The 57671-nt window shown below is 45.1% G+C and carries 60 protein-coding genes and 1 tRNA gene (2 of these 61 cut by a window edge); 19 read left to right on the top strand and 42 right to left on the bottom strand.

Annotated elements, in window-relative coordinates; genetic code table 11:
- From LRY47_RS09150 to LRY47_RS09200, 11 genes are all read right to left on the bottom strand, one after another.
- Positions 1–1758, bottom strand: partial view of a tetratricopeptide repeat protein gene (locus LRY47_RS09150; protein WP_295224502.1) — the 5' portion only. 312 nt of this gene lie to the left of the window's left edge; only the first 1758 of its 2070 coding nucleotides appear in the window; its start codon is at positions 1756–1758; the stop codon falls past the left edge of the window.
- Positions 1759–1818: 60 nt separating this feature from the next.
- Positions 1819–2868: a 3-dehydroquinate synthase gene (gene aroB / locus LRY47_RS09155; protein WP_295224504.1), complete on the bottom strand. Its 1050-nt coding sequence runs from the start codon at positions 2866–2868 to the stop codon at positions 1819–1821.
- Between the two features lie 22 nt (positions 2869–2890).
- Positions 2891–3409 carry a shikimate kinase gene (locus LRY47_RS09160; RefSeq protein WP_295224506.1) on the bottom strand — a complete coding sequence of 173 codons (519 nt, stop codon included), beginning with the start codon at positions 3407–3409 and terminating at the stop codon, positions 2891–2893.
- Positions 3409–5337, bottom strand: coding sequence for a penicillin-binding transpeptidase domain-containing protein (locus tag LRY47_RS09165; protein ID WP_295224509.1), 1929 nt, complete (start codon positions 5335–5337; stop codon positions 3409–3411). The genes LRY47_RS09160 and LRY47_RS09165 overlap by 1 nt, the downstream gene beginning before the upstream one ends.
- A complete protein-coding gene (gene rdgB / locus LRY47_RS09170) occupies positions 5337–5927 on the bottom strand; it encodes an RdgB/HAM1 family non-canonical purine NTP pyrophosphatase (RefSeq protein ID WP_295224511.1) in 591 nt (196 codons plus the stop codon). The genes LRY47_RS09165 and rdgB overlap by 1 nt, the downstream gene beginning before the upstream one ends.
- Entirely contained in the window at positions 5924–6640 is a 717-nt protein-coding gene (rph, locus tag LRY47_RS09175; protein ID WP_295224513.1) for a ribonuclease PH, read from the bottom strand. Before rph ends, rdgB begins: the two co-directional genes overlap by 4 nt.
- A gap of 7 nt (positions 6641–6647) precedes the next feature.
- Positions 6648–7415 carry a septal ring lytic transglycosylase RlpA family protein gene (locus LRY47_RS09180; RefSeq protein WP_295224515.1) on the bottom strand — a complete coding sequence of 256 codons (768 nt, stop codon included), beginning with the start codon at positions 7413–7415 and terminating at the stop codon, positions 6648–6650.
- On the bottom strand, positions 7381–8424 hold the full coding sequence (gene mnmH / locus LRY47_RS09185) for a tRNA 2-selenouridine(34) synthase MnmH (RefSeq protein ID WP_295224517.1): 1044 nt from the start codon (positions 8422–8424) through the stop codon (positions 7381–7383). The genes LRY47_RS09180 and mnmH overlap by 35 nt, the downstream gene beginning before the upstream one ends.
- Positions 8421–9308, bottom strand: a complete 888-nt coding sequence (locus tag LRY47_RS09190; RefSeq protein WP_295224520.1) for a selenium metabolism-associated LysR family transcriptional regulator — start codon at positions 9306–9308, stop codon at positions 8421–8423. Before LRY47_RS09190 ends, mnmH begins: the two co-directional genes overlap by 4 nt.
- 91 nt (positions 9309–9399) lie before the next feature.
- Positions 9400–11040 carry a hypothetical protein gene (locus tag LRY47_RS09195; protein WP_295224522.1) on the bottom strand — a complete coding sequence of 547 codons (1641 nt, stop codon included), beginning with the start codon at positions 11038–11040 and terminating at the stop codon, positions 9400–9402.
- Positions 11033–12532, bottom strand: a complete 1500-nt coding sequence (locus LRY47_RS09200; RefSeq protein WP_295224524.1) for a leucyl aminopeptidase — start codon at positions 12530–12532, stop codon at positions 11033–11035. Before LRY47_RS09200 ends, LRY47_RS09195 begins: the two co-directional genes overlap by 8 nt.
- Before the next feature lie 264 nt (positions 12533–12796).
- On the opposite strand from LRY47_RS09200, the gene LRY47_RS09205 reads away from it, so the two are divergent.
- Both LRY47_RS09205 and LRY47_RS09210 read left to right on the top strand, forming a co-directional pair.
- Positions 12797–12873 (top strand) — tRNA-Met (locus tag LRY47_RS09205).
- Positions 12874–12938: 65 nt separating this feature from the next.
- A complete protein-coding gene (locus LRY47_RS09210; protein WP_295224526.1) occupies positions 12939–13817 on the top strand; it encodes a DMT family transporter in 879 nt (292 codons plus the stop codon).
- Here the strand turns inward: LRY47_RS09210 and LRY47_RS09215 are convergent.
- The 7 genes from LRY47_RS09215 to LRY47_RS09245 all read right to left on the bottom strand — a co-directional run bounded on the left by LRY47_RS09215 (position 13814) and on the right by LRY47_RS09245 (position 19135).
- A complete protein-coding gene (locus tag LRY47_RS09215) occupies positions 13814–15277 on the bottom strand; it encodes a glycogen/starch synthase (protein ID WP_295224529.1) in 1464 nt (487 codons plus the stop codon). The two genes, LRY47_RS09210 and LRY47_RS09215, sit on opposite strands and share 4 nt — an antisense overlap.
- A 59-nt stretch (positions 15278–15336) precedes the next feature.
- Complete coding sequence (locus LRY47_RS09220; RefSeq protein ID WP_295224531.1) at positions 15337–15879, bottom strand: manganese efflux pump MntP family protein; 543 nt, start codon at positions 15877–15879, stop codon at positions 15337–15339.
- Positions 15880–15971: 92 nt separating this feature from the next.
- The gene (locus tag LRY47_RS09225) at positions 15972–16616 is read right to left on the bottom strand and encodes an ABC transporter ATP-binding protein (protein WP_295224533.1); all 645 of its coding nucleotides are present in this window, start codon (positions 16614–16616) and stop codon (positions 15972–15974) included.
- The gene (locus tag LRY47_RS09230) at positions 16613–17218 is read right to left on the bottom strand and encodes an energy-coupling factor transporter transmembrane component T (RefSeq protein WP_295224535.1); all 606 of its coding nucleotides are present in this window, start codon (positions 17216–17218) and stop codon (positions 16613–16615) included. The genes LRY47_RS09225 and LRY47_RS09230 overlap by 4 nt, the downstream gene beginning before the upstream one ends.
- A 47-nt stretch (positions 17219–17265) precedes the next feature.
- Entirely contained in the window at positions 17266–17781 is a 516-nt protein-coding gene (locus tag LRY47_RS09235; RefSeq protein WP_295224536.1) for a hypothetical protein, read from the bottom strand.
- Positions 17771–18379: a cobalt transporter CbiM gene (gene cbiM, locus LRY47_RS09240; protein ID WP_295224538.1), complete on the bottom strand. Its 609-nt coding sequence runs from the start codon at positions 18377–18379 to the stop codon at positions 17771–17773. Before cbiM ends, LRY47_RS09235 begins: the two co-directional genes overlap by 11 nt.
- A complete protein-coding gene (locus tag LRY47_RS09245) occupies positions 18380–19135 on the bottom strand; it encodes a DUF4198 domain-containing protein (protein ID WP_295224540.1) in 756 nt (251 codons plus the stop codon).
- 154 nt (positions 19136–19289) lie between these two features.
- On the opposite strand from LRY47_RS09245, the gene LRY47_RS09250 reads away from it, so the two are divergent.
- Positions 19290–19643, top strand: a complete 354-nt coding sequence (locus LRY47_RS09250) for a NirD/YgiW/YdeI family stress tolerance protein (RefSeq protein ID WP_295224542.1) — start codon at positions 19290–19292, stop codon at positions 19641–19643.
- A gap of 23 nt (positions 19644–19666) precedes the next feature.
- Here LRY47_RS09250 and LRY47_RS09255 read toward each other — a convergent pair whose 3' ends face one another.
- Genes LRY47_RS09255 through LRY47_RS09315 form a run of 13 tightly spaced genes read right to left on the bottom strand, consistent with a single transcriptional unit; the run spans position 19667 to position 30653 of the window.
- Positions 19667–20557 (bottom strand): 6-hydroxymethylpterin diphosphokinase MptE-like protein, encoded by an 891-nt coding sequence (locus LRY47_RS09255; RefSeq protein ID WP_295224545.1) that lies wholly within the window; start codon positions 20555–20557, stop codon positions 19667–19669.
- On the bottom strand, positions 20554–21759 hold the full coding sequence (locus LRY47_RS09260; protein WP_295224548.1) for a glycosyltransferase: 1206 nt from the start codon (positions 21757–21759) through the stop codon (positions 20554–20556). Before LRY47_RS09260 ends, LRY47_RS09255 begins: the two co-directional genes overlap by 4 nt.
- A complete protein-coding gene (locus LRY47_RS09265; protein WP_295224551.1) occupies positions 21756–23042 on the bottom strand; it encodes a class I SAM-dependent methyltransferase in 1287 nt (428 codons plus the stop codon). Before LRY47_RS09265 ends, LRY47_RS09260 begins: the two co-directional genes overlap by 4 nt.
- Positions 23035–24207 (bottom strand): ABC transporter ATP-binding protein, encoded by a 1173-nt coding sequence (locus LRY47_RS09270; RefSeq protein ID WP_295224554.1) that lies wholly within the window; start codon positions 24205–24207, stop codon positions 23035–23037. The genes LRY47_RS09265 and LRY47_RS09270 overlap by 8 nt, the downstream gene beginning before the upstream one ends.
- Complete coding sequence (locus LRY47_RS09275) at positions 24207–25019, bottom strand: ABC transporter permease (protein WP_295224557.1); 813 nt, start codon at positions 25017–25019, stop codon at positions 24207–24209. The genes LRY47_RS09270 and LRY47_RS09275 overlap by 1 nt, the downstream gene beginning before the upstream one ends.
- An 11-nt stretch (positions 25020–25030) precedes the next feature.
- Positions 25031–25492 (bottom strand): HAD-IA family hydrolase, encoded by a 462-nt coding sequence (locus tag LRY47_RS09280; protein ID WP_295224560.1) that lies wholly within the window; start codon positions 25490–25492, stop codon positions 25031–25033.
- A complete protein-coding gene (locus tag LRY47_RS09285; protein ID WP_295224563.1) occupies positions 25485–25664 on the bottom strand; it encodes a hypothetical protein in 180 nt (59 codons plus the stop codon). Before LRY47_RS09285 ends, LRY47_RS09280 begins: the two co-directional genes overlap by 8 nt.
- Positions 25661–26320, bottom strand: a complete 660-nt coding sequence (locus tag LRY47_RS09290) for a cyclase family protein (protein WP_295224565.1) — start codon at positions 26318–26320, stop codon at positions 25661–25663. Before LRY47_RS09290 ends, LRY47_RS09285 begins: the two co-directional genes overlap by 4 nt.
- Positions 26313–27215 carry an NAD(P)-dependent oxidoreductase gene (locus LRY47_RS09295; RefSeq protein WP_295224566.1) on the bottom strand — a complete coding sequence of 301 codons (903 nt, stop codon included), beginning with the start codon at positions 27213–27215 and terminating at the stop codon, positions 26313–26315. Before LRY47_RS09295 ends, LRY47_RS09290 begins: the two co-directional genes overlap by 8 nt.
- On the bottom strand, positions 27208–28161 hold the full coding sequence (locus LRY47_RS09300; protein WP_295224568.1) for a phosphoglycerate dehydrogenase: 954 nt from the start codon (positions 28159–28161) through the stop codon (positions 27208–27210). The genes LRY47_RS09295 and LRY47_RS09300 overlap by 8 nt, the downstream gene beginning before the upstream one ends.
- Complete coding sequence (locus LRY47_RS09305; protein ID WP_295224570.1) at positions 28158–28913, bottom strand: aldolase/citrate lyase family protein; 756 nt, start codon at positions 28911–28913, stop codon at positions 28158–28160. Before LRY47_RS09305 ends, LRY47_RS09300 begins: the two co-directional genes overlap by 4 nt.
- Entirely contained in the window at positions 28903–29985 is a 1083-nt protein-coding gene (locus LRY47_RS09310) for a hypothetical protein (RefSeq protein WP_295224572.1), read from the bottom strand. Before LRY47_RS09310 ends, LRY47_RS09305 begins: the two co-directional genes overlap by 11 nt.
- A complete protein-coding gene (locus LRY47_RS09315) occupies positions 29982–30653 on the bottom strand; it encodes an acylneuraminate cytidylyltransferase family protein (RefSeq protein WP_295224574.1) in 672 nt (223 codons plus the stop codon). The genes LRY47_RS09310 and LRY47_RS09315 overlap by 4 nt, the downstream gene beginning before the upstream one ends.
- Positions 30654–30771: 118 nt before the next feature.
- Between LRY47_RS09315 and LRY47_RS09320 the strand changes: the two genes are divergently transcribed.
- Entirely contained in the window at positions 30772–31284 is a 513-nt protein-coding gene (locus LRY47_RS09320) for a YhcH/YjgK/YiaL family protein (protein WP_295224576.1), read from the top strand.
- On the opposite strand, the gene LRY47_RS09325 is transcribed toward LRY47_RS09320, so the two are convergent.
- A complete protein-coding gene (locus LRY47_RS09325; protein WP_295224578.1) occupies positions 31251–32330 on the bottom strand; it encodes a glycosyltransferase family 1 protein in 1080 nt (359 codons plus the stop codon). The two genes, LRY47_RS09320 and LRY47_RS09325, sit on opposite strands and share 34 nt — an antisense overlap.
- Positions 32331–32459: 129 nt before the next feature.
- On the opposite strand from LRY47_RS09325, the gene LRY47_RS09330 reads away from it, so the two are divergent.
- From LRY47_RS09330 to LRY47_RS09355, 6 genes are all read left to right on the top strand, one after another.
- Complete coding sequence (locus LRY47_RS09330) at positions 32460–33617, top strand: GDP-L-fucose synthase (protein WP_295224580.1); 1158 nt, start codon at positions 32460–32462, stop codon at positions 33615–33617.
- Positions 33617–34393 (top strand): glycosyltransferase, encoded by a 777-nt coding sequence (locus LRY47_RS09335; protein ID WP_295224582.1) that lies wholly within the window; start codon positions 33617–33619, stop codon positions 34391–34393. Before LRY47_RS09330 ends, LRY47_RS09335 begins: the two co-directional genes overlap by 1 nt.
- Complete coding sequence (locus tag LRY47_RS09340) at positions 34390–34992, top strand: acyltransferase (protein WP_295224584.1); 603 nt, start codon at positions 34390–34392, stop codon at positions 34990–34992. Before LRY47_RS09335 ends, LRY47_RS09340 begins: the two co-directional genes overlap by 4 nt.
- A complete protein-coding gene (locus LRY47_RS09345; protein WP_295224586.1) occupies positions 34992–36311 on the top strand; it encodes an acyltransferase family protein in 1320 nt (439 codons plus the stop codon). The genes LRY47_RS09340 and LRY47_RS09345 overlap by 1 nt, the downstream gene beginning before the upstream one ends.
- The gene (locus LRY47_RS09350; RefSeq protein WP_295224589.1) at positions 36308–38281 is read left to right on the top strand and encodes an acyltransferase family protein; all 1974 of its coding nucleotides are present in this window, start codon (positions 36308–36310) and stop codon (positions 38279–38281) included. The genes LRY47_RS09345 and LRY47_RS09350 overlap by 4 nt, the downstream gene beginning before the upstream one ends.
- Before the next feature lie 82 nt (positions 38282–38363).
- Positions 38364–39203, top strand: coding sequence for a glycosyltransferase family 2 protein (locus LRY47_RS09355; protein ID WP_295224591.1), 840 nt, complete (start codon positions 38364–38366; stop codon positions 39201–39203).
- 1 nt (position 39204) lies between these two features.
- On the opposite strand, the gene LRY47_RS09360 is transcribed toward LRY47_RS09355, so the two are convergent.
- The 5 genes from LRY47_RS09360 to speA all read right to left on the bottom strand — a co-directional run bounded on the left by LRY47_RS09360 (position 39205) and on the right by speA (position 46161).
- Entirely contained in the window at positions 39205–40776 is a 1572-nt protein-coding gene (locus tag LRY47_RS09360; RefSeq protein WP_295224593.1) for an MraY family glycosyltransferase, read from the bottom strand.
- Positions 40777–40843: 67 nt separating this feature from the next.
- On the bottom strand, positions 40844–41734 hold the full coding sequence (gene speB / locus LRY47_RS09365) for an agmatinase (RefSeq protein WP_295224596.1): 891 nt from the start codon (positions 41732–41734) through the stop codon (positions 40844–40846).
- Positions 41731–42900 (bottom strand): carboxynorspermidine decarboxylase, encoded by a 1170-nt coding sequence (nspC, locus tag LRY47_RS09370; RefSeq protein ID WP_295224598.1) that lies wholly within the window; start codon positions 42898–42900, stop codon positions 41731–41733. The genes speB and nspC overlap by 4 nt, the downstream gene beginning before the upstream one ends.
- A 2-nt stretch (positions 42901–42902) precedes the next feature.
- Positions 42903–44120 (bottom strand): saccharopine dehydrogenase family protein, encoded by a 1218-nt coding sequence (locus LRY47_RS09375; protein ID WP_295224600.1) that lies wholly within the window; start codon positions 44118–44120, stop codon positions 42903–42905.
- Positions 44121–44235: 115 nt separating this feature from the next.
- Complete coding sequence (speA, locus tag LRY47_RS09380) at positions 44236–46161, bottom strand: biosynthetic arginine decarboxylase (RefSeq protein WP_295224602.1); 1926 nt, start codon at positions 46159–46161, stop codon at positions 44236–44238.
- A gap of 379 nt (positions 46162–46540) precedes the next feature.
- Here speA and LRY47_RS09385 point away from each other — a divergent pair, with 379 nt between their 5' ends.
- The 8 genes from LRY47_RS09385 (at position 46541) to LRY47_RS14175 (ending at position 52470) form a co-directional block, all read left to right on the top strand.
- The gene (locus LRY47_RS09385; RefSeq protein ID WP_295224604.1) at positions 46541–47806 is read left to right on the top strand and encodes a histidine kinase dimerization/phospho-acceptor domain-containing protein; all 1266 of its coding nucleotides are present in this window, start codon (positions 46541–46543) and stop codon (positions 47804–47806) included.
- Positions 47803–49101 carry a sigma-54 dependent transcriptional regulator gene (locus LRY47_RS09390; protein ID WP_295224607.1) on the top strand — a complete coding sequence of 433 codons (1299 nt, stop codon included), beginning with the start codon at positions 47803–47805 and terminating at the stop codon, positions 49099–49101. Before LRY47_RS09385 ends, LRY47_RS09390 begins: the two co-directional genes overlap by 4 nt.
- A complete protein-coding gene (locus tag LRY47_RS09395; protein WP_295224609.1) occupies positions 49102–50016 on the top strand; it encodes a DUF2860 family protein in 915 nt (304 codons plus the stop codon). It abuts the gene before it with no gap.
- Between the two features lie 67 nt (positions 50017–50083).
- On the top strand, positions 50084–51484 hold the full coding sequence (locus LRY47_RS09400; RefSeq protein WP_295224612.1) for an NAD(P)/FAD-dependent oxidoreductase: 1401 nt from the start codon (positions 50084–50086) through the stop codon (positions 51482–51484).
- The gene (locus tag LRY47_RS09405; RefSeq protein ID WP_295224615.1) at positions 51453–51671 is read left to right on the top strand and encodes a DUF6290 family protein; all 219 of its coding nucleotides are present in this window, start codon (positions 51453–51455) and stop codon (positions 51669–51671) included. Before LRY47_RS09400 ends, LRY47_RS09405 begins: the two co-directional genes overlap by 32 nt.
- Complete coding sequence (locus tag LRY47_RS09410) at positions 51661–51927, top strand: type II toxin-antitoxin system RelE/ParE family toxin (protein WP_295224618.1); 267 nt, start codon at positions 51661–51663, stop codon at positions 51925–51927. Before LRY47_RS09405 ends, LRY47_RS09410 begins: the two co-directional genes overlap by 11 nt.
- Before the next feature lie 61 nt (positions 51928–51988).
- Complete coding sequence (locus LRY47_RS09415; RefSeq protein WP_295224621.1) at positions 51989–52267, top strand: hypothetical protein; 279 nt, start codon at positions 51989–51991, stop codon at positions 52265–52267.
- 35 nt (positions 52268–52302) lie between these two features.
- Positions 52303–52470, top strand: coding sequence for a PH domain-containing protein (locus LRY47_RS14175; RefSeq protein ID WP_366043575.1), 168 nt, complete (start codon positions 52303–52305; stop codon positions 52468–52470).
- Positions 52471–52808: 338 nt separating this feature from the next.
- On the opposite strand, the gene LRY47_RS09420 is transcribed toward LRY47_RS14175, so the two are convergent.
- The gene (locus LRY47_RS09420) at positions 52809–53372 is read right to left on the bottom strand and encodes a hypothetical protein (protein WP_295224622.1); all 564 of its coding nucleotides are present in this window, start codon (positions 53370–53372) and stop codon (positions 52809–52811) included.
- 728 nt (positions 53373–54100) lie between these two features.
- Entirely contained in the window at positions 54101–54490 is a 390-nt protein-coding gene (gene bamE, locus LRY47_RS09425) for an outer membrane protein assembly factor BamE (RefSeq protein WP_295224624.1), read from the bottom strand.
- A gap of 106 nt (positions 54491–54596) precedes the next feature.
- Here bamE and LRY47_RS09430 point away from each other — a divergent pair, with 106 nt between their 5' ends.
- Positions 54597–55196: a hypothetical protein gene (locus LRY47_RS09430; protein ID WP_295224626.1), complete on the top strand. Its 600-nt coding sequence runs from the start codon at positions 54597–54599 to the stop codon at positions 55194–55196.
- A 488-nt stretch (positions 55197–55684) separates the two neighbouring features.
- Here LRY47_RS09430 and LRY47_RS09435 read toward each other — a convergent pair whose 3' ends face one another.
- The 3 genes from LRY47_RS09435 to LRY47_RS09445 all read right to left on the bottom strand — a co-directional run.
- Positions 55685–56836 carry an AAA family ATPase gene (locus tag LRY47_RS09435; RefSeq protein ID WP_295224628.1) on the bottom strand — a complete coding sequence of 384 codons (1152 nt, stop codon included), beginning with the start codon at positions 56834–56836 and terminating at the stop codon, positions 55685–55687.
- Between the two features lie 192 nt (positions 56837–57028).
- Positions 57029–57250: an AlpA family transcriptional regulator gene (locus LRY47_RS09440; protein WP_295224630.1), complete on the bottom strand. Its 222-nt coding sequence runs from the start codon at positions 57248–57250 to the stop codon at positions 57029–57031.
- Positions 57251–57449: 199 nt separating this feature from the next.
- Positions 57450–57671, bottom strand: the final stretch of a protein-coding gene (locus LRY47_RS09445) for a tyrosine-type recombinase/integrase (RefSeq protein ID WP_295224632.1). Its footprint extends 969 nt past the window's final position; 222 of the gene's 1191 nt are visible here — the last part of the coding sequence; the start codon falls outside the window, past its right edge; the stop codon is at positions 57450–57452.

A 57671-nucleotide genomic window follows, 5' to 3' on the forward strand; every position in this document is an offset into this window, starting at 1 on the left:
ATCGTCAGAAGACAGGAGTTCCACCTCCTGTGCTTCTATTACAGAACGCATATCGACGGTGTGTCTAATTATCTCATCAGCCGCTTCCGCAGGTTCTCTCTCGGACTCCGGCTTTTCTTCGGAAACAGTTTCCTGTCCCAGAACCTCTTTAAGAGCATCATCTATCTTCTCATCGGTAATGGCTTCATCAAGAATCTTTTCCGCTTCTCCGGATTCCGGCTCCGGCTCCGGCTCCGGCTCTTCCTGAAACTCTTCCGGTTGTTCAGGTTCAGCAGATACCACTGTTTCCATAGACATTTCTTCTACAGAAGGTTCGTCCGTAACAGCCGATTCATCGGCAGGTTCATTGTCTTCATTCTGAGCGACGTCTGGTTGCTCTATTTCATCCTTTTCAGGTTCAGATACATCTTTGTGAACATCAGGCTCCGGTTCTTCCTTCACAATATCAGCCGCTTCATCCACAACCGATTCGACCGTCTCAGCATTTTCCGCGATAGCAGAAGGTTCTTCCTCTTCCGGAACAACAACTTCGGATGTTATGTCCGCAAGCTGTTCATCCGCGTCTATTTCCTCAGGTTCTTCTGCGGGTATCTCATCTGCCTCCACAACAGCTTCCGGCTCGGCTTTCCGCTCCGGTTCGGCTTCTGCAGCAGGCACAGGAGATTCCATCTCCTCTCCGTCCTCAGACACGGGAACAAAATTGAACAGATCATCTATAGATGCAAGGTGCTCGTCTGCAACCTCTTCAAAATCATCAAAATCGTCAAACACGCTCTGACCGCTTCCGGCGGGTGTTTCCTCTGCGGGTTCGATCGGTTCTTCCGCCTGTTCCTCTTCCTCCGCAGAAGTTTCGGAGTCGTCGTCGGAGAAAGCTTCCTCTTCGCTTTTTATACTGTCCAGACCGAAATCGGCGGACAGTTCCGCAGCAAGATTGTCTATGCCCCCCTCAACAGATACATCTTCTCCGTGTCCGTCGGCATCTGCAAAGTAGTTCTGCTCCTGCTCTCTGACTGCTTCTCTAACGGAATCAAGGCTTTCTGTATGTTCAACACTGTCTGAAATCTCAGCCAGCATTTCCGATTCTATTTCGTCCGAAGTATCCGCAGGGCTGTCATCCTCCGCGAACTGATCCAGATTATCATCTTCAAAATCGGGGGAACTGCCGACAATATCATTAACGGCAGATTTGACCTCATCGTCTGTAAGGTTTGGCTTTTCGGCGGCATCGCCTATTTCATGCTTAACTTCGTCTGCAAGTTCCTGACCTATGGTATCAAGGAGTTCGTCGTCCTCCATTAGCTTGCGGTCGTCACGCAGGTCGGAAAGTTCCATACCTGTTTCGGCAAGCAGTTCTTCTATAAGTTCACGCAGTTCAGGGTCTTCCGGTGCAGAAAAATAGGCATTTTTATATGAAACTATTGCTTTTTTGTATTCGTTTTCGCTCTGATAGATTTTTCCGAGAAGTTTTTCCGCGGCATAATTATTGGGATCCAGCACCCGTATCTCGGTCAGAATTGCCTTCGCCTCGTCAACGCGTCCCATGCCGACATAGCACTGGGCAAGCAGAGTTTTTGCTGTGGATATTTCAGGATTGGCATCCAGACCGCGTATAAGCACCTGTGCAGCTTCGTCGAAACGGGTAAGCTCCACATATGCCTTAGCCAGCGGAAGAAAGAGCATAGAGGTACTGTCCGCCTCCAGCTTTGCAGAAAAGTATTCTATATCGCCCAAAAGTCCGGCTTTTGTCTTATCGTCCATATTGTATTATGTTACCTTGAAATGAAACAACAGTCAAAGGTTAAGACTTGGTTAGAATTATCAGGAACCTGTGAAGTATTCCGTCACATTTGCGATGGAAATGTTTTTCACAAGCTTTCCTGTCCCCGTTTTAGGAGCGATGGCAAGCGTAAGTCCTTTTCTGTCGGCTTTTTTATCCGCAGTCATAGCGCCGAAAAAGACCTCTTTGTCGTGTATATCATATGTCAGGTCAAAGCCGTAAGCTTTCAGCACGCGCCCGATATCTTCAAGCGCTTTTGCCTCTGCCAGCTTATGTTTAACAGCGTAATCCGTCTCCAGATACATACCCGTCGCAACTGCAAAGCCGTGCTTGATCCTGTGATCGGAATCAGTCTCTATTGCATGTGCGAAGGTGTGTCCGAAATTAAGAAGCGCGCGTTCTCCCTGTTCCTTTTCGTCTGCACGAACGACAGCCGCCTTGAAAGAACAGCATCTGGTAACCATATAATCAAGGATCTCAGTATCTCTTGCAAGCACTCTGTCCCTGTTTTCATACAGGTACTCAAGGAAATCGGCATCGTAGACCATGCCGTATTTTATGACCTCGGCAACACCGTTAAGATATTCCTCATCAGTGAGTGTTTTCAGGAAATCCATATCTATATAGACATGTTTCGGCTGTGCGAAAACTCCCACGTTATTCTTTGCGCCTCTGAAATTTATGCCTGTTTTGCCGCCGACGCTTGAATCCACCATTGAAAGAAGCGTGGTAGGTATCTGGACAAAACTGATGCCGCGCATATATGTCGCCGCGACAAAACCGCCAACATCGCCTGTTATTCCGCCGCCGATGAGTATCAGCCTGCCGTCTCTGCGACATTCGCCGCGGAAGAGGAAGCCGAGAACAGCAACAACGGATTCGTGTGTTTTGTTATGTTCATCCGCTCGGAAACGGTAAACCCTTTCTGCGGGCATAATATCACTGTAAAGGTGGAAGACGTTATCATCTATCATGAAAAAATCGCTTCCGGAATTGAAACCTTTCACCGTATCCGCTATGAAACCGCTTCCAATGGTGATCTCATACGAATCGTCAACCTGTTTTTTCAGATCAACAAATACCCTGCCCATGACACTCCCGTTATTTAATAAGCTATTTTGAAAGCTCTTCCCTGAGAATGGCGATTATCTGATCCGCCGCCTCTCTTGGTGTTATATCGGAAGTTTCGATGATATGATGAGCATTAATATAGAAAGCCGCCCTTTCAAAAAGCAGACGTTTTATCTCGTCCAGAGGTTCTTCAACCTCCAGCAGAGGACGGCAGGTATCGTCTTTTTTAAGTCTCTCGTGAATAGTCGCAGCATCCGCAATCAGTGTGAAAACGAATCCGGAATTTTTCATAAGTTCAAGGTTGCCCCGAGTAACCACAATTCCGCCGCCTGTGGAGACTATCATACCTTTTTCTTCGGTTATCTCCCGCAGCACGTCGGTTTCAAATTTGCGGAAATCCTCTTCGGAAGATTCTTCAAATATCTCGCTTATGGTTCTTCCGGTCATCTCTTCTACAAGCTTGTCTGTGTCAACAAACTTCATTTTAAACTCGTCAGCCAATATCTTTCCAACAGTGGTTTTGCCTGTTCCCATGAAGCCAATCAGGTAAATATTCTTCATCATTGCCCCTTGTCTTTATTCTCTATAACTATGGGTTCAACAGCCGAGCGTACACAGGGCTCAGGCAGATTGTCGTCGGCAAATGCCTCTGTGTATGTCCTTTTTGACCTGCATGCGTCACTGGGAAGTACCCCGCTGTAATAATCCACATCTTTTAATACAACACCCGACGGAATATTAAAATCAATTTTTTGCCAATCGTTCCACATTCTTTTCTGAAATGCAGTGACTATCGGTGCGGCAAGCCCTCCGCCGGTTCCCTTGTCGCCCATACTGCGGTGGTCATCAAAACCGACCCATGCCACAATAGCGTAGGGAGGCGCTATGGCGGCAGTCCAGGCGTCTTTATAATCGTCGGTGGTACCTGTTTTAGCCGCAGTTCCCGAAATAAGCCCCGCTCCGCGTGCCGTACCTATGCGCGAAACGTCCTGCATTATCCGCAAGACCTGATATGCACTTACGGGCGAAATTATCTGTTCAGGGGAGCGTTTCACATAATAAAGCGGCTCGCCCTTCATATTTCTGATATTCAAAATAAGCCCGCAATCCTTGCGCACACCGTAATTTCCTATAACAGAATAAACCTGTGCAACGTTCTGCACCGTTAGAGGAAATATACCAAGAGGCATAGCGAGATATGGCTTAACGTCATAGTTCATGCCCATAAGCTTCGCAGTATCCGCCACCTTCTGAAGTTCTGCCAGCATCGCTAGCCTTATGGTTGCGTTATTAAGCGAAAACACAAGACCTTTGCGAAGCGGTATCACACCCATGTAATAATCCTCAAAATTTGCAGGGTGGTATGGTTTTCCGTGATTCTTGTATTCATAGGGTTTGTCCACTATAAGCTGGTTGGGACGAAACCCGTTATTGAATGCCGTTAAATATACCATCGGCTTGAACGTTGAGCCTATCTGCCTTTTCATCTGCATGGTGCGGAATCGGAATCTGTTGTTCGCAGCAAGTGCCTCTATGGAACCGTCGTTGAGGTTTACAACCGCCATAACGGCGTTGGCTCCATCAGGCAGAAAAGGCATCCGCTCTGCTATTGCCTCTTTCGCTTTCTCTATGGTATCAAGATTCAGACCGGAAGTTATCACAACCTCGCCTGAGGGCTGCACGCCGCGGCGCTCCAACTCTTCCAGTATAAGCGAAGTATATAAAGGATAATTATCCGTAAGTTTGTTTATGTTATATTCAACAGGCACCCGCACTGCATCTCTGTAGGATGTTTTTCCCTGTTCTATCATGTACTCTGCAAACTCGCCCGTGCGCCTTAAAAAGCTCTCCATATCCTCATACGGCAGAACATTCAGAGTAAGAACGCTCATAAGCCAGAGTATCTGAGATTCGTCGGCAAATTCCGAGCTTCTGTCAAAGTAGAAAAGAGACGCTGACTCAAGTCCCCAAAGGTCACTCTGCATATATGCCGTTTGCAGATATGCATCGTAAATTCCGTTACGACCGTGCATTTTTAAAAGGTCTGCGGCAGTTTTCCACAGAACCAGTTTATAATGAGTATCGTCGCGGTACATATACGCCGCTCTCTCCGCCTCGTACAGAACAAAGCAGTCGTCAAGTCCGTCAGCTGGTATCTCATAGGCTTTCAGCAGTTTAAGATCTTCATCGGTTTCCGGTTTTTCGCATTTGAAATAGTTTTTGCCCGCAAACTCCATCAGGGTATAGATATCCTGCGGCAGGTTTGCCGGCATATCGTCTGAACGTTCATAAACGTTCTTGTACATCAGAACATTGTCTTTGGAATAGATTGATACGGTCTTTGTTTTGCGGTCGTTGTAAAAGATGGCACCCATGTCAGGAGAATACAGTTCGAGCTTCACCCGCTGGTTTTTCGTATACCACCACCAGCCGCCTGCACCCGCCGCGGCAAGAAAAAGCAGTACAAGAAAAACCTTGAGAAATTTCATCAGCTTTCCTGTTTGGAATCCAGATATTCTTTAAGGGATTGAACAGCCATCTTTCTGTGGCTGATTGCGTTCTTCTCTTCGTCGGTAAGCTCCGCCATGTGTCTTCCGTCCGGCAGAAGGAAAATCACGTCATACCCGAAACCGCCTTCTCCCTTGTATTCTCTGGCAACGGCACCCTGACACATACCGCCGAAGGTTCGCTCAACGATACCGTCAACAGCCAGAGCTATCACACAGATATAGCTTGCACTCCGCGCCTCATCGGGAACCCGTTCCATAACGGCAAGCAGTTTGCGGTTATTATCGTCGTCGGTGGCGTTAAGACCTGCAAACCGTGCGCTGTATACACCAGGCGCACCCTCCAGAGCGTCAACGGAGATGCCTGAATCGTCCGCTATGACATATCCGTCAATAAGCTTTGAAAGTGCCTTGGCTTTTATGGATGCGTTCTGGAGAAAGGTGTTGCCCGTCTCCTCAACGTCCATGTCTTTTTCTATATAGTCATATGCGCTAACAACCTCAACGCCTTCCAGTATCTGCGCTATCTCTTTGAGTTTGTGTTGATTTTTCGTTGCAACGTAAAGTCTCATTCAATCCCCAGAAGTCTTTTCTGCGCCGCGAGCAGGTTCTTTATGCCCATGATGCCCAGATCGAGCATCCTGTCCAGCCCTTCGCGCGAAAATGCTGCACCTTCGGCACAGCCCTGAATCTCTATAATGTCCGTTCCGTTCTTCATAACCAGATTAAGGTCAACGTCCGCACTGCTGTCTTCGGTATATTGCAGATCCAGCAGATATTCACCGTCAACTATGCCCACGCTCACAGCACCGACGAAATCCTTTACGGGATTTTCGGTCAGCACTCCGCGTTCGACCATCCTCTGCGCGGCTATATAAAGTGCGCAGAAACCGCCGGTTATGGCGGCAGTTCTGGTTCCGCCGTCTGCCTGTATAACATCGCAGTCTATTATTATTGTATTCTCACCAAGTTTTTCAAAATCAACAGCCGCCCGCAGACTTCTGCCCACCAGACGGGATATTTCCATGGTGCGCCCGTCCTCTTTTCCACGCTTGGATTCGCGCTGGTTGCGGGTGTTTGTGGCTCTGGGGAGCATGGCGTATTCAGCCGTCACCCATCCCTTTCCGCTGTCTTTCAGGAAAGGCGGCACTCCCTGTGTGAAGCTCGCATTGCAGATAACTTTTGTATTGCCGAATTCGCAGAGCACGGAACCTTCGGGGTGCATAACGTAATCTCTTGTGAGTATCACAGGTCTCATTCTGTCGGCGGGTCTGTCTGTTCTCATTATATTCCTATTCGCTTATGATAAGTGCGTTGGGATACGTCTGGGATTTTTCGTCCTTAAACGCCATCGCGTCATTGCGGTTTGTAAAACCGATGACCCGCACTCTGAAATATTCGTTTCCGTTGATTATAGCAGGTTCAATGATGGCGTTGGGTATACCGCCCGCCACCTCTTCCGCGTTCTGACGTATTGAGAATGAAGCAAGCTGAACGGAGAAATTACCGAATTCAGGTTCGTCCGTTTCCTCTTCACCGTTGAGAAGGGTTATCTCAACCTTTGTAAGCCCCTTGCCCACCAGTTCAAGCTCGCTTGCCGCGGCATATGAAAGGTCAATTATTCTGCCCGGCACATGGGGTCCTCTGTCGTTAATGCGCACAACAACGGATTTACCCGTCTCTGCGCAGTCAACACGCACCAGACTGCCAAGCGGGAGCTGTTTATGCGCCGCAGTTTTGTCAAACATATTATATCTTTCGCCGCTGGATGTCTTTTTACCGTGATCGTCTTTGCCGTACCATGATGCAAGTCCCTTCTGCTTGAAACTTTCCACTGATTTCATACGATAATAGGTTATCCCGCGAACGGTGTAAGGTCTGTCATAGACCGCGCCCAGCATTTCGGCTCCTGCCGGAGTGCGGGCATCTGCGATTGCAACTGTTTTGTCTGTTTCCGTTTTCGGCTGTTCTGTCTGCGCTGTTTCGTCCTCTGCATATGCAAAGACGCCTGTCATCAGAACAAGGCTAAGTATTATTATTTTCCATGTAAATCTGTTCAAGCTGTTGTTTCCCCTCTTCAATGTTTTCATACCTGATAATATAATCGGGTCTGTCGGGTATTGACCGCATGTAAAGCGGGTCGTAGTACGACTCAAGCAGAATCTTCGTAAAGCTTTCGTAGTCACCTGCGTCCAGAAGTTTCGCCAGTTCGCCTGCTTTTGCGTTTCCGATATACTTTTTCAGGCGAGATAATGAACGCAGTATCTCATCTTTATACAGTTCAGGCTTGTAATTGTCCACCGTAAAGCTTATGCGGGCATCCAGAGGCACCTCTGCAACGACGCTCACACCGCTTTTCATTCTGCTGAAAAGACTTTTAGGAACAGAGACTTTACCTATCTTCATGCTCTCGCCTTCAACAAGGTAAGCGCCCTCTTTTTCCCTGTATAATTTATACCATATTTTTGTTTCAAAATTTTTCTGGGTTACGTTCTGATACTCCGGTTCGTCCACTTCGCCGAAGCTGGAACCCTTGTGAGCAGCCGCTTTCTCAAGATCCAGCACCCTGACGTTTCCATCAAGCTGTCTGAGAATCGCCGTTTTTCCGCAACCCGTAGGTCCATACAGATTTATGAAAGAATAATCGGGTGAAAAGTTCTGAAAAAATGAATTAACGTGATTTCGGAAAGATTTATATCCACCTTCAATACGGGAGACATCCAGTCCGGCAAGCTTTAAAAGCCCAGCGGTGCTGGCGCTTCTAAGTCCGCCCCGCCAGCAGAAAACAACCGTAAGCCGCTTGTCCTTGATATCCAGAAAACTTCTTATAAGCTGAGGAAGTTTAGGACTGACCAGATCCACACCGAGAAGCCGTGCCTCTTTCGGTCCGATCTGCACATAGCAGGTTCCTACCTTCGCCCGCTCTTCATTGTTCAGCAGCGGAATATTCACGGAAGTCGGGATGGTGTCTTCAATAAATTCACCCTCGGAGCGCACGTCAATAAGGTTGAAATGCTCTATCCCGCGCTCCAGAATGTGTTTCAAAGAGAGTTCGGCAGCTACGCTCACTTAAACTTTAAGAGTGTATCTATGTAATGCTTAAGCAGTTTTTTGTTCGTTCTGTTCTTGCTGTAAACAACATAGACCTCTTTCTCCACAACAAGGTCTGTAACCGGAATGGCTTTGATACTGCCGTCGCACTCGTCGGTGAGAGCCATTTCCGACATAAAAGCTATGCCAAGCTCTTTTTTAACGGCATTTTTTATTGAAAAAGTTGAGCTTAAAACCGCCACTATGTTAAGGCTTTCAAAATCATACCCTTTCTGCTTGAACCCGTGTTCAACGGAGGCACGCGTACCGGAGCCTATTTCGCGGGTGATGAATTCCTCTGCGAGTATCTCTTCAATGAAAACGCTTCCTCTGGTGTAAAACTTATGATTCTTATGCACGATGAGAACTATCTTGTCTTTTGTAAGAACTTTATATTCAAGATCCTTTTTGGGTATTTTCCTTGCGACAACCGCCAAATCAAGTATACCGTCGGAAAGTCTCTGAATTATTGTCTGGGTGCCTGCGTTGTCTATATTGAAGAATGTCTTGGGATAGTCCTCTTTGAATTTTTTAATAACTTCGGGAAGTATAAATTCTGCGGCAACTGTGCTGTACCCGATATGAAGGTTCCCGCTCACTTCGTTCAGAAACTCTTTAACAGCTTCCTGTGACCTCTCTCGAAGGTCGAGTATGTCAACAGCATATGGGAAAAATATCTGACCGACCTCTGTGAGAACAACCTCTTTTGAAAGTCTGTCGAAAAGCTTAACGCCAAGCTGTTCCTCAAGAGTGCTGATATGTGTGGATATGGTGGGCTGGCTCAAAAGAAGTTTTTCGGCAGCGCGTGAAAATGACTTATATTTTGCGACAAAAACGAATGCTTCAATCTGTTTAAAATCCATATCCTTCTCCCTCTCTTTTCAATATAGGTTGAAAATACCATAAACATAGAAAAAATCAATAGCGAAAAGTTTATATGACCATAACACAGCACTATTTACCGATTATACACCCGCCTTCTGCTTTGTACACAGCAATAAACGGGTAGTTACGATATATTCGCTTGAAACACCCTATATCGGAACTGCCAATAATAAACGTTTTTCCAAAAATTGAATTTTCTGTTCTATTGTTAAAAACTGAAAAATACGCTCCATTTCTATGTAATTTTAATCCCGAATCGGAATTATGTTCAATATTCGTAAAATTCAGTCCATCGGATGAAAAATAGCCATGACTGCCCCCTTTGAAAGGCACTTCCTCTGTTAACACCAGCCAGACATCCTTTCCGCCGCCAATGGTTTTAAGAAGCATTCTGTCAGGTTTCGCTGACGCCAGAAGCATCTGCGACATATGCCAGCCGTCTTTGAACTGCGATGTTCCGTCTGCGGCGGCACGCACCCCTTTCAGATATTCCAGAACAAATCCGTTATCCCATTGAGTTACAACATCCGCACCATTAGGTATATCAAGCTTTGCAAATTCCTGAAAAACCTCTTTCATCACATATGGCGCCGGTATGAAATACACGGCGGAAACGGCTAAAGAAAAAAGAAAAACGGCAGACATTGAAAGCGCTTCGCCAAGCCGCCCCACACGCCTGAAAACATATGAGAACAGAACACCGAAACCGATACCTGCGAAAATTCCCAGATACATTCCGAAGCGCTGACCTTTGAAAAACATCAGACACCCAAGCAGAAACAGCGGCAGAAGAAGATACGTCCGGCGGATCGTAATAATGAAAATCACAAGACCCGCCAGTGCCGAATAACCGTCGCGGGTGATCAGTCTCATACTTTCCCAGAAGTTTTTTATGCCGAGTTCTGCCACATCCGCAGGATAAGATCTTCCGGAATCAGTCAAAAAGCTGAACACCCCCTTAAAAGCATAAAGAAGCTGAACTGGTGAACAAAAAATCACAAATACAGCAATTGAATAGAGAATCAATTTTTTATTTTTGCACACAATTAACAGGTGCAGTGCGAGCATAACCAGCCAGACCAGAGCAAATCCGGCATGAGCATACCACCTGTAGTGAAGCCAGCAGAAAAAACCAGCCAGCGCAGAATAAAGCAGAGTTTTCCCCCGCCCCGCCAACCAGATGAACAATATTATCATCAGCGGGAAGAAAAGATTAAGCATATCTGTATCAGGCTGAAAAGCCGTAGTCCGCTCCAGATACGCCATACAAAGTCCGCCCGTGACAGCACCGCCTATCGCCGCCGACGGCATCCCGTTCAGATACAGAAATATCCCCAAAGGAAAAACGAACAGACCTGAAAGAAAGACAGTAAGCAGACTTGACGCTGTCTCCATATCAAGACCTGCAACGGAGGCTGCTTTTTCAATAAGCAGGCTTATTACAGGAGTGAACGGAAATGGTGTACCTGTCGACAGCGGATCTTTGCCGCTGACAAAGGTACCGTTTGCGATCTCCTTCCCATAGCGAAGCCATCTGTATCCGTCGTTTGACACCAGAATGACATGTCCGGCGGCATGGTGGTACACACTGTTGATAATGTCCGTATGCTGGCGGTATCTTACGGCTGTATTTGCCAGATATGCCATAACCAGCAGAAGGACAAAAAAAAGGACACCGGTTTTGCGGTGTCCCTTTTCATATTCAGGCATTTTCTGAGTAATGTACTTTTATAAACTTATTCAAAAGTCTTATGCCGAAACCTGTGGCATATTTTCCGAATATCGGGTGATCCTCCTCAATGTATGAGGGACCCGCGATATCAAGGTGAATCCATGGCCAGTTGTCCACGAACTCCTGCAAAAACAGTCCGGCAATGACAGAACCCGCCTCGCCCTTCTGTTTCGCAATGTTGCGCAGGTCTGCGATATCGCTTTTGACGCGTTTCTGGTATGACTCAAGCAGCGGCAGTTCCCAGATATCTTCCGCAACATCGTATGAAATGTCCGTGATGTTTTTCGCGAGGAACTTTCTGTTTGAGAAAAGTCCGGCGCAATGTTTACCGAGAGCAACAATACAGGCGCCTGTGAGCGTCGCCACGTCGATTATCACTTCAGGGTCGGACTGAGTGGCGGTATAAAGCGCGTCGGCAAGTATAAGCCTGCCCTCCGCGTCGGTATTGAGTATCTCAACGGTTTTACCCATGGCGCTTGTAAGTATATCGCCGGGTTTATATGCGCTTGTTCCGATGATGTTTTCAACCATTGGGATATATGTTTTGATGTTAACCTTAAGTCCTGTTTCTGCAGCTGTTTTGGTGACCGCAAAAACAGTTGCCGCGCCCGCCATATCGGTTTTCATGTCCTCAATGGAGCCGGTAGGTTTCAGGTTGCTTCCGCCGGAATCAAAAGTCACTCCCTTGCCCACAAGAGCAACGTGCTTCTCGCTTTGCGGATTTCCGTTATATTCCATCATGACCATTCTTGGAGGATAACAACTTCCTTTGCCCACTGCGTAAACCATGGGGAAACGCTCTTTAAGCTCATCCATATTGTCGATAACAGTTATCTTAAGCCCTTCTGTGGCTGATTCTTTAATCTTTTCAGCAAAAATCTCCGGAGTAAGATCTGCGGGGGGAGTGTTCACAAGATCTTTTGCCAGATAGATGTTATCGAACTGAACGTTCAGGTTTGCGGCGTTGTCGTCCATCGCGCGTTTAAGTTTCGCATAGGAAGTAATGACCTCAACCTCGTCAAACTGCCAGTTCTTTTCCTGTTTTGTTTTATAAGCTTCATAGCTGTACTGACCGAAAAAGAAACCGTCCAGAAACGCAGCGGAATACTGCGGGTCTTTTTTGTCCATATAAACGTCTTCAAACGCTATCATGGAAAACGAAGATATTCTGTCTTTTTTCAAGAGTTTAGCGAACGACGCACCAAGCTCCATGTAATATCTGAGATCCTGCGGATCCTTGGAAATATTTACCAGATATATCTTTTTAAGTTTTCTGCCTATCTCCACATAAAAAGCGGAGAACTCCTTTTCATCATATGAAAAGTAGTCCGAACCTATCATCTCGTTGATCGCGTCTTCTATTTTTTTCCCAGTAAGGGACTTGAGCGGGCGCATGTTACGGTAAACGGGAATGAGTATCGCGTCTTTTTTGGAATTGAGCGCTGTTTTCTTTCTGCATGATATTTTCATGACAACTAACCTCTGGAACCTTTTTATATGTACACATATTAAGCAGCTTTTTGCGCATAAATTCAAGTGCAAAACAGCCAATATGAGTATTTTTATCCTTTATTTTTAACCGTTTTAGTGATGTTTTCACTCAATTTCATTCGTAAAGCCTCTTTCAGAGACCATTTCCATATTGCGGATACTGTCCGTAAAAATAAATTTAAAATAAATTCAAATTCATCATTGACACATTATAGTAAAACTGGTAATCTTCGTTTCCCTTGACGCGGGGTAGAGCAGCTTGGTAGCTCGTCGGGCTCATAACCCGAAGGTCGTTGGTTCAAATCCGGCCCCCGCAACCAAAAAACAATGCCCACCTTTGGTGGGCTTTTTGTTTTGGTGATTGACATTATAACGGGGGTTGATGATGTCGGATGTCCTTTTTTATCTTATGATGGTTCTCGCCATGGTAAGCTGGGGTGAATCATGGGTTTCCGCTAAGGTCGTCGCAAAGATGGCATCACCGGAAGTTCTGATGTTCTGGCGTTTTTTTCTCACGTTCATATCGTACATTCCTGTCATGATCTACCTTAAACAGACATTTTCCATCAGCCGCAAAGGGATACTGTTCACCTTCATCTGTTCGGTGGTTCTGCTGCTTTATAATGAAATGTTCTTCACTGGGCTTATATACGGCATGGCGAGCGTTGGCGGGATACTTGTAACAACACTTATTCCTGTCGTCACTTTCCTTCTTGTGAGCGTGTTGACTCTAAAAGCACCATCACTTAAAGACTCTTTCGGGCTTGTACTCGGCGCTTGCGGCGCAATGGTCATCATCAGGATATGGGACACAGACATTGAAAAATTGTTTCTCAGCGGTAACATATATTTCCTGACGGCGGCGTTTCTCTGGGCAGTGCTGACATATCTCGGAGCCTTCGTAAAAAAATATACGAATGTATTCACATACAGCTTTTACCTTTATCTTTTCACCACAGGGCTGATCGCCCTGACCATAATGGCAAAAGGCTTAAGCTATTCCGTTCCCCACACATCCATATTCTGGGGCAACATGACTCTTCTGGCGGTGGGAGCAACAACTTTCGGCTCGACCCTGTTTTTCATTGCCGCGGCAAGGCTCGGCTCCCAGAAAACAAGCTCGTTTGTCTACCTTGTACCGGTGAACGCGCTGGGACTCAGCTGGTTTTTCCTTGGCGAGCAGATACACGTCAACACCGTAATCGGCGGTCTGCTCGTATTCATAGCTGTCTACATTATCAATAAAAAGGTTAAAAAGGCTTAAAGATACAGTCCCTTGCCTGTAACCGCTTCGTAAAGATGCATATATGCATCAGCCGACCGTTTCCAGCCGAAATCCTGCTTCATAGCTCTTTTCCGCATCAGTTCTATATGCTGCGGGCGGTCATAATAGGTGCTGACAGCCCAGCCGATCGTATCAAAAAGCGCTTCCGCGCTGATAGCCCAGAATTTAAATCCGGTTCCGCCGCCTGTGGATTCGTCATAGTTTTCCACAGTATCATCAAGACCGCCTGTGGCGCGGACGACCGGAAGCGTGCCGTATGCAAGGCTGTACATCTGGTTAAGTCCGCAAGGCTCATAGAGAGAAGGCATAACGAAAAAGTCACACCCTGCCTCAACAAGATGGGCAAGCTCTTCGCTGTACCCGATATAAGACCCCATCTCTCCGGGATATCTGGCGGGCAGACTGCCGAAGAATTCCTCGTATTCCTGTTCGCCTGAACCGACGACTACAAACTGGCAAACCATCTCATTCATGGCGCGTATACAGGCGTCTTTCATAAGGTAAAGCCCCTTCTGATCCACAAAACGTCCGACAAACCCGAAAAGAGCAATTCCGGCATCCTGTTTAAGCCCGAACCTCTTCTGAAGTTCAAGCTTATTCTTAGTTTTCGTCTTGAGTGTCTTTGCGTCGTACGGATAGGGAATGTAAGTATCTTTTTTTGGGTTCCATACGTTTGTATCAATGCCGTTCAGTATACCCACAAGGTCGCCTCCGCGGGCATTCAGCAGTTCATGCAGTCCTGACGAACCTATGGGGCCGCGTATTTCAGTGGCATAGGTTGGGCTTACTGTGGTTATCTTGTCTGCAAAGGCAAGCCCGCCTTTCAGAAGGTTCACACCGCCGTAGTTTTCAAAGGCTCCTGAATGAAAATCCTCTTTTTCTATTCCTGCGTATTCCATGAACTCGCTGCCGAAGATTCCCTGATAACCTATATTGTGAATGGTGATTATGCTCTTTGTCTGGTCAAAGAAAGGGTCGTTCCACTTCTTAATATAATATGGTATAAGCGCCGTCTGCCAGTCGTTGACATGGGCTATGTCCGGTCTGAAATCAAGGTCTTTAGCTGTCTGCAATGCAGCACGGCAGAGGAAGGAAAAACGGAAAGGGTTGTCGCCGTATTCTCCTGCCTTTGTATGATATATACCTGTCCTGTTGAAATATTTATCAAACTCAACAAAATAGAAGTCAACGTTGTCGTATTTCGTGTGATAAAGCGCGTAGAATTCCTCGCAGTTGCCCATATGCACACAACAGCCGCCTGCGGCAGGTTTTATCCCGTATTTCTCTCTGTCAACTGACGAATAGAGGGGGGAAACGACTATGACATTGTTGTCATGGGACAACGCGGCAGGCAGAGACCCTGCGACGTCACCAAGTCCGCCCGTTTTTGAAAAAGGGGCAACTTCGCTGGATACGAATAATATGTTAAATCCTGACATAGATATACCTCATATCAGATTTTACATCGTATGAGCGGGCGTGTCCAATGATTAAATGATTACAGGACGAATCTGATACCTATGATTCCAAGAATAAGCGCTCCGAAATATTCTGCATAATGCCCGATATACCCGCGACTGCGTTTGCCGATAAAAACGCCCAGAAAACTCATCAGCATGCACACTATGCCTATAACGCAGGATGCAGCCACAATTCCGCCGTCCCAGAGAGCAAGCGAAATTCCGGCACCAAGAGCATCCATACTGGTCGCCAGCGAAAGCATCAGAAGAGCGAGACCCACAGTTGGGTCACTCATATAAACCTTACACGCCTTATTCTTATAAGCTTCACGAGCCATGTGAAAAGCCACATAAAAAAGAAATGCTGCCGCCAGATATTTTATATTGCCTGTATATTTCATAAGGATGCGTCCGGCATATGCCCCGAGGACAGGCATGAGAAACTGGAAAAAGCCGAAGGCTGCTCCAAGACGCATATAGTTTGATGGCTTATTATATTTCATTCCGACGCAGATACAGACGCAGAAAGCGTCGATGCTCATCGCAAGAGCTATGCCGAAAATATCTAAAAAAGTTATCATTTAACACCGTATGATTTCAATCGACTGAATCATATATATAGCAGATCAAAAAAACAAGTCTCTATCCGTATAAAAAATACTCTTAAATATAATCAGGACAGACCGTCGGGAGTAAGGTATTTTATCTGCGCGCCCATTTTGTTGACAAAGTCCAGATCGTGGGAAACTATCAGCATGCTTTTGTCTATTGATGCAAGTATCTGAGCCAGCTGGTTTACGGACTTTTCGTCAAGTCCGGCGGACGGCTCGTCCAGAAGAAGTATGTCAGGTTTCATAACCAGTACGGAAGCAAGGGTTACAAGTTTCTTTTCACCGCCGGAAAGATGCAGGGTTATCCTGTCGCGAAGATGCGGAATACCCAGTTCCGCAAGTATTGCCTCCGCCTGTGCCTGTGCCTCTGCGGGTTTCATGCGGCTGTTCAGAAGCCCGAACGCCACCTCTTCAATAACTGTCGGCGCTATTATCTGGTCGTCGCTGTCCTGAAAAACAAATCCGATATGTCCGCGTGCCTTCTTAAAATCATCTTCGGTAATTAGTTCGTGGTGAAATATTTCTATTGTACCGGACTGAACACGGCAAAGACCGACGATAGCCTTAAGCAGGGTGGTCTTGCCAGCTCCGTTGGGTCCCATGACAGCTATTTTATCTTTATGACCGACACTCAGCGTAACGTTTTTAAAAAGCGTATCGCCGTTTCTGGACAGTGAAAGATTTTTCAGAGTTATGGAACAGCTCACACAAGCCCCCCGTATATAAGAATGAACTGAAACACAAGAAGCGCCGCAGCAACAACATCCGCAGGAAAGAAGGGGCGGAAGTTGAACGGATACAGTCTGCCGGAAAAACCGCGCATCTTCATAGCCTGTGTGAGCGCCTGCGCCCTGTCCATGCTCCGCACAAGGAGCATACCAAGCAGATATGCAAGTGTTCTGTAGGTAAATGCATCAGTTTTCGGGCGAAAATTTCTGACCTTCAGCGAATTCCGCATCTTCTCGTATTCGTTTCCGATTATTTCTATGTATTTTACTGCGAAAAACAGCAGAACCGTAAATTTATGCGGCAGCCTTAGGGTATAAAAGCCGTAATAAAAATCAGTTGAGTTCATTCCGCAGAACATTGCCGCCGTCGCGCATACTATCAGATTATAGCGCAGGAAGATAAGAAGCGCGTGCCGGGCATCGTCCCCGAAAAGATATACCGTTGCGCAAATGAATAAGATCATAAGGTTAAGCTTTAATATGCGGAAAAAATACTCCGGCAGAAAGTTGATCCGAAGAAGCATTACTCCGGCTGCAAAAACAGCATCCGCAGGTATTATCTGCTGCCGGAAAGCAACCATGCACGAGTAGACCGCCGCGCAGAATATACAGGCTGCCGGAGAAAACCTCATTTTTTCTTAACTATCATGGCAATTCCGAAAATACCCAGAATATAGCCTATCCCTGCTATTATCATATCGAGATGGCTTCTGCCCTTGTCAATCTCAGCCTTAAGTTCTGCCGTCTGTTTTGAAAGCTCCTCTCTGATAAGCTGCCTTATCTGTGCGGTATCAACAGACGTTGATTGAACAGGTTCTTCGTTTACCGTTTCAGTTTCCGCGGAAGATGTGATGGTCTGCTCCCCTCTGTGTCCCATGCCGCCGTCGACGACAATTTTCATCTCAGCAGGCAGCTTGCCGTTTCGGGAGAACTCGCCGTCGTTGCTGAGTTTGCCCTCGGCAAAGACTTTTCCTTCGGCATCAAATACCTGAAACGCACATTCGCGGCAGGGCGTACCGTCCGCAAAATATGAATTCACGGTAAGAACGTTATTCTCCGCAAATGCGAGAATATTCAGTTTATGAGCGAACGCAGTTGAAAAAGAGAGCAGTGTCAGTATTACAATAAAAATTTTAGTTTTCATATTCGGTTCTCAAAAAGTCAGGGTAGACTTTATTTAAAAAATTAAACAGATACATCGAAACTATCCCCTCGATGATAATAACTGGGATATGCATCAGAAATATCGCCTTCGCGGTATCATACAGCCTGCTCCCGCTTAATGCAAGCACTGCCGAAAGCAGGACAGCGGACAGCAGAACAGGCACGCCTCCCGTCAGGAAGAACAGCGCCCACCTTTTTTTCCCTGCGGTTTTCATGCCGAGCCTGAACAGGTAATAACCCGCGAGAGCAGGAAGCGCCATGACAAGGATATTCGTGCCGAGGGTCGTAAAACCGCCGAACTGGAACATAAGCGCCTGCAAAACCAGCGCAACCATTATTGCCGGAAAGGCACATACACCAAGTACCGCCCCCACAAGCCCGTTCAGCACCAAATGCACGCTTGTGGGACCCACAGGAATATGTATGAATGACCCCACGAAAAAAAGGCTGGACATGAGAGCCGTCTTCGCCAGCATCTCTGTCTTCATTTTATAAAACCCGAAAACTGTAAGAGCGGCTCCTGCCGCCCCTGTTGAAATCAGAACAGGGGCGGACAGTACGCCTTCGGATATATGCATTTATTTGTCACCGTAAGTTTTTACCCATATCAGAGCACCAAGTTCCACAGGATACTGTTTGCCGGCTTTTTTAATCTTAACATCATCCTCGATAAGCGCCGCGAAACCCCACCAGCCCACAAAAGGCATTGCATAGGTGAAAACACCGTTGCTGTCAGCTTTCACAACCTGAGTGATGTGTGTATCAGTGGGCGCTTTTATTTTAGACCCTGCGTTGTAAAATTCAACCTCAACTTCTGCACCGGAAACAGGTTTTCCTTTATAAAGAACTTTTCCGGTGAAAACGTTTCCTTTGTAAAGCCCGTAGGGACGTGTCAGCGGTACAATTTCCGCTTTAAGACCCACAGGTGTATCCCAGCCCGCTTCCATACCGAAGCCGTTTACGACTGTTTTGGTTATGTGCTGGATAAAGGTAGCCTCTGCCGGTTCAAAGTAATAATCCGGCGTTACGACAAAAATATGGTCGCCGGGCTTTTTCATCTGATAAGTGAAGTTCCATGCGGTTTTACCGCTCAGTTTGGTTTGTTTGATGGTTCCCATCAGGTTCTCTTTTTTACCGTCATGATAAACGTCAACTGCCTTGGGTTTAACCATCTCCATAACAGGTCCCTGCTCAAAAGGGTGAGTGAAAAGCATGTCAAATTTGATGTTGCGGTTCTGCTGTGTTGCCACGTCAGTGTTTGGCATCAGCACCTGAAAATGTGCGTTGGCATAAAAAGCCGTCATAAGAAGCATGAAAGTGAGTAACTTTTTCATAAGACCTCCCAAATTTAATGAAATGATTCCAGATAGTAGCACAACAAGAGTAATATTAAAATATAAAAAGTAAGACAAAATTATTCTCTGAACTATTAAAGCCGACAGGTGTCTGTTGCTTAAATAAATTTTATAAGAGGATGTTAACATGCGCATGAGAACAATCATTCTTGGTGGACTGGCTGTACTCTCCATTTTTAACTTCGCCTTCGCACAGTACATAGGTCCAAATGCAGTAAAAACCTATTCCACAGTGGAGGAAGTGATCAAAAAACCGGTTGACGGTGCGGAAGTTTCTTTTCAGGGATATCTTCTTAAAAAAGTCGGCAACAAGAAATATATCTTCTCCGACGGAACAGGAGAGATACGCGTGGATATTGACAACGATATATTCCCTAACGTTGCTGTGGGAGCAAAAACAAAAGTCGAGGTAAAAGGGGAAATTGAAAAGGATTTCCTTGAATCGCCCGAAATAGACGTTGACATAATTCAGGTCATGGAAAAATAAGAGGGAGCCTCGGCTCCCTCGCATTATTTATTAAAAAGTGAAAAATAATCCACTCTTTCAAATACTTCCAGTTTACCGCCTGCTGTGGCGTTGCGTATCTTTCCGCCTGAACGTTCAAAAAATTTGCCAGCCTTGGCGTATCCCTGCTCCATCCTGTCCACCATGGGGTCGTGCCAGCGTTTGCCCTTCCCGAAATAATCGGGGTGGAAATGGTTGGGATCGTCCCCTGTGGAGGTTATCTTAAGGCCCTCTACCTCCGCTTCCTGCGGAATTATATAGTGATGGTCGAAACCTATGAGGTAAAGCTCGCGAATGCCGAAGAAATATGCAAGCTGCATGCATACGTATGTCACAGAACCGCCTGTGAAAACCTGACGAGCTGCATTGGTGGAGAAATACGGGAAATCGGGATAGTTGTCATATCTCATGCGGACGTTCAGCCAGTTAGTGCAGTCGTCCGGTTTCAGACAGTAGCGCAGATAGTTTCCGAACCACTTCTGAGTTCCTTTAAGCCTGTTTATCTCGTCTGCCCTGTCCTCCGCAACAAAGTTGTCCTCAACAACATAGTGCGTAGGCAGAAAGCCCATCTTCTCGTAGTTCAGATATATGCTGTTTACACCGATAGTCACTTCGTCTTTCAGAAGCGTCAGATCCAGTTGATTAAGACTGGGACCGTTGCCTATCAGAAACGCTCTTTTGCCCTTGTGGGCGTTTTGATATTTCAGGATGTTGCGGTGATTCTCGGTCAGCCCTATGCCCCGCCCCGCCATCTTATATCCGAAGGTCTCCACCACAAGCTCCATAGCAGACGAATCATATTTGTCCTTGTATGGTCTGGTGTAGCCGTCGATAAGTTTCGAGCGTATCTTTCTGTAAGCTCTGTAAGGCACCGAATTCTTAATGAGTTCTTTCATCTGTCACCCTTGATTTCCTGATATATCCGTTCATAGTTAGCCGCCATAGTATCTTCGCCGAAAAACTCTTCGACAAACGGACGGCAGTTCTTTTTAATACTTTTTATTTCGTCTCTGTTTTCATACAGATATTTTATCTTTTCCGAGAGCTGTTTAATGTCGTACGGGTCGAAAATCCAGCCTGTACGCCCCTCTATAACCATTTCGGGTATGCCGCCTGTTGCCGCACCAAGGACAGGCGTTGAACAAGCGAGGCTCTCCAGTACAGTGTTGGGCAGGTTATCAACTATCGACGGAATACAGAACACATCCGCACAGCTGTAATATCTGCTGATAGCATCCGTGCCTGAAACTGAACCCTTTATGACAAGTCTGGGGTCGCGTTTATCCGTTTTCGCCACACTGCCGATGACAACCACCTGCATATCAAGTTCCGGAACCATTTTGACCGCTTCTATCACCGCATCAATGTTCTTGCGCTTCCATGCCCCTGTTCCGGCAAGGAACAGCAAAGTAAATTTGTCGGGACTGATGCCGACGTACTCGCATGCTTCCGCCTTTTCAATATTTCCTATGGACGAAAGCGGGATGCCGTTATTCACCGTTACTGCTTTTTTGCGCCCCTTAAGAACGTCTTCTGCAAGATCTGTCAGCCATTGAGAGGGCGGAGTAAAAGTAACATTAGCCGCCTTATTACCAGCGATATCTTCGGGTCTGTAAAGGTGTCTGCGCCACGGTTCGATGGGGCAATAGGTTATCTCCTCACCGTCCAGCGCTTTTATTTTATAGTTATAGCCGTACAGTGCGAACTGGTCGTGCATTGTCCAGACGACAGGAAACTCACTTGCAAGTTTTGCTATCTGTTTCTGTGTAAAATAGCAGTTGTGCAGATGAACCACGTCAGGCCTGAACTGTCTGACACGGCTTAAGAAAACCGAAAATATCAGATTTCTGTATACCTCTGTGCGGGTGTATCTTGCCATTGTGCGGGCAAGCCTGTAGATTACCTTTTTAGGCAGAGAATAGCTTCTGCCGAGGTGCCACGGGCGGATGCCTGTATTTTTATATAACGAGTAATCACTCTTCTGTTTCTCGAAAACGTACATGACCTCGTGGGTCTTCGCCGCAGCAGCGGCAAGCCGGAATGCAGCTATGGAAGCACCGCAGCCGTAGTCGTTCTCACTGTATAAGATGAGCCTCAACCAAAATACCTCTTGTAATATTTCGCGAACACCTCACGCAAATTGCGGTAGGTGTCAATTTTGCCACGGACACTTGTATATGGTGTTTTGAAGTGTTCGTCAAGGGCATGCATAAGTTCCGAGGCAACTTTCTTCTCCTGCTCATGCCAGCGGCGGGCGGTGTCTCCTCTTTCCTTCTCTGCTTCGTTCCATCTGGCGAACTTCTCCGCCTCTTCCTTCTCGTGATCGTGCCAGCGATGAACCGTCGCAAGCTCGTCTTTCAGGTTGTTGCGGATGGTGCTGAAATTCTCTATCCCCTCTTTCAGAAACCCGCGTGAGAAGGTCAGTTTTTCCAAATACGCCATTATATCCGAATAATTTACAGATGTATCGACTACAGCCGGATTTTCACAGGGTCTGAAAACCGCTTCCGCCTTTTCATTGGCTGTCAGAGTTTCAAACCCGCCCTCTGCAAGGATTGCGGTGAGAGAAGTGCGGTTGAAGTTATACATGTGTGCATGGATAACATATTCAAGAAAGTCAAAATTGTAAGTGGCAATGTTGCCTATATTGCAGAGCCCCGGCACCTCTATATAAAGAAGTCCATGAGGTTTAATCAGTTTTTTTATTTTCGACATCTCGGCTTTAAGGTCTGTGAAATGCTCGAAAACATGGCTCAGTATGAGCACGTCATACGTCCCGCCCTGCACAACCATAGTGTCCAGATCCCCGTACACAATGTTTATGCCAGCCATACGGCACTCTTCAATGCAGTCTGTGCTGTATTCCGTTCCTGTGGCTGTTACGGTCACACCATCTTTCGCTGCCTCTGCGGTGAACTCTTTGAGAACATTGCCTGTTCCGGCACCGACTTCAAGAACCGAAAGCTCTTTGTTGTCCGTCAGATAAGGTTTCAACATACGATATATCTTATTTCCCTGCCACAGACGGAAAAGCGCCTGCTGGTCGTGAACGTGCAGATGTCCGTAGTTCAGAACGTGGTAAAATTTGTCGTAGTATTCCGGAAGAGCGGATGAAGCTATCCGAGGCGAAGTCATAACCAATCCGCACCTTTTGCAGATGAGGGAACCGAAAGGAAGCCCGAAACGGTCTATTTCCGCTATTTTTTCAAGCTCTCCACAACCGCACTGGCAGGAATTTACCTCTTCGGTCTTTATCTTACCGTTTTTTATGTATTCCAGAAAAAGAAGACGCTGCTGTTCTGCGTTTTCGTTCAGCTTTCTTGGTATTCGGTCTTTTTCAAGAAGGATGTTTCGGAACTGCGGAAAGTTGATGTCACTCATATGTCTCCCATTTCTGACCGATAGTCACAAAACCGAAAACCCTCTCCTGCGGAGCAACGCAGAAGCCGCCGTTAAGCTGTCTGTACAGAAACTCCCTTCCGTCAACAACCGCTATCACAGAAACATAATGCCCCGGGTTGAAAACGCATGGGATCCTTAAGCTACCTTTTACCACATTATTTGTATTAGAAAAATGGAATTTTGAGGTATCTGTATTAAAGGCTGTCACCAGTGTTCCTTCAGAAGTATACAAAGGGATACCTATTATCAGGTTTTTCGGCTCGAAATGCAGACGAAACGAGAAGCTGAAAACCATCTCCTCACCAAGCCTGTATTCCTCTTTGTCCCAGAAATGGGTGACGTCCGATATCTTACCGTCGTTGTGGTAAATGTCCCCGTAAAACGGTCGCACAGGTTCCGACTTACCTTCCGGTTTCTGGCTGGAAAGATACAGTTCTATCGCCTCGTCGGGATTGCCGTAGAAAACAGCCTGCCCTTTCTGTATGACCATAACCCTGTCACAAAACATCTTGACATCATTCATGGAGTGGGAAACGAATATTACAGACATCCGCTCCCTCATGGAATTTATCTTAGCAAGGCACTTCTGGCGGAATACGAAATCACCGACTGCCAGCACCTCATCCAGTATCAGTATGTCAGGTTCAACCGATGTTGCTATGCCGAACCCGAGACGGGATTTCATCCCGCTGCTGTAAGTTTTCACAGGCTGGTTTATGTGATCCTTCAGCTCTGCGAACCTGATTACCTCATCCGATTTCACTTTCAGCATGTCGCCCGAAAAACCGTTTATCTTAAGGTTGAGAATTATATTCTCCATACCCGTAAGCTCCGGTTTCAAACCCGACGTGACTTCAAGTATCGCCGCCACCCGTCCGCGTTTATACACTGCACCAGACGTAGGCTGGATAACTCCTGCGATTATCTTAAGCAGGGTGGATTTGCCGTGACCGTTGCGCCCTATAATGCCAAGGGTCTCGCCTCGCTTAAGCTCAAGGGAAACGTTTTTAAGAGCATGAAATTCCCTGTGGCGAGGTCTGCCGGTTATGCTGAAAACCTCAAGAACACGGTCGAAAGGTTTATCGTACAGCCTGTATGTCTTGCTTATGTTCTCCGCACGGACAACCGTAACTTTATTGGACATCAAAGAACCTCCGCGAAGTGGGGACGGAGTTTTTTGAAAACAACAACGCCAATGAGCAGAAAAACAAATGCAAAGACAATGAAAAACGCCAAAGGACGCGGATATTCAAAGAACCACCTGTGGTAGATGAAAGTATTTCTATAGCCCTCAACAATGTAGACCATCGGATTTATGTACAGGAATATACGGTATTTTTCAGGGACGGAAGAAGCCTGCCAGAAGATGGGAGTAACCCAGAAACCGGTTTGCAGGATAACACTTATCACCTGACTCATGTCTTTGGTAAACACCCTGATAGCTCCTGTAAACCAGCCCAAACCAAGCGTTATTATGAATATACAAAAAAGATAGAACGGAAGCTGGAGCCAGTATATCGTCGGGTAATAGCCTTTATAAACGGCTATTGCCGCTATTATCAGCAGAAAAATAAGGTGCAGATAGAAAGAGGAGATTATCTTAACCAGCGGCAGGATGCTTACGCGGAAATCCACCTTTTTTACCAGATGTCTGTTATTCACAACGGCGTTCATGCCACCTGTAACGCAGTCTGCGAAATACGCCCATGGCGCATAACCGCTTACCAGATAAAGGATAAAAGGCACATGATCACTTCCGACACGCTTGAAACCCACAGAAAAAACAAGCCACATGGTTGCAACAAACAGCAGTGGACGGAAAAGCGCCCAGAGCAGACCGAGATATGACCCAAGGTATTGCTGGCGGAAATCGTCCACAGAAAGCGCAAGAACAAGAGCGCGCTCCCTGTAGATGTTCATAATGAATTCTATCGATCCTTTAATTATGCCGGACAAATCTTTCTCCGTCAGCCGATGTATTCTTTTTCAAATGCTTTGTAGTCATCAATGTAGTAATCAGAAAATGCACGAAGGCGCTCGCCGTTGTATCCGCAGAAAATCAGTCCATTGTGTTTCGCAGCGTCATAGTCAGCCTGCGAATCACCAATCATTGCAACCTGATATCTGTCGTATCCGTTCTCTTTTATGATGTCATGCACGACGTCGTTCTTCGGAGCCGGAGACCCGTATATGGAAACGAAATACTGTGTCAGATCAAGACATTTACAGATGTAGCGCAACTCTTTCTGTTCAGTTCCGGAAGCAACATGCATAGGAATATGCATGTAATGACGCTTTATGAAATCCAGTGTATCGTGGATTATATATTTTTTATCAGTGAGTTCGGCAAGCATCAGCTTTGAATACCCTTCTGCATATTCGTTAACTGCTTCTTCGGAAATGCTTTGCCCCAGGATATTCTCAAACATATGGCGTATCTTCACAAATCTTGATACGCCGCCGTTTTTTTTTATGAAACTCAACAAGTTTGTCCACGGCTGTCTTATCAAAATCAGCGAAAAGAAGTTCATAGCCTCTGTCTTTAATTGGCATTGAATCAATCACAACGCCGTCGAAATCGAAAATTATACTCTGTATCATTCTGTTTCTCCCACAACAGTACAGGGCAGTCCGTCAGTATCGTCCACCCTCAAAGGCAATATAATAAGCCTACTTATCATATTAAGCCCTTCATAATCAAGTTTCATATCCTCCAAAAGTATCAGAGGTTTTTCAGGGTTCAGAAAAGCCTTGTGCGCCTTTCTTCCCTCCGGTCTGTTCTGAAAAGAGGACACAGACAGAGTGTCCATTCCGAACAGCCTTACGTTTTTGTATTTATTTCGTATGTAATCAGCAATAGATTCGTGAAAGCCGTAGTTTTTATCTGCATTGTCCTCGTCAAACCTGTCAAATCCCGTCCGCACTATTATACAGTCAAATCCTCTGTCTTCGATGTTATCAAGCTTGCTGACAAGTTCGTTCCCTACCACATAATCAGCCGGCTCAACATCGACGAACAGCGGTTTTGAAAAGAACCAGAAATCCGCATCGAAAGAAGAGATATCCTGACCGTCTGCAAAAAAATGCAGAGGCATGTCAAGATGCGTTCCCGTATGCACACTCATGCTCAGGCGGGTATTGTTCGCCGTGTCTCCGTTTGAAATATCAGAGATTCGGTCAAGCTCCACCTGTTTTCTTCCGCCGTAAGCAGGTGTTTCAGTATTTATAGTGTGAGAAAGAAATACCCTTTTAATCACCGTTCTCCTTGCGGTTTATCTCTCTGTCGTGTATCTCGCGGATACAGTCAAGAATCCCCTGCCCCATGTCTATAAACGGGTTCGGCACCAGCTTTTTGCATACGCTGGGGTGGAACGAATAGGGGGTGAGTTTATAATGGTGGTCGTTCACCTCTTTGTTGAGGACGATCTCGACATCATTGCCAAGAATTTCCTTTATCATGGTGAAAAGATCAACCCTCGGCATCCGTTCGATACCTGTGAGGATTATGTGACCGTTGGCAAATTTGCCGTCTTCGATTATATCAACCGACATGGTGGCGGCATCCTGTGCGTGGATATACTCGCGCACCTCCTGCCCGTCCCTGTCGTGAACTATCTTTTTCTCTGTTATGGCACTTTTCAGCACTGAATAAAGATAGTTGTTGCCGTATGCCCGCTCGCCGTATACGGAACCGTAGCGGATTATAGTAAATTCCAGCCCGAAAGCCCTGTAATATTCCTCTGTCAGCTTTTCCGATGCAAGTTTGCTCACACCGTAGAATGAGCCTCTGTCACTCAGGGCATAAGCGCTTGAAGCGTAAACATATCTTTTGATATTCTTGTCTCTGCATCCTTCAAGGATATTGAGGTTGCCGACAATGTTTGTTTCGATTGTCGCAACAGGCATGGTTACAGCCTGATCAAGATTTGCCATACCTGCGAAGTTATAAACATAAGAGACTTCGGGAGTAATAAGCCTGCTCACCATCTCTCTGTCCATTATATTACATTCAACAAAATCGCATCTGTCAGGCAGATATTCGCTCTTTCTGAGATCCGCCGCAGTGACACGGTATCCGCGTTTCAGCAGTTCCTCAACGACATAGCAGCCTAAGAATCCGGCTCCGCCGAAAACAACGACACTCTCATTCATTTGAAAAGACCTCATTTTTAAGGTTTTTACCCGTCAGAAAGCGTACCGCCTCCTCAACGGACTGAACCTCCATATCTGTACGGCTGGCAGTTGTCGCCGCACCCATGTGGCATGTGAAGAGCATGTTGTCAAGCTCCAGCAGCTTGCCTTTGTAGGGTTCGTCAACGAAAACATCCGCCGCTGAACCGGCTATCACGCCGTTTTTCAGAGCATCGTAAAGATCGGTTTCATTAACTATGCCGCCGCGCGCAGTATTAATGAGAAAAGCATGCTTCTGCATCATGTTAAGTTCTTTAGCGGTGATAAAGTTCCTTGTGTCCTTTTTCAGCGGCAGGTTTATGCTCACGATGTCGCTGTTTTTAAGAACCGTCTCTTTATCTGTATAGGTTATGCGCTCGTTGCGCCCGAATATGATGTCGGGGTTTGTGTCGTGCGCAAGAATGTTCACGTTGAAACCTGAAAGCATATGCGCAAGACTTTTGCCGATGCGCCCCATGCCGAATATGCCTATGGTGCGGCTGTGAAGAAGCAGCCCCATGTGCCTTGCCCATCCGCCGTTTCGCATCAGCTTGTCGCTGGATGTTATTTTGCGTGCGAGATCAAGCATCATACCGATGCAGAGTTCCGCAACCGCAGTTGTGGGAGCTTCGGGGGTGTACGCCACGCGCACGCCGTATTTTTTGCAGAGTTCAAAATCCACACCGTCAAGCCCAACGCCGACGCGTGAGATGAGCTTAAGATTGGGTGCGTTCTTAAAAACTTCTTCCGTTATGTTCTCGGTTCCCGCGACAAGAACGGTGGCATCTTTGATATCCTCCGCAAGTTCAGCAGAGGTAAGCTTACGCCCTCTTTGGTTTTCGCGGTATTCTATGCCGTTCTCTTCCAGTAGCTGTCTGGGAACTGGGGACGTTCCGAAAAACGGGTGTGTCGAGATAAAAACCTTCATGCTTTGTGCCTGCCCATCTCTTCCCTTGCTTTCTGTCCGAGGAAAAGGAAGTCCAGACTGAACGCAAGGAAGGTATATCCGAGGTCTATCTTCTCTTTCAGTTTTTCGTATTCCGGCTGGATAACGTGGAAGCCTAGAGGAAAGTTAGCCGCCTTACATGCTTTTTCAACTGCAAGGAGCGCCTCTTTAACTTCGGGGCGGTCATACTCGCCCGGCACGTTCATTGAGCCTGAAAGATCGTAGGGTCCTATGATGATCCCGTCGATCCCTGGTGTGGTTATGATATCGTTTATGTTGCGCACAGAGTCAATATGCTCAACCTGCGCAATGATAACTGATTCGTCTTTAAGCCATTCTTTATATTCGTCGAAGCCGATTCCGTATTTCTGTGCGCGTGCCAGTCCTACGCCGCGTTTGCCCACAGGCGGGTATTTTGCGAAACGAACTGCCTGCTCTGCATCCTCGCGGCTGTTCACCATGGGAACGATGATGCCGTCGGCACCCGCATCCATTATGCGTTTGATAACAACCTCTTCGTTTTTGCCGACGCGGACAAGGGCTTTCATTCCTGCCGCCTGAATGTGTCCGATGAGGTTCTGCGCCGCCGCAAGCTCTATTACGCTGTGTTCAAGGTCGATAGTGAGCCACTCGAATCCCGCAGTCGCCATTATTTCAATGACCGACTGGTGACCTATCGTCACCCATGAACCGAGTGTGAGTTCGTTGTTTTTCAGCTTCTGTTTAAGAGACATTTTCTACTCCGTTGTATCTTTTCGAGATACTTAGCAGGTTTGACCCGTTAAGTGATATGTATTTTCTGCCCCGCGCCTCGCCGTATGCGAAGAGGGCTTCCATCTGTTCATCATGCCCGTTCTGATATTGTACATAATTTCTGTCGCGGAAAAAAGAGGGATGTGCGTCCACAACCTTCTGCATCAGACCTTCGTACTGGACAAGGCTGTTGTGTTTCCAGAACATTTTGTCGTCAGGACTTCTGCCGTTGGCACCGAGAATGTATATTTCATCCGCAAGTGCTGACGCCGCCGGAAGCATCAAATAGGTTAAAATATTGTCGGTGACGTAGACGGAAAGTCCGTCTGCCGAGGGGAAATTGAATCCACCGTTTCTGCCTATGCCTATAATTTTATCCGATATCTGCGGATAATGCGCAAGCATCAGGGCGACCATATTGTCGGGCATCATAATGTACACGCCGTATTTTTCTATAGTCTTAAGCACGTCGCGGCGGAATGTCGCGGAATATTCATTCCAGCTGAAATGATACACAGGGTCAGCGAAACAGAGGATGTCGGGCTTTGCCCATTCGAGAAACTCATCGTTTTTCACCACACTGTTGCATATCACTTTTATCATATCTTTTGTTTCAGGATGCTTTTCATAGTCAGAAAATGACGCACCTGTAAGAAAACAGCACGCCTGTTTTCTACTTTTGAGTTTTTCAGCCATAGCCGCAAAATTCTTTTGAGACAGTTTTGAATAATCTTTTCCCGAATAGGCACCGTAGAGATAGCTCCAAGCGGTACAGCCTTCGGTTGAATAGAAATTGTCATCAACAACGGCGCATTTGTGGAGCCTGAAAAGATTTAAAAATATAAGCCGCCAATCGGTTATCACATATAAATCTGCTTTGCTCTGAACGATTTCAAAGGTATCGGGAAGGTACCACTCAACCTTTTTCTGAAAATCCGCATCTCTGCCGCCGATGATGCCTATTTTGCGGACGTTATGCGGTGTGCCGAAAGCGATTTTACAGAGTTTGCGGAACAGTCTGAAAAAGAACCAGACCGCGCGGCGAAAATTCATCCGTTCTTCCTTTTTATGTAAAGGAGTTCCGCCAGTTCAAAATCTTCCGGCTCGTCAATGTCCACAGCTTCCAGTTTGTTCATCTCGCACATGGCAGGTTTAAGCCCGATGCGTTTGTTGCCTGACGCCGCGAATGACGCTTTGCTGAATACGAAAAAGTTGCTGTTCTCCTCATAAACAGGCGGCAGATCCTGTGTGCGCAGAAGCTCTGCGGGGTTGTGGTTCACCGGTTTGCCGTCCGCCCAGTAAAGGCGGGTCTGCAATCTGGTAACGGAAAAAGATGAATCATATTTATCAAGATTTGCAAAATAATCTTCTATAGCTTTGTCGATGGTTTCGGGTTTCACCAGCGGGTTTGTGCTGTGTGTCTGTAAAAAATGCTCGCCGTCCAACTTGGAAAGGTCATAGCCTATGATGTCGTTCATAGCTACGAAATCCCCCTGAATCTCCACGGGTCGGTCGATTATCTGAACGCGGTCAAAGTTTTTCAGCGCATCGTTCTTTATTATTTCGCTGTCGGTGTTTATGACAACCTTGTCTATATTTTTGCACTGTAAAAGAACGCTCATCACCGCATGGTAAAGCGGCTTCCCAGCGAAATCGCGCATGTTCTTGTTTTTAACTCTTTCGGAATTTCCCTTCATTGGGAGCAGTGCAGTCACCTTCATTTTGTCACCCGTATTAAACGTTTTAATGTGTAATAATCCCCCTTTTATGGAACTGCAACAGATTTTTATTGATATTTGACATAAACAGGCGGAATATACCGTTTCTGCGAGGTGCAAAATGGCGATAATCACTGTTCTTGACGAATTGATAAAGAATTGTCCCGAAGAAACCATAAAAAAATATCTGCTGACACTCAAAGATGAAAACTCTGAAACTGTACGCAGGATAAAGGCTTTTAAGCCTGCCACTTTTGAAAGATTTCAGATAACCAACGATATATTCGCCATTGAGCAGTCATTTGAAACCAAAGACAGACATCTTTGTTTTTTCGAGTCGCATAAAAGCTACGTTGACATCCAGATAATGCTGGGTGGGCGGGAACAGATGGAGCTTTGCCGCATAGAAAAACTTGAAACCGACGTTCCTTACGACGCAGAAAAAGACCTTATAAAATATAAAATATCAGACAGGGCATCAAAACTGGCGTTTGAAAAATATGACTGCGCCGTGTATTTCCCCGAAGACGCACACCTTTGCGTGGCAAAACTCGGTGAAACCTCTACAGTTTACAAGACCGTTTTGAAAGTACCCGTAAGTTATAAGGATTTCTTCGCGGCTATAGTTTCATAGAAAGCTTTAGTTTCTGTAAAGCACCTGTTCCATGAGAACTTTGCTGAATGAGCAAATCCCTTTTCAACAAGCTCTGTGCGCCTCTGCACGGCACTCTCCATAGCTGTCGCAAAACCTTCCTGCGTCATATCACGAACCAGTATCCCCGCATCACCCGCCGCTTCCGGCAGTGATGAAGAATCTGACGCGACGACAGGGCATCCGCACCGCATCGCCTCAAGAACCGGAAGCCCGAAACCTTCATAAAGCGAAGGATAAAGCAGGCAGTCCGCCGCAGAAAAAATTTCTTTTATCTGTTCGTTGGTCATATATCCGAAAACTCTGTATCTGTCTTTAAGTTCTTTATCAAGAAGTGTCCGTTCGTCACCGGAAATCGGTTTTCCGCCTGTAACAAGGAGAAAATGCCCGCTCAACGCGCACGCTTTCACTGCGGTATCAAAATTCTTGTATCCGCTGCGCTCGCCCATGAACACTGCGTATCTGTCTGCTTTCAGCCCGAATCCAGCAAATATCTCTTCTCGGCTCTTATCTGACGGCTTGAAATCATCACCGACGCCGTTGTGGATAACCGTTACTTTATCAGGATCGGTTTCAGGGAAAAATCGCAGAAGGTCTTTTTTCGTATTCTCCGATATGCAGATAACACCGTCCGCACGCTGAACCGCGGCGCGTTTCTGTGCCGTATGCACAACCCGTTTCAATCCACGCACATAAAGCTCGTATGTGAAATCGTGTACCGTAACTATCTTAGCCGCTGAAACGTCTGTACAGTCTCTGTAATAGCTGGAATGAAATACCGAACCCTTTCCAAGCCGAATACGGACAGGCAGATATCTGCTGATTTTAACGCGGATTCTGCTGTCGTTGATGATATTTTTCATATCAAGAGTTTCTCGGAATTTATTTTCACACGGAAACGGAGGCTCAATGAAGGTGATGCGGCAGCCCTCATCTTTTATAAAGCGGGATGCAAGCTCCTGCCAATAACGGGATATGCCGCCGGAGCGCTGGAGCCAGAAAACAATATTGTCATAGAATATATTCATACCCGATATTAACATATCCTCACGAAACAGTTAAGATTTTTGTGCCGCCGCTCATAAGCTTTAAATGAAATTGACATGCAGGTCTGTTTCGTTTAAATATATCGGATTACACTTTAATCAGGTATCTGAGTGAAAAACAAAACTGTTGTCAAAAAATCTGACTGTGTTCTAGTTGCCGGAGCGACAGGACTTGTGGGTTCAGCCATCGTAAGGTCGCTTGCCGAACGCGGATATACGAACATAGTAGGCACTTATTACAAAACAAAGCCCGCCTCCGTTTATAAAAACTATCTGAAGGATTATCAGAAAAGAATAAAAAGCGGTCAGCTCCGCATGATAAAATGCGACCTGACAAACCAGAGCCAGACAATATCGCTTTTCAAAAAAGTACAGCCGGATTTCGTTTTCAACTCCGCGGCACGCGTCGGCGGCATATATGCCAACAACACATACAGAGCTGAGTTCATCTATGAAAACCTGCGCATGCAGAACAACATAATCCACTATGCCTATGAATTCGGCGTCAAGAAACTGCTCTTTCTCGGCAGCAGCTGTATCTATCCGAAAAATGCAGAACAGCCCATAAACGAAGATCAGCTTCTCAAGGGCGAACTGGAATATACCAACGAACCCTACGCACTTGCGAAAATAGCAGGTATCAGACTTTGCGAAAGCTATTACCTGCAATACGGGTGTAACTTTATATCCGTTATGCCCACAAATCTTTACGGCTACAACGACAATTACGATCTGAAAGGTTCCCATGTCATCCCCGCGCTCATCAGAAAAACGTATCTGGCGGCTCTCTTTGAAAAAGGAGATATGGACGCAATAGCGCACAATCTGAAAAACGACTGCGGTGATGAGGAACACATCGACTGCCTGAAAAGCATAGGCATCGAAAAACAGAACGAAAAAACCGTCCTGAACCTCTGGGGAACAGGCAACCCCCTTCGCGAATTCATGCATGTTGACGACATGGCGGACGCTTCCTGCTTCCTGATGGAAAACGTCGATGCATGGGACATGGATGACGGTTCCGGCACCTACAGAAACGCACACATCAACATCGGCTCCGGCGATGAAGTTTCCATAAAGACCCTTTCTAAAATGGTTGCGGAGGTTGTCGGCTACAGCGGCGAACTTCGTTTCAACCCCGAAATGCCCGACGGCACCCCCAGAAAGCTTCTGGACTGTGCCAGACTGCACTCTCTGGGATTCAGACACCGCATCCCGCTGCACGACGGACTGAAATCCGCCTTTAACGATTATCTGAGTCGTCAGTAATGAAAAAAGTGTCAATCGTTACCATAGTAAAGAACGATTCGGCAGGGCTTGAAAAAACAATCAAAAGTGTTAAAGCACAGACATTTGAGGACTATGAATTCATAGTTGCCGACGGCGGTTCGGATGAACCCGTTCTGTCTGCTGCCGAAAAGAACAAAAGCGTGATTGACCTCTTCCTGAAAGGTCCCGACAAGGGTATTTACGACGGAATGAACAAAGGTATTGCGGCGGCGCAGGGAACATATATTATTTTCATGAATGCAGGTGATGCTTTCGCCTCGTCCGACGCGCTGAAAGAAGTGTTCGCCGCTGTTAAAGGCGAACCGGACGTGATATACGGAGACTACAGAGTGGACTACGGATATGCGGAAAACCTTTTAAAAGGCAGACCCGTAAAAGATATCTGGAAAGGGATGCTGACTTCCCACCAAAGCACGCTTGTAAAAACGGCGCTCATGAAAAAACACCCGTTCAGCCTGAACATCCGAATAGGTGCGGATTTCGACAGGATTTTTCATCTTTACAGCCTCGGAGCGAAGTTTGCATACGTTCCCGTGGTTATTTCCGTCACAGAACCGGGCGGCGTTTCCGACAGAAAACGTGTTCATGTGTTCAAAGACCATCTGGCAACGCTGAAATCACACGGCGAAGCAGGATTTTTCAGAAAAATATATTACGCATACATAATAATGGACGCCTTTCTGAGGCTCACCGCAAAAAGACTTCTTCCGCGGGAAACTGTCAGAAGATTTATCGCGTCAAGAGCGGAGAAATGAGCCTAAAATACAGAAGCGACATAGACGGACTGCGCACAATCGCCGTTATGCCCGTTATATTTTACCACGCAGGAATGACCCTGTTCTCCGGCGGCTACGTCGGTGTGGATATCTTTTTCGTGATATCAGGCTATCTGATAACTTCCATCATTGTACGCGAATTGGACGAAGACAGATTTACTATTGCCAACTTCTATGTCAGAAGGGTGAAACGCATCTTCCCCGCGCTCTATTTTCTGCTGGCGTTCACGTTCGTACTTTCCTTCTTTTCGCTCATGCCTACACACTTTGAAGGATTCGGAAAAAGCGTGGTCTCAACCGTACTCTTCGGTTCAAACATCCTTTTCTGGCGGGAAAGCGGCTATTTTGACGCGCAGGCGGAGACAAAACCACTGCTCCACACATGGTCGCTGGGTGTCGAGGAGCAGTTTTACATATTTTTCCCTGTTATGCTGATGCTTATTGCCAGATACGGCGGTAAAAAATATGTCCGTTTGCTCTTACACTATTCGTACTGTCTTTCGGGCTTTCAGTCTGGGGTACAAAGAACTATCCCGAAGCGGCGTTTTATCTTATCCCCTTCCGCACATGGGAACTGATGCTTGGTGCGCTCATAGCCCTTGGCTTTTTCCCGAAAACCGAAAAAATACTCAATCTGAATCTCATGTCGCTGACAGGATTTATAATGATCTGCGTCAGCATCTTCACCTATAAACCCTCAACGCCCTTTCCAGGCTATGCGGCTCTTCTGCCGTGTGTCGGTACGGCGCTGATAATTATGGCTCAGGGCGGATTCATAAATCAGCTCCTCAGCCTTAAACCTGTTGTAACAATCGGGCTTCTGTCATATTCACTCTATCTCTGGCACTGGCCTCTGTTCGCACTTCGCAATTACTGGGAGAGTGCGAATATTCCCGAATTTTACAAATCGGATTACTTCCTGATATTTCTGACTTTCGCATTCGCTTCCTTCTCTTATTACATTGTCGAAAAGCCGCTTCGCATTAAGAAGATACAAAATAAAAAGCTTTTCTTCCGCTACACCTACGTCGTAATGGCTGCCGGGTGTCTGGTGGGAACACTTGCAATTGTAACAAACGGCATACCCCAGAGAATACCGGAAGATGTGGCAAGGCTGGCATACGTTCCCAACAGTAAATTCAAAACCAAAGAGTGCTACGAACTGCCTGCAGAAGCCATTAAGGCGAATAAATACTGCGGTATGGGCAAAGCGGACGCAAAACCGGAATTTGCCTTATGGGGTGACTCGCATGCGCTCGCGCTGTCCGACGGCATCGACAAGCTGGCGAAAGAGACAGGTACCGGCGGAGTTTTCATGTCTACATCCGCCTGCCCGCCACTACTGGGACTTGCGGGAACAAACCGCGCAAAGGCGAACGCATGTATAGAGACAAACCTTGCCGTGGGGGAGGCGCTCGCTGAAAACAGACATATCAAAAAAGTCATTCTGGTTTGCAGATGGCAGAAATATACGGATACTCCCCAAAGAGTGGAAGAATTCCGTCAGGCACTTGACAGAACACTTGAAAGACTTAAAGGCAAAGATATCTACTTTGTGCTGGATAATGCGGAAGCAAATTTTGACGTTCCCAGAGAGCTTGCAAAGAACGCCCTTCTAAAAGCGTATCTTCCTGCGCTGGCATCGTCCTCTGAACTCAGGATTCCTGACGAAACCTATGAAAAAGAGAACTCGCCCCTTCTGACACTGCTCCAATACTACGAAGATATGGACAGGTTCACCGTCGTTCCGCTTTATAAAGCGCTCTGCGAAGAGGACGGATGCATTACCGAGCACGACGGAAGGGCATTGTATTACGACGACGACCACCTTTCGGTGTACGGTGCGCAGTATGCAGTTCTTAAAGATAAAGAGATAACAGCAGAGATGGTGAAATGAGCCTGAAATACAGAAGCGACATAGACGGACTGCGCACTCTGGCAGTTATGCCCGTCATTTTTTATCACGCGGGAATGACCCTCTTTTCGGGAGGCTATGTAGGTGTGGATATTTTCTTCGTTATATCAGGCTATCTGATAACCTCCATAATAGTCCGCGAACTGGATGAAGGCAGATTCACCATCGCAAACTTTTACGTCAGAAGGGTGAAACGTATTTTCCCCGCACTCTATTTCCTGCTGGCGTTCACGTTCGTACTTTCCTTCTTCTCGCTGATGCCTGCACATTTTGAGGGATTCGGCAAGAGCGTGGTCTCCACGGTGCTTTTCGGCTCAAACATTCTGTTCTGGCGGGAAAGCGGTTATTTTGACGCGCAGGCGGAAACAAAACCACTTCTTCATACATGGTCGCTGGGTGTTGAGGAACAGTTTTACATCTTTTTCCCCGTTATGCTGATGCTCATTGCCCGATACGGCAGTAAAAAATACGTCCGTTTCGCTCTTACACTTTTCGTACTGTCATTCGGGCTTTCCGTCTGGGGTACAAAGAACTATCCTGAGGCGGCATTTTATCTTATCCCTTTCCGTACATGGGAACTGATGCTTGGAGCGCTCATCGCTCTGGGCTTTTTCCCGAAAACCGATAAACCTGTATATCTCCACGCAATGTCAGTTACAGGTTTTCTGATGCTGTGCGCAAGTGTGTTCATGTTTGAAACTACGACGCCCTTTCCCGGCTATGCGGCTCTTCTGCCGTGTGTCGGTACTGCACTTATAATCATGGCGCAGGGGGGTATTGTAAACCGCGTACTCAGCCTTAAACCTTTTGTATGGATAGGACTTCTGTCGTATTCCCTCTACCTCTGGCACTGGCCTCTGTTCGCCCTTCGCAACTACTGGGAGAGCATACATATTCCCGAATTTTACAAATCCGATGTATTTATTATATTTTTAACCTTCGCTTTCTCTTCGTTTTCATACTATGTAGTTGAAAAGCCGCTCCGCGTTAAAAAGATACAGAACAAAAAAGTATTTTTCCGCTATACATATGCAGTTATGGCAGCCGGATGCATCATCGGCGGCTATGTGATCGTTAAGAACGGACTCCCCTCAAGGATTCCTCCTCAGGCGGCAAAGTACGCAAAAACAGAGAAAGGGGCTTTCGAGATACCGCAATGTTTCGGCATGGCTCCCGAAAAGATAACGCTGGACGGACTCTGCATAATGGGTGACAAAAAAGTGAAACCTTCCTATATCCTCTGGGGCGATTCACACGCACTTGTCCTTGCAGACGGATTTGACGAATACGGAAAATCCCACGGATTGTCGGGTATTCTCGCTTCAAAGGCGGCATGTGCGCCTCTGCAGGGGGTTACACGCTCCACTAAGCCGAAAAACTTTAACTGCGTTGAATTCAACGACAGAATGATAGAACTCATACAGTCGTCAGCTATAAAGAACGTGCTTATCAATGCCAGATGGCGGGCGGCATCCGCCGGGGATGCACCTCATTTTTACATAAAAGACAACGAAACGGTTAAATCCTCCAAAGAGGAAAACTATAATGTGCTTGGAAGAGGACTTGCACGGACTCTGGACGCTATGAAAGGAAAGAACGTGTATTTTCTGATGGATAACCCTGACTTTCCGTATGATGTGCCCAGAGAACTCGCGAAGCTCAGCGTATTGCAGAAATATCTGCCGGCTTTGGCAGAAAACTCAAATGTCGGCATCTCGCGCGGAGAATATGAACAGGGCAATGAAAAAGTGCGGGAGATACTTAAAGAGCTGTCCGGAAGATACACTTTCGCAACTGCGGAACTGGCAGACGGACTTTGTCCCGAAAAACACTGCATTGGCGAGAAAAACGGAGTGTCACTGTACATGGACGACAACCATCTTTCCCACGCAGGAGCGGTTTTAGCGACAGAAGGTATCGCACCTATGATTTCTAAAATAGCGTTTCAATAAAATATCTTGAAATTGTTTCGCGTTAGAGTATAAGGAATGTGTCGCAATGTCTCAAATTTTGTAATATCCGGTGTAAAGGGAAATGAAAGTCAGTGTAATCACTGTTGTTAAAAACAACGAAAAGACTATCAGGCAGGCGATTGAGTCTGCTATCAGTCAGCGAAATGTCGATCTTGAGTACATCGTCATAGACGGAAAGTCCACTGACAAAACCCTCAGGATAATCAAAGAGTACAAAAACAGAATTTCAGTTCTCATATCTGAGAAAGATAAAAATCTGTACCATGCACTTAACAAGGCTGTCAAACTTGCCACAGGCGATATCATTGCGATACTCCACTCCGATGATGTTTATGCCAGCGACACAGTGCTTTCAGACGTTGTGAAATGCTTTGAAGAGACAAACTGTTCAACAGTTTACGGCGACCTTGCAATTGTCCGCCATGACGATTCCGACAGACTTGTCAGATACTGGAAAAGCGGCAGATTCAGCAAAACTAAACTATATATGGGCTGGATGCCTCCGCACCCCTCCTTTTTTGTTAAGCGTGACCTTTATCACAAATACGGACTTTTTGATACAAATTTCAAAATATCAGCAGACTATGACCTCATCCTTCGCATCATGAACAATGAAGGCGAAAAATCATGCTATCTGCCCAAGCTGCTCGTCAAAATGAGAGCGGGCGGAGCCAGCAACAATACACCGAAAAACCTCATCAGAAAGATGAAAGACGACTATCAGGTAGTAAAAAAACACAGGCTGGGCGGTCTTTTCACAGTTGTCATGAAAAAGATAATCAAGATGCACCAGTATCTTGTGCCTGACGCTGTGTTCCCTTTCAGAAAGATACCAACAGATGTTTTTGCGCAAACCCATATGGCAAAGGCAAGCTTTGTCACTGAAAAAACTGTCAGATAGATTAGATTATATCTTTTATGCCTTCAGGTTTTTTGTGTGCAATAATATACATAAATGCTGTTTTGAAAGGAATATAGAAAAGCAGGCTGACAGCAATCACCGTAACATAATCCCATATACCTCTCTTACTTAGAACTCCCGTAGCTATCACCATGAAAAAATTCAGCAGGTCGAATGGAACAAATATCCGTGTCATGCGGAACACCCGCGGAAACATCAGCACAGTTATAACTGTACCGCAGATTCCAAGAACAGCAAGCCCATCTTTTTCTGCGAAAAATGCCGCAGCAAAGAACAGCCAGTAGGCTCCTGTACACGAAAAAAACAGTTCACCCACACTGTTGACCCTGTAAACAAGAAGCACTGAAAATATTATACAGAACAACAGAACTGCCATAAGCCCAATCCGGTGGTAAGCTCCGGTTCTGTAGAAAAAGAACATCGAAAAAAAAGCACAGAAAAATAATACACCGATGCTTATCTTCAAACCCAGCGCACTGGACTTCATCTGTGCGATACACGCAAGTCTGCGCTCTTGAAGCATCCTGCTGTTAATATCTCCTATCAGTTTGCCGATGTCTGCAAAGTTGAGCAGTTTTATCATAAGCAGAAATAGGTAAAGTATTACAACAGCGAGAAGCACCATATAAAGCTTCTGGTCACGGAAGAATATAAGCGCCACTGCGGAAAGAATTATCGAAAGAGCATAGAATATCATAAGTGTCTGTCCGGCGCTGAGGTTCAGATCCAGCAGTTTATGGTGAAGATGTTCCCTGTCTGCCTTCATAGGGTTCTGAAAGCGCAGAAGCCTTCTGATTATTGCCAGAAAAGTATCGAACAGGGGAATGAGTATAAAAAGAGTTGGCATAAGAACCGACATTATCGTGTTGGTTTTAAATGAAGATGACAGTGAGATAACAGCAATATTAAAACCAAGAAACAGGCTGCCGGTATCGCCCATAAAAACTGAAGCTTTCGGCAGATTATAACGCAAAAAACCAAGTATTCCCCCAAGAAATGCCAGAGATATCATATAATTCATATTTTTATCAGCGAATGACGCCACCATCAGCGAACCGAACGCCATAAACGATATACCGCCTGCAAGCCCGTCAACCCCATCAATAAGATTGACCGCGTTTGTCACAAGCGCTATCCAGAAATATGTCAGCAGAATCATTACAATATCATTGTTAAGCCATGTCAGCCAGGGAACGGAGAACTCAAACCGTACTCCCATAAAAAAGATAACGACAGTTGCCGCAAGAACCTGAAAAAGAAGTTTGAGGATAGGAGATGCCCCTCTACTGTCGTCATAAACACCTATAAATATTATGAAAAAATTAGCTAGCGCCAGATACAGATATTCCAAATCAGGCTTGCAGAACACGAGAACGGAAATAAATACACCCGATATTATACCCATTCCACCGAGTCTCGGTGTGTGTCCGGAATGTATCTTCCTTTCGTCGGGAATATCTATAATGCCAAGCCTCACAGCCATATCAGTAAACAGAGGAACCGTCAGGGTACTTACCAGAAAAGAGAAGAGAAGAATGTTTAAATTGTTCATACCTGTCCGTAGATATTGAAAAACTTAAACAATAATACCGCTTTATATATGCTTTGTACAGTAGATTTCAGGAAATTCCAAACTGAGCTTTTACTTTGGAGCTTCTGGAGACATATCCCATTATGTTGTAAACAAGCTGTGCCGCTGTAAAATCCGCGCTGTGCAGACCGTCCATAGGTGCATATTCCAGAACATCAAACCCAATACAGATACGCTGTCTGACAATGCTGTCAATGAGCCGCATGGACTGATACCATGTCAATCCGCCGGGTACAGGAGTGCCTGTGGCGGGCATAATTGATGAATCAAGCGCATCTATATCGAATGTAATGAAAACTTTTTCAGGAAAATCATCCGGCAGGCGAAAAGCATCTGTGCCGTCGCGGTCAACATCCTCAGCATCCATAAACGGAATGTTGTAATGAAGACGGGTCTGGTGTTCTTCCAGACAATAGCTTCTGGTGCCGATTTGATATATCGGTATGCCCTTGTCTATCGTGCGTTTCATAACACAGGCATGGCTGTATTTCGATCCTTCATAACTATCGCGCAGGTCAGCATGTGCATCAAACTGAACAACGCCGAACTCTTTGCCGTATTTCGCTATAAGAGCGTCAATCACTCCGTTGGTAACGGTATGTTCGCCGCCCAGAACAACGGGCATCTTCCCGCAGATCATGCATTTAAGGACAGCATCCTTTATATTTGTCAGCGCCTCTTCATGGCCGCCTGAGCAGTCCACAGGCTCGTATGTACAGATGCCGTACTGAGCGGGAGTGCTTTTCCCGTCGAAAACCTCAAGCTGGCACGATGCTGAAAGTATGGCGTCCGGTCCTGCAGCAGTTCCTGAACCGTATGACACGGATTTTTCGTAAGGCACGGGAATAACGTGAAAAAGTGCCTCTTCCGGTTTTGACTGGGGAACGTCATCCCCGTGGAAAGTTATAAATTCGCTCATGACAACCTGTTTTTATAATCTTCGTATCCGAACCTGCGCACCACTTCCAGCGTTCCTTTTTCAAGACTGAAAACTGTGATGTCCGGCAGTTCGACACCGTTGAAATTAGTATTTTTTACAAACGAGTAAAGCGCCATATCCGTAAAAACTAATCTGTCACCGATCTTTGGTTTTTCAGGGAAAGAATATGTACCTATGAAATCTCCGGCAAGGCAGGAGATACAGCCTATTTTACAGTCATTGGCAAATTCCCCAGCCTGCCCGGCACCTATAAGCACCGGACGGTAAGGCATGGCAAGCACGTCTGGCATATGGGTTTCAGCGGAAGAATCCGCAATGGCAATATCCACTCCGTTGTGTATAACATCAAGAACCTGAGTGACAAACACTCCGGCATTAAGAACAACCGCCTCGCCCGGCTCCAGATACACCTGTATGCCGTTATGTCTTTTGCGGAAATCAGATATTGTCTCACAGAGCAGTTCAACATCGTAATCCGAACGGGTGATGTGGTGTCCGCCGCCGAAATTTATCCATTTCATCTGCGGGATAAGATGTCCGTAGCGCTTTTCAAAACCCGCCAGAACACGGGTCAGAACATCGGAGTTCTGTTCGCACATGGCATGAAAATGAAGCCCGCTGATACCTGTCAGGTCAACACCTTCCAGATCTTCGGGGTTAACGCCGAACCTTGACCCAGGCAGACACGGATTATAAAGATCCACCTCAACTTCGGCATGCCCGGGGTTGACACGCAGACCGACTTCAATATTTCTGCCGGAAGCAGCGATAGCCTCTCTGTGTGCGTGCCACTGGCTGACAGAGTTGAAAACTATATGGTCGCTGAACGCAATAGTGCACTCCATCTGTTTTTTGGTGAAAGCCGGCGAATAAGTATGCACCTCACGTCCGAACTCTTCGCGCCCCATCTGCGCTTCTATGGGTCCGCTGGCACATACTCCCTGCAGATAACGCGATATCAGCGGAAACACCTTTGGCAGAGCAAATGCTTTCATGGCAAGGAGTATTCTAGCCCCAGTGCGTTTCTGCACGCTGTCCAGAAGTTCGCAGTTGCGGCGTATCACATCCTCGCTTATCAGATAACAGGGAGTATCCACCCTGTCTGTGATATCTTTCGGAAAATCCGATATAGTAAGTTGACTCATTACTACGCGGGAAGCTCGCCGTCAAAGTCCACAACCTGCCAAGGCAGACCGCATTTGTTCAGCTCATCCATAAAAACGTCGGGGTCGAGCTGTTCAACGTTGAAAACGCCTTCACCCTTCCAAACGCCTTTCAGCATCATCATAGCGCCTATCATGGCGGGCACGCCTGTTGTATATGAAACAGCCTGAGCCTGAACCTCAAGATAGCACTCCGCGTGGTCGCATACGTTATAAATGTATTTTTTAAATCTTTTTCCGTCTTTTTCTCCGTCAAATACGCAGCCGATAACAGCTTTCCCCGTATAGTTTGTCCCCAGACTGCCCGGATCGGGAAGGAGTGCCTTGAGAAACTGAAGAGGAATTATTTTAACGCCGTTGTATTCAACTTCATCGATACGGGTCATGCCCACGTTCTCAAGAACCTTGAGGTGTGTTATGTAGTTCTGGGAGAACGTCATCCAGAAGCGTATCTGTTTCAGACCTTTGATGTGTTTAACAAGTGACTCCATCTCTTCATGATAGAGCAGATAGCTCTCCTTTACACCCGCCTGAGGGTAGTCGAAGGGAAAATGGATACATTTGTCGTCAAGGATAGCGGGGGTCTCAACCCATTGTCCGTTTTTCCAGTGACGGACAACCTGCGTAACCTCGCGGATATTGATTTCAGGGTTAAAGTTTGTTGCAAATGGATGACCGTGATCACCCGCGTTGCAGTCGAGTATATCTATGGTTTCGATGCTGTCATATATGTGTTTCTGTGCGTAAGCGCAGAAGATGTTTGTAACACCTGGGTCGAACCCGCAGCCGAGAACAGCCATAAGCCCTTTATCTTTGAATTTGTCCTGATAAGCCCACTGCCATGAGTACTCAAAGTGCGCAGTATCCTTGGGTTCATAGTTTGCGGTATCCATGTAGTTAACATCGGTTTCAAGACACGCGTCCATTATGGTAAGATCCTGATAGGGAAGCGCCACGTTAAGCACAAGTTCGGGCTTGACGATGTTTATCACCCTTACAAGGTCAGCAACGTCATCTGCATCCACAGCGTAAGTTGTAACGTTCACTCCGTAAAGATCTTTCACCTCTTTTGCTATCTGGTCGCACTTGGATTTTGTGCGGCTTGCAAGATGGATATCCGAAAATACGTCAGTGTGCTGTGCGCATTTTTTAACAACTACGTTTCCGACGCCGCCGGCGCCTATTATAAGAATTTTTGACATAATATTCGCTCCTCTGAAAATTTTCTCCCCCTCTTACAAAAGGGAATTTTAGGGGGATTTACATTATTCTATTCAAAATCCACCCCGACCCTCCTTTTCAAAGGAGGGAGCAAGATCAGTCTTTCTCGAAATATGTATAGCCTCGCAGACCTTCGTCGAAACCGTTGAGAATGTCCTTGCGTTCTTTACCTGAGATGAAACCCTGCTGGACAGCATCTTCCGCTATCTTTTTAAGTCTGTGCTTCATCGCTTTAACGTCGTATTCCACATACGAAAGCACGTCCGCCACAGAATCCCCTTCAAGCTCTCTCACAACCTGATACGAGCCGTCCAGATGCACATTGATAGACACCACATTTGTGTCGCCGAACAGGTTGTGCAGGTCGCCCAGCGTCTCCTGATATGCACCGACAAGGAACACGCCGAGGTAATACTCGTCGCTGTCCTTCAGGTCATGCAGAAGTATCGCGTTCTTGTCATGTGAATAGTCAGGGAAATTATCTATTTTGCCGTCACAGTCGCAGGTTATGTCCGAAATTATAGCCGGACGGGTAGGGGCTTCATTCAGCCTGTGGATAGGCATAACAGGGAATATCTGGTTTATAGCCCAGACGTCCGGAAGCGACTGGAACAGTGAAAAGTTTCCATAGTATATATCGTAAAGCAGCTTATCTATGTCCTGAACGTCCTTAGGAACGTGGGTCATAGTTCTCGCTGTTGATGAAATCTTCATAAGTATGTGACGCACGAGGTTTTCAGCCATAGCACGCTGGCGAAGGGTTATCTGACCGTGTTTGAAAAGCTGTTTCGCCTGATTTCTGTAAAACAGGGCATCGTTACAGCTCTCCTGTATGCTTCTTGGGGATACATCGTTGTACGTCACCAGAAGGTTGTCAAGCAGACCGCCGTTGCATTTCGGAAGCTCTTCAGGTATCGGGTGCGGCACAAATGTTGACACATCCAAAACATTGAACAGCAACACCGAATAGTAAGCGACAGTTACACGACCTGACTCTGTAATTATGGTCGGATGAGGGATGCCTTTTTTACCTATTACGTTAATTATGGATTCCACAACGTCGTAGCAGTATTCCTCAACAGAGTAGTTACGGCTTGAATGGTAGTTGGTGCTTGAACCGTCGTAATCCACCGCAAGACCGCCGCCGAAATCTATGAAGCCCATGGGCGCGCCCTCGTTAACCAGTTCTTCGTATATTCGGCACGCTTCCAGAGCGCCCGCGCGGATATCGCGGATGTTGGGAATCTGCGAACCTATATGATAATGGAGGAGTTTAAGGCAATCCAGCTTATTCTCCTCTTTAAGTCTGTCAAGAACGTCTACCATCTGGCTGATGTTCAGTCCGAAAACGCTGTTGTCACCGCCGGATTCCGACCACTGACCCTCAGCCTGTGTTGAGAGCTTGCCGCGCAGACCGAGAAGGGGGCGGACTTTAAGCTTTTTCGCACGTTCAAGGATAAGGTCAACCTCGCCCGGCACCTCTATGACAAAGAAACACTGATACCCCATTTTGACCGCGTTCAGTCCGAGGTCAATGAACTCCTCGTCTTTGTAGCCGTTGCAGATGAGACACGCGTCACGGTTTTGCAGCATGCTTATCGCCGCAAGAAGTTCCGGTTTGCTTCCGGCCTCAAGTCCATGGTTGAACTCTTTGCCGAACTCGGATATCGCCTCGATAACCTGTTCCTGCTGGTTCACCTTAATAGGGAAAACTCCCTTATATTGTCCCTGATAACCGGTTTCGTCTATCACCTTGCGGAATGTCTGGTGCAGAAGTTTTATCTGTGAACCCAGAATATTCTCGATACGCAGGATGACAGGCATGCTCATGCCGCGTTCCTCAATCTCCTGAACAATATCATAAAGGCTGATACGCGCTCCGTTGTCCTTCCCGAAAGGAGTAACAGTCACATCTCCAAGCGGATTTATTGAAAAATAATCCGCACCCCATTTGTTGATTCCGTACAGTTCTTCGGAATCCTGTATGGTCCAGTTTTTACATTTTTCAGGATCACGCCACATTAGCAAACTCCCGCAGTTTATCTTAGGACAGGAAAATCTACGGAAAAACATTCAGGATGTCAACATAATACTATAGCCCAAACGTTATTTTTCATCATAATTATAACATTGCAGTCTAAAAAATGCAAAAACGCAGGAAAATATATGATTACCCGACTTATCACATTAACATATTCATAATAAAGATATTATACAGGAGTTTTACAGTTTTATGACATCAAATATATCTTATTTTTACAGAATATACTGCCATTTTGCTAAAAAAACTGCCGATTCCTGATTATTAATATCAGGCTTTACAGAAACTGTGTAGAATTTGCACAGCAGACGGCAAATTTTACCAATGTAAATTTTTGGCACTGTGGTGTATTATTCCCTTATGAACAACACAACAGTAAAAAAACTGAAAAACCTGCTTATAGCCGCACTGATCCTGAACCTTCTGGTGATATTCGCCCAGATATACAATACAGTCTCGACGCTTAAGAGTGCGAGAAACTCGCTGGCACTGACAGGATTTGCGGCACTTACAACCTTTGAAGGCGGAAGAAGAGCCATGATGGCACTTAATCCGGAATTTGCACCCCGCTTCAAAGCATTTTTAAGAGAAACCGCCGGCACTTCAGCTGTGCGCTCCATATATCTTTTCGACAAGGGAGGAAATGTACTGCTGAACACCGGCGACATTGAACTGCCGAATTTTCCAATAGGAAACAGGCTGGTTGCACAAACGTCGGAAGGGATTCTGGTCATAAAACCTATGATATCACATCATCTCGGCATGGGGATGGGAAGAGGAATGGGCAGAATGATGTCAGAAACAGGACCGGAGCCGGAACCTATACAGAGTCCCATCGCTTTCGCCGGAGCTCTGGTTGACGATTCAAACCTTAAGAACCTGCGCACGTCACAGTTCAGCTTTCTCGGCAGTGTCATACTGCTTCAGATACTTCTAGGCACAGTATTCTTCTACAGCTTCCGCATGTCAAAACAGCACTCGGAACAGACACGTCTGCTGGAGCTGGCTGAACGTGAAGCGGAGATGGGTAAAATGTCCCTTGTTATGGCACACGAACTTAAAAACCCGCTGAGCTCCGTTAAAGGTCTTATCGAATTTTCCGCAAAAAAAAGCGAAGGAACCACTAAAGATATAGCGGAAAGATGCGTGGAAGAGCTCTCCAGACTGGACAGAATAGTAAACGATTTCCTTACATACGGCAGAGACATCACAATTGAAAAAAGTGAAGTGTCAGTTACAGAGCTTGCAAAGCGCACGGCTGAACTTTTGCAGGCGGATGCCGGGATTAAGGGCATCACCATAGACGTGACCGGAAAACACCATGCTATACAGGCGGACAGCGCAAAGATGATGCAGGTGCTTTTCAATCTCCTGCTGAACGCTGTTCAGGCTGCACCCGAAAACAGCACAGTGTCAGTGAATTTCACAGGGCACTCGCTCACAGTTTCCAATGAAATAACCGGACATATCGCCGATGCGGACAAAATAGGCACTCCGTTCTACACTACAAAGACAGTCGGAACAGGACTTGGCATTGCTATAATAAAAAGAATACTCGCCCTCCACGGGTTCGGCTTTACCATACACGCGGACGAGAAATTCATCGCGGAGATAACATTCTCATGAACATACTAATTGTTGACGACGAGCAGAACCACAGACTGATGCTTAAGCTGCATCTGGAAGATGCCGGACACACAACAAATGAGGCGGCTAACGGCATGGAAGCACTGTCTCTGATGGAAAAGATTTCATTCGACGCTGTGCTTCTCGACATGAAGATGGACATAATGGACGGAATAACAACTCTGGGTATGATGCGCCAGCGTGGAATAGAGACCCCTGTGATCATAATAACCGCTTTTTCCACTGTAAAAACCGCAGTAGAGGCTATGAAGCTGGGAGCAGCAGACTATCTTACAAAACCTGTGGATATACAGGCGTTATTTGAGGCACTCACCAACTGCACAACATCAAATGCAGCCTGCGAATATGCACCTGTTGAAGGCTATGTCTTCGGTGGTGTATATTCCGCAACAGGACTCGGATGCGTAATAAACCATCTTAAACTGGTTGCACCGACGGATGCGACCGTTCTTGTTCTCGGCGAATCCGGAACAGGAAAGGAACTGGTAGCAAGATCGGTACACGACAACTCCCGCCGCAAAGATAAACCATACCTTGCTATAAACTGCGCCGCGCTTAGCGAGAACATTATCGAAAGCGAACTTTTCGGACATGTGAAAGGAGCTTTCACTACTGCTGTCAAAGACAAAGCTGGGCTTTTTGAAGCGGCAGACGGCGGAACGCTGTTTCTGGACGAGATTGGCGAACTTTCGCAGACTGTTCAGGCGAAACTTCTGAGAGTTCTGCAGGAAGGCACTTTCGAGCGCGTAGGCGACACAAAGACAATCAAAACCGATGTACGCATCATCGCCGCTACAAATAAGAACCTTAAGAAACTCTCTGAAACAGGAAATTTCCGCGAAGACCTTTATTTCCGTCTGGCAGTGTTTCCTGTGGAGATTCCTCCGCTGCGAGACAGAAAAGAGGAGCTTCCGGCTCTGGTGAAATTCTTCATAGAAAAACACTCAAAGCGTTTCGGCAAACTTGTAAAATCAGCAGACGACGCATACCTGCGGGCACTTAAGAACTATTCGTTCCCAGGAAACATAAGGGAACTTGAGAACCTTGTGGAGCGAAGCATGATACTGACTACTTCACAAAAACTGGAAGCATCAACACTGCCGCCTTTGGGAACAAAACAGGCAGCCGGACTGAGCATTCGTGACAATGAACGTGAATTAATTGTGAAAGCTTTGCAAAAAACCGGCGGAAATAAATCTAAAGCTGCGGAAATTCTTGAAATATCACGCAGAACACTCCATAATAAACTGAAAGAATTTGATATTGAGGATTAAATGAAACTTATTGCCACTTTGCTCTGCCTGCTGTTCGCCTTTTCGGCGTTTGCAGAAGATAAGATATCCGGCTATATATCCGGCGGTGTCATTGTAATTAACTCTGACGATAAACTTATCCCCGACGGCGAAGCAAAAGACGTACACTTCGATACACTGTCGAAGATAGGCGCCATGATCACAGGCGAAGTCAATTATAAACCAGACGGGCATACAAGATTCCACTTTGGCGTTCCCATGCAGGAACTTTCACCGAAATTTGAACTGGGCGTGGCAAGAGAATTTGATAACAAAACCAAAGCCGATTTCTCAATCGTTCTGAACCCGATGGAAAAAACGTGGCAAAACCCATATATCGACAGAAGACACGAGACCGATGCCGAAAGCTACGGACTAGAGCTTAAACTCAGAAGAATAGCCGGAACGGGATTCTTTACCGAAATGTCCGTTACGAAGCATAATGTAAGCAATGACAAAGCGGAAGATGTTTATTCATCACTCGGAAGAAACGGATATGACAGTGAACTCAAAGCCGGATACGCCTTTCCTCTTAAAGAACGCATGTTTGCTGATATATTTGGTAAATATGTCGTAGGTGACAGAGACGGAGACGCTGAATCATTCAAAAGCTACGGAACCGGAATAAAAATTACGGCATTTACCAAAGACAAAAACCTTCTCGTTTTCCTGCTTGCTCTGGACAGAGTGGAATTTAACTCCGACAACCCCTATTTCAACGATACACGCGAAGAAACATCATACGGAGCCATGGCGCTTTACAGACTTAACGACGCGTTCGGCTTCAAAGACAAGTTTATCTCTTTCTCCGGCGGATACGGTGCGCGCGAGGCAAATATCGAATTCTTTGACGCGGAATCGTTTTTTGCAGGCATAGGAGCCGGACTTAACTTTTAGCCTTTTCCTTCTGTACAAAAAGACCTTTCAGGTGTAAATTTAACTATCATACACACCGAGGTTCTTTATGAAGAATATTCTTATTCTCGGAGGCGGCTTCGGCGGCCTTACTGCTGTTTCTTTTTTCAGAACACACATAAAATCGGGCAAGGTTTCCGTTACTCTCATAGACAAAAACAACTATTCACTATTCACACCCATGCTGGCAGAGGTTGTCAGCGGGAATGTCAAACCTGAAAATATAGTCTTCCCTCTCAGAGAGATATGCGTGAAAAACGGCGTACGTTTCATTAAAGACGAAGTTCAGAACATCGACACCATAGCCAACAAAGTTACCTGCGAAAACGGCGAATACCCGTTCGACTACCTTATTGTCGCAACAGGAAGCCGCACCAATTTCCGCGGTAACGTTTCTGCAATGAAAAATGCTTTTGAATTCAAAAATATCACGGACGCGATACACATAAAGTACCTGATAATAGACTTCCTTGAAAAAGCAAGCACACTCACTGACCCCGAAGAGAAGAAGCGCCTGCTCTCTTTCTCCATCATAGGCGGCGGCATTACAGGTGTTGAACTCGCCAGCGAAATGAACGACTATATCCGTGCAAAGATAAAGAAAGAATACAGTACCATCATGGCAGACGAATACGACATAACCATCTTTGAATACAGCAAAACTGTTCTACCCGCCATTGACCCTTCTCAAGCGGAAAAAGCACAGGAAATACTTATTAAAAACGGCATAAACGTCATAAACGGAGCATCTGTGGACGAGGTAGGGCTGGACTGCATAACCTACAAAAAAGATGGTCAGCAGTATACCAAAAGCTCATCAGTCACCGTATGGACAGCCGGTGTTGAAGGTCAGGAATATCTGAAAGAGATGGGCGGCGACACAACGCCGGACAGCAGACTGAAAATAACAAGATCGCTCAATCCGCAGGCTCTGGATGCTCCCCATGTTTTTGTCATAGGCGACAGCTGCGCATATGAGTTTAAAGGCAAATTCCTGCCGCCTGTCGCACCTTTGGCTATGCAGCAGGCGGTTATGGCAGTAAAGAATATAATGCGCCTTATAAACGGCAAAGAGCCAGTGGACTTCACCTATCTGCACTTCGGATATCTTGTCTCTCTCGGCAAGAACAACTCTGTGGTAAACCTTTTCGGAATCAAGATGCGGGGTGCGCTGGCGTATTATATATGGAAAGGCGCATATTTATTCAAAATAGGCATGTTCAAGAAACAGGTGGCAGTATTTTTCGACTGGGTAATGTCGTTCTGCTTCGGCAACGAATCGGTTCTGATTATCGATCAGGACAACTGCACAAACTGTATTTTGCAGAAGAACCACAAAAACGACAAAGAAAATGCTGCTGTAGAATGTGTTGCATGTATTCTTTGTATTACATATAATACTTATATGAGGTGCAACGATGCTCACAGTAAGATTGCCGGAAGAGATTGAGACACGTCTTAATGAGCTTTCCGAAAAAACAGGAAGACCAAAAAGCTATTACATCAGGGAGGCAGTAGAAAACTATCTTGAAGACATGGAAGACCTTTACCACGCCGAAACCGTGTACAGACGTGTACTCGAAGGCAAAGAAGAGGTTTCCGCACTTGAAGATATAGAGAAACGCCTTGGCTTATAAAATTCTTTTCACCAAAACAGCAGAAAAGGAACTTTCTAAGCTTGATAAACAATCTGCTATCAGAATTATTAACTTTTTAAAATCACGCCTTTCTTTTTCAGATAATCCAAAATCTTTAGGCAAACAGCTCACAGGAGAACTATGCCACTACTGGCGATTTAGAGTAGGCGATTACCGTATCATCTGCGATATTCAGGATGATAAACTTGTTATCCTTGCTCTCAGAATAGGACACAGGAAAGAAGTTTATAAGTAGATTAAGTATTTTATAAATTTTGTTCGTGGTATAATACCCTAAACGTTAAACGAGGTAAACGATGGGTTATATCGATGAGGCATTAACAAATGACGAACATGTTATTTTTACTGGCAAAGTAAGCCGTAAATCATTCATTACTAATTATTTACTCGGATTATTCTTTCTTCTTATTTCTTTAGGTAGTTTTTCTGGTGAATCATTTTCTGGTACAAAAGAATATAGTGCAGCTTTCTTTTTTCTATTTCTTGGCATTTATCCTTTTATCTATGCAGTAATTTCAATAAAAACCACTGAAATTGGATTAACTAACAAACGATTCATAGCAAATACGGCGTAATAAGTAGAAAAACCATTGAAATTGGCATAAAAAAAATCGAAAGCATACAAGTAAACCAAAGCCTTCTTGGAAGAGCACTCAATTATGGTTCAATAATAATATCTGGAGCGGGTAATCCACAAGGTGTAGTAAAAAATATTTCTGCACCAATGAAATTCAAAAGGATGCTTCAAGAATACCTGGATAAAATAGAATCCGTGTAAGTATTTTCGTCAAAACTTTGTAATCAAAAAATTAGATAAAATAAATAAAAGCCGAACCCGCAAAGGTTCGGCTTTTTCACTTGTATGGCGGTGCAGGGAATTAAACCACGACTACAAGATACTTGTAAATAACAATTTCAAAAACCGCACATTCGTTTTATACCGTCAAAAATACCGTCAAATTAGTTTTCTGAACTCTCTTCTAGTTTGCTTATGATTGTGCTTATCGAAACATTAAGACCCTTGGCAAGTTTTTCTAATGTTGCTAAAGTAGGTGAAGAGGGATTATTGCTTTCTAACTTCTATAACTAATAAGCCGACCAAAAGGTTGGCTTAATTTAAAAATCCTTCAAATCCTTCTTTTCATTCTCATCTTCTTCAGCTTGTTCATATTCCTTGCTTATATATTCTACAACACATTTAATGTCAAAATTCTCACCATAAAGTCCCAAAATTAGTTTTGTACTATTTGTTTCCCAATTTGTAAAATATGACAAATGTCCTACAGAAATAGCAACACCCCAATTTTGATAATTATCTTTAAATAAATCATTTTCCCAATATTCGTTCTCTGTTATCGGCTTACCATATTTTTTTATTAAAACGCCCTTCAAATCATCATAATCGTCAATATATCTATTTTTGTTACTATGCTCCTCTGTCACACCATACTTAGCACGTACAAGCTTATTTTGCGTAAAAATATACATAATTATCACATTTTTTCCCAATATCTTACTGGAGTAAACAATAAGCTCATTGCTTTCTTTATATAATTTTGCTTTTTCTGATTTCTTTACTTCTGCTTTACTCATTCCCCAATTTACATTCCTGAAATCATATTCCTTGGCATAAACGCACAATGATGACATCATTAATACGAAAAGTAATAGTGACTTCATATCAGCTTCTCCTTGTAAATAATTTCTAGCAGATTTTATGCATGTATCATATAACAATTATAATACATAAACACGTAATGCTATTATACCATTTTTATATTTAGACAAAAAAAGGCTTAGCGGTTTCACTATAAGCCTTTAAATAACAATATCAAAAACCGCAATTTCGTTCTATACCGTCAGATTAATTTTCTGCTAGTCTCTGTTTAGAATGAATCCACAAGAATTACATTTAAATACTTTTTTCTTAGCAATTAAAAGCCAACCAATTAAACCACCAACAAGAGACGACATACCTATAAATATAGCAATACCTGCTCCTATTGTTGCTCCTACGATTTCAGCATCGCTCTGTGATGTTGTCATAACTTCTGAATGAGTTGAGCCTGTTGTAAAAATAAAATCAAAGCAAATAATACTCCAAACATAGAAGGTGTTATAATTATATAACCAATTAGTCTGGTAATAAAATTGAACTTATGAATTTTCGTTGAAGCCATGCTCTTCTCACTTCCACATGCAGAGCAATTGATATTAGTTGTTGCCATAGTACACCTCTTTTTTAATATTACATCGTATGTCATGCACTACAAAACTATTTAATATTCTATTTCCATAGTTTCTTAGATGTCGCCAACTTGAAAAGAAACTTGCATAATCCCAAAAGAATACTCTCAATAACAGATTTTTTAGCCATATTAGAATCTCACATATAGAATGCATGCCTTTTAATTAATAGTTGTATTTAATGTTGATGTACCAGGATTTGCGGTCATATTATATGACTCAACAGTTTCACCATTAAAAACAATGACTAAACTCTTATGGTCAACTTGGGCAGTTCCATTATATGTAAACAGAAATCCTTTTGCATGTGACTGAACATTCATATACATATACATCCACGTTTCTTTCTCTACACCATTAATAACATTTCTTGATTTTGAATAGGGTGTCCCAAAGATTGATAAAATCTCCGATTTTGTCGTTTGGTTTTGCTTGATTTGATTAACCGCTGAAACATCAAAATCGTTTCCAGATTGGCTACTCATAGAAACACATCCAAATATTGTAGTCATTAACACAATAACAAAAAACAATTTTAATAATTTACTCATATTCAACTCCTTGATATATTGCAACCCGTGATGTATACTAATCCATATTTAGAAATAATAAAATAAGAATCTCTAGCTAACAGAGGCTACGGCATAGGAGTTTAGAATGAAACAAATAGCCTTAATCTTTTATCTATTACTTTTCACAGTGGTTTCTTATGCTGGTGAAGTCCCATATAGGGTTTATGACCCTGTTGCAGAAGGATATATTTGGCTTTCTGGCAGTACTAGCTTTCGGATGGAGCAAGATTTTAGGATAACAGTTGGAAAAGAAGGCATCTATTTTGTCAGAGAGGATAGTGACATCCCTCTATTGCGTCATCGATTAGATATAACATCAGACTTGCCTAAGATAAGAGCGGCATTAGAAAAATCTTTAAATTGGTATGAAATAAATATTAAACATAAATATGAGTTCAAAAAGCCATTGTATTCACGTGAATATATCAAAATGGATTACATTGGACAAAAGCACACAAATGATTATGTTGAAGTGACCTTAAAAACTAATGACATGGCATATAATGAAAGAGGATTTGTAACGTTGTCACTAACAAAGAAACAGATTAAAGAGTTATTAAATGCTCTCACTGATAGTAATATTGCAATTGTGAAAAGGAAAGTTGTTATCAGAATAAATAAGAATAAACAAATCGAGCGTGCTACTATGAAAGAAAAGCAGGATATTGATAATACTTTTAAATAAGTAGATGCAAATCAAAATGCGTAAATAAAGAGTATAGAGAATATAACTAATGTGGACAACGTCAAGCCCCCCCTGCAAGAGGAGTTTGACAACTACTGTTTAATTGGCTTAATAATGCCAATTCTCAACATGTCCGCCGAAGTTTTCAGCCCAAAAGTGGTTTATGTGGTATCAGCTCATAATCAGACTAATCTAGTGTTTTTGATTATATGTGAGATTCATAGTATAGAGTTGATAGGGTGAGTAGACTCGCTCGCTCTGCTCGCTCGGGTATTATTAAGTGGCATTGAATAATATTCAGTGTTGCTTGACTAATTTTCTGGCTGGTATAGCAATTTCAATCATTCAAGCAGGGCGGTTACTCATTATGTTTTAACCATCCTCCTTCTATAAGAAATATAGTGGTGGATGGTATTATCCACCAACTATATCTCTATTTTCGCCCTTACAAGCCAACACAACTGGCTGGTGGCTGGACGGTTAGATGGTTAACACTTTTTTTCCCACGGGTGAAGGGTGTAGTACTTAGCCAATCCATTCTTACTACCGTTTTCAGGTGGGCATGTTTTCTCTGCAAATCCTATAAATATTGCTGATTCAAATGCATGTCCGTACTTATGCTTACTATAATTAGCACCAGCAGGTCGTATACTGTTTGTGTTATCTTTTACATTTGTTAGGGTTACAGGCTTTCCTAGCCACTCTTTACGCCACCAATCGTATATCTCGGTGTATCTCTGCTCATGTTGAGAACGTTCGTCTGAGGATGGATAACGCTCTTCTGGCACGCCATTATCTGTAATCTCCAGCCATGTCGTTTCATGCTGAGCAGAGTAGTTGTGCTTAGCGTGCGTGACTTTCACAAACCTGCCAGCCTTTATAGCTTCCTTAATCTCGGGTTCGAGAAAATCATTCACTTCACTAGGTTTAACTCTTTCCAGCAGTATAACTGATCTAGCGTTGTCCGTAATAGAAGATGCTCCCCTAGCAGCATGAAGCTGATTAGAATTGTTTTTAGGCACATGGTGAATAAGTACCACTGAACATCCAGCTTTACTTGCTAACCGTTCATACGCTACCAGTAGTGCTCCCATCTGAGCGTTACTGTTCTCATCAAGGCTATGTGAACGCACCATTGTATCAATAAACAGACATCTGATGTTGTTTAGCTTGAGATACACTGCCAGATCATCAACGATGGATGATATTTCAACTTCTCCATTGAAGTTATTAGCAAAGTGGGTGGGTAATCCATATCTATCAATCAATATGAACTTGTCACTAATCTCCTGTATGCGTGATTTAACATCATTAGGCATTCTGTTGATCAGATTATACAATCTCTGTCTTATTGGTGGCTGAGGGTCTTCCAGTGACATATAAGCCACCTTCTCACCGTTTGTCTCAGCATTCAGTATTTCCAAACCTAGACAAGTGTGTATACCCATCTTCATTGCGAGGTATGATTTACCTACACCTCCATGAGCAACAAGCATCGTTACTGCTCCTATCGGTGCAAGTGGATTGATAGCAAAATCTACCTTAGGTGGTTCTTCTGTCAGCCATTTTAGCGGGATGTTTATCCCTGTGAATGTCTCTTTTTCCTGATGGTATTCATATTCTGTAATTATATTATTCATAATCATCTCCGTTATTATTATTGAAAAAATTATATTTTAAGTTATTTTTAAACATGAGCCTTAATTGACTCATAAGCTTATGAAGGGTAGACGGGTTAGCCACCAAGCATACGCCTATCTGCCCTTTTTTAGTGTCTGAAGCCGGACTATTTGACTTCTGACCGCACGTTAAACACTGGTTATTCATAACCACTATTCACCTCCTTTCCTGCTTTCAGATATACGTTCTTCGATGAAGGCTGTTATATCAGCCTCCAGCCACCCAATCGCCCTTACGCTAATTTGAATGCTCTTTGGAAATTTACGTTTCTTCATTAGGTCATAGATTGTTGACCTAGCCAGACCAGTGAGTTTTTCAACTTCAGGTCGTCTGATAATTCGTTGACTGTTCAGGTTCTGAATATCGTTCTTCATTGCTTGCTCCTTAATTTTAGATAAGTATCTATATATAACGTTCGTGGATATTAATCAAGGGAAGAATTTTTAAAAAGTATAATATCGACAGTATTTTAGATACTATATTATAGTATCATTCAGCAGTCATATTACATTGTAGTATGTATGGTGTGGTAATTGATGTTTTAGGGGGGATAAAGTTGAGTTCAGTTTAACATTAGGGCTTGTTAAGTTTTAGACCATCCAGATAATCTGCCCATTCCTGCATCATAACTGTTCTTTTATCCAGATATTCCGCATGGTTATAAGCACCCTTTACTTTATTTCGCTCAACGTGGGCTAACTGCATTTCTATTATAGCGCTCTCATAACCTTTTTCGTGCAACAATGTTGAAGCCATTGCTCGGAATCCGTGGGCGGTCATTTCTTCTTTTGTATA

It is taken from the genome of Seleniivibrio sp. (assembly GCF_021209385.1).
Taxonomy (GTDB): Bacteria; Chrysiogenota; Deferribacteres; order Deferribacterales; family Geovibrionaceae; genus Seleniivibrio.

Coding starts and splice junctions, on each gene's coding strand:
- aroB (WP_295224504.1), bottom strand. CDS start 2,868: ATGGGCAGGGTATTTGTTGATCTGAAAAAACAGGTTGACGATTCGTAT.
- LRY47_RS09160 (WP_295224506.1), bottom strand. CDS start 3,409: ATGAAGAATATTTACCTGATTGGCTTCATGGGAACAGGCAAAACCACT.
- LRY47_RS09165 (WP_295224509.1), bottom strand. CDS start 5,337: ATGAAATTTCTCAAGGTTTTTCTTGTACTGCTTTTTCTTGCCGCGGCG.
- rdgB (WP_295224511.1), bottom strand. CDS start 5,927: ATGAGACTTTACGTTGCAACGAAAAATCAACACAAACTCAAAGAGATA.
- rph (WP_295224513.1), bottom strand. CDS start 6,640: ATGAGAACAGACAGACCCGCCGACAGAATGAGACCTGTGATACTCACA.
- LRY47_RS09190 (WP_295224520.1), bottom strand. CDS start 9,308: ATGGATTTTAAACAGATTGAAGCATTCGTTTTTGTCGCAAAATATAAG.
- LRY47_RS09195 (WP_295224522.1), bottom strand. CDS start 11,040: ATGCCTGAATATGAAAAGGGACACCGCAAAACCGGTGTCCTTTTTTTT.
- LRY47_RS09200 (WP_295224524.1), bottom strand. CDS start 12,532: ATGAAAATATCATGCAGAAAGAAAACAGCGCTCAATTCCAAAAAAGAC.
- LRY47_RS09210 (WP_295224526.1), top strand. CDS start 12,939: ATGTCGGATGTCCTTTTTTATCTTATGATGGTTCTCGCCATGGTAAGC.
- LRY47_RS09215 (WP_295224529.1), bottom strand. CDS start 15,277: ATGTCAGGATTTAACATATTATTCGTATCCAGCGAAGTTGCCCCTTTT.
- LRY47_RS09220 (WP_295224531.1), bottom strand. CDS start 15,879: ATGATAACTTTTTTAGATATTTTCGGCATAGCTCTTGCGATGAGCATC.
- LRY47_RS09230 (WP_295224535.1), bottom strand. CDS start 17,218: ATGGTTGCTTTCCGGCAGCAGATAATACCTGCGGATGCTGTTTTTGCA.
- LRY47_RS09235 (WP_295224536.1), bottom strand. CDS start 17,781: ATGAAAACTAAAATTTTTATTGTAATACTGACACTGCTCTCTTTTTCA.
- cbiM (WP_295224538.1), bottom strand. CDS start 18,379: ATGCATATATCCGAAGGCGTACTGTCCGCCCCTGTTCTGATTTCAACA.
- LRY47_RS09245 (WP_295224540.1), bottom strand. CDS start 19,135: ATGAAAAAGTTACTCACTTTCATGCTTCTTATGACGGCTTTTTATGCC.
- LRY47_RS09250 (WP_295224542.1), top strand. CDS start 19,290: ATGAGAACAATCATTCTTGGTGGACTGGCTGTACTCTCCATTTTTAAC.
- LRY47_RS09255 (WP_295224545.1), bottom strand. CDS start 20,557: ATGAAAGAACTCATTAAGAATTCGGTGCCTTACAGAGCTTACAGAAAG.
- LRY47_RS09265 (WP_295224551.1), bottom strand. CDS start 23,042: ATGAGTGACATCAACTTTCCGCAGTTCCGAAACATCCTTCTTGAAAAA.
- LRY47_RS09270 (WP_295224554.1), bottom strand. CDS start 24,207: ATGTCCAATAAAGTTACGGTTGTCCGTGCGGAGAACATAAGCAAGACA.
- LRY47_RS09280 (WP_295224560.1), bottom strand. CDS start 25,492: ATGTTTGAGAATATCCTGGGGCAAAGCATTTCCGAAGAAGCAGTTAAC.
- LRY47_RS09285 (WP_295224563.1), bottom strand. CDS start 25,664: ATGATACAGAGTATAATTTTCGATTTCGACGGCGTTGTGATTGATTCA.
- LRY47_RS09295 (WP_295224566.1), bottom strand. CDS start 27,215: ATGAATGAGAGTGTCGTTGTTTTCGGCGGAGCCGGATTCTTAGGCTGC.
- LRY47_RS09300 (WP_295224568.1), bottom strand. CDS start 28,161: ATGAAGGTTTTTATCTCGACACACCCGTTTTTCGGAACGTCCCCAGTT.
- LRY47_RS09305 (WP_295224570.1), bottom strand. CDS start 28,913: ATGTCTCTTAAACAGAAGCTGAAAAACAACGAACTCACACTCGGTTCA.
- LRY47_RS09310 (WP_295224572.1), bottom strand. CDS start 29,985: ATGAATTTTCGCCGCGCGGTCTGGTTCTTTTTCAGACTGTTCCGCAAA.
- LRY47_RS09315 (WP_295224574.1), bottom strand. CDS start 30,653: ATGAAGGTGACTGCACTGCTCCCAATGAAGGGAAATTCCGAAAGAGTT.
- LRY47_RS09320 (WP_295224576.1), top strand. CDS start 30,772: ATGGCGATAATCACTGTTCTTGACGAATTGATAAAGAATTGTCCCGAA.
- LRY47_RS09325 (WP_295224578.1), bottom strand. CDS start 32,330: ATGAATATATTCTATGACAATATTGTTTTCTGGCTCCAGCGCTCCGGC.
- LRY47_RS09335 (WP_295224582.1), top strand. CDS start 33,617: ATGAAAAAAGTGTCAATCGTTACCATAGTAAAGAACGATTCGGCAGGG.
- LRY47_RS09340 (WP_295224584.1), top strand. CDS start 34,390: ATGAGCCTAAAATACAGAAGCGACATAGACGGACTGCGCACAATCGCC.
- LRY47_RS09345 (WP_295224586.1), top strand. CDS start 34,992: ATGCTTGGTGCGCTCATAGCCCTTGGCTTTTTCCCGAAAACCGAAAAA.
- LRY47_RS09350 (WP_295224589.1), top strand. CDS start 36,308: ATGAGCCTGAAATACAGAAGCGACATAGACGGACTGCGCACTCTGGCA.
- LRY47_RS09355 (WP_295224591.1), top strand. CDS start 38,364: ATGAAAGTCAGTGTAATCACTGTTGTTAAAAACAACGAAAAGACTATC.
- LRY47_RS09360 (WP_295224593.1), bottom strand. CDS start 40,776: ATGAACAATTTAAACATTCTTCTCTTCTCTTTTCTGGTAAGTACCCTG.
- speB (WP_295224596.1), bottom strand. CDS start 41,734: ATGAGCGAATTTATAACTTTCCACGGGGATGACGTTCCCCAGTCAAAA.
- nspC (WP_295224598.1), bottom strand. CDS start 42,900: ATGAGTCAACTTACTATATCGGATTTTCCGAAAGATATCACAGACAGG.
- LRY47_RS09375 (WP_295224600.1), bottom strand. CDS start 44,120: ATGTCAAAAATTCTTATAATAGGCGCCGGCGGCGTCGGAAACGTAGTT.
- speA (WP_295224602.1), bottom strand. CDS start 46,161: ATGTGGCGTGATCCTGAAAAATGTAAAAACTGGACCATACAGGATTCC.
- LRY47_RS09385 (WP_295224604.1), top strand. CDS start 46,541: ATGAACAACACAACAGTAAAAAAACTGAAAAACCTGCTTATAGCCGCA.
- LRY47_RS09390 (WP_295224607.1), top strand. CDS start 47,803: ATGAACATACTAATTGTTGACGACGAGCAGAACCACAGACTGATGCTT.
- LRY47_RS09395 (WP_295224609.1), top strand. CDS start 49,102: ATGAAACTTATTGCCACTTTGCTCTGCCTGCTGTTCGCCTTTTCGGCG.
- LRY47_RS09400 (WP_295224612.1), top strand. CDS start 50,084: ATGAAGAATATTCTTATTCTCGGAGGCGGCTTCGGCGGCCTTACTGCT.
- LRY47_RS09405 (WP_295224615.1), top strand. CDS start 51,453: ATGCTCACAGTAAGATTGCCGGAAGAGATTGAGACACGTCTTAATGAG.
- LRY47_RS09415 (WP_295224621.1), top strand. CDS start 51,989: ATGGGTTATATCGATGAGGCATTAACAAATGACGAACATGTTATTTTT.
- LRY47_RS09420 (WP_295224622.1), bottom strand. CDS start 53,372: ATGAAGTCACTATTACTTTTCGTATTAATGATGTCATCATTGTGCGTT.
- bamE (WP_295224624.1), bottom strand. CDS start 54,490: ATGAGTAAATTATTAAAATTGTTTTTTGTTATTGTGTTAATGACTACA.
- LRY47_RS09430 (WP_295224626.1), top strand. CDS start 54,597: ATGAAACAAATAGCCTTAATCTTTTATCTATTACTTTTCACAGTGGTT.
- LRY47_RS09435 (WP_295224628.1), bottom strand. CDS start 56,836: ATGAATAATATAATTACAGAATATGAATACCATCAGGAAAAAGAGACA.
- LRY47_RS09440 (WP_295224630.1), bottom strand. CDS start 57,250: ATGAAGAACGATATTCAGAACCTGAACAGTCAACGAATTATCAGACGA.